The 56,831-nt window shown below is 73.4% G+C and carries 49 protein-coding genes and 4 pseudogenes (1 of these 53 running past the window's edge); 24 read left to right on the top strand and 29 right to left on the bottom strand.

Annotated features, from left to right (window positions below; genetic code table 11):
* Positions 1-977, top strand: the 3' portion of a protein-coding gene (dacB, locus tag AB0K51_RS00265; protein ID WP_363448764.1) for a D-alanyl-D-alanine carboxypeptidase/D-alanyl-D-alanine-endopeptidase. The gene continues 616 nt to the left of window position 1, outside the view; 977 of the gene's 1,593 nt are visible here — the last part of the coding sequence; its start codon lies off the left edge, out of view; it ends in the stop codon at positions 975-977.
* Positions 978-1,069: 92 nt separating this feature from the next.
* Complete coding sequence (locus AB0K51_RS00260; RefSeq protein ID WP_363449319.1) at positions 1,070-1,438, top strand: carboxymuconolactone decarboxylase family protein; 369 nt, start codon at positions 1,070-1,072, stop codon at positions 1,436-1,438.
* Between the two features lie 31 nt (positions 1,439-1,469).
* Here AB0K51_RS00260 and AB0K51_RS00255 read toward each other — a convergent pair whose 3' ends face one another.
* Positions 1,470-2,306, bottom strand: coding sequence for an alpha/beta hydrolase (locus AB0K51_RS00255; protein ID WP_363448762.1), 837 nt, complete (start codon positions 2,304-2,306; stop codon positions 1,470-1,472).
* Positions 2,307-2,506: 200 nt separating this feature from the next.
* Here AB0K51_RS00255 and AB0K51_RS00250 point away from each other — a divergent pair, with 200 nt between their 5' ends.
* The 3 genes from AB0K51_RS00250 (at position 2,507) to AB0K51_RS00240 (ending at position 7,042) form a co-directional block, all read left to right on the top strand.
* Positions 2,507-5,350 (top strand): AAA family ATPase, encoded by a 2,844-nt coding sequence (locus AB0K51_RS00250; protein ID WP_363448760.1) that lies wholly within the window; start codon positions 2,507-2,509, stop codon positions 5,348-5,350.
* Between the two features lie 162 nt (positions 5,351-5,512).
* Positions 5,513-6,496, top strand: coding sequence for a helix-turn-helix domain-containing protein (locus AB0K51_RS00245; RefSeq protein ID WP_363448758.1), 984 nt, complete (start codon positions 5,513-5,515; stop codon positions 6,494-6,496).
* Positions 6,497-6,616: 120 nt separating this feature from the next.
* Entirely contained in the window at positions 6,617-7,042 is a 426-nt protein-coding gene (locus AB0K51_RS00240) for an SsgA family sporulation/cell division regulator (protein WP_363448756.1), read from the top strand.
* A 61-nt stretch (positions 7,043-7,103) separates the two neighbouring features.
* Here the strand turns inward: AB0K51_RS00240 and AB0K51_RS00235 are convergent, their stop codons facing one another.
* From AB0K51_RS00235 to AB0K51_RS00175, 13 genes are all read right to left on the bottom strand, one after another.
* Entirely contained in the window at positions 7,104-11,390 is a 4,287-nt protein-coding gene (locus tag AB0K51_RS00235; protein WP_363448754.1) for a LysM peptidoglycan-binding domain-containing protein, read from the bottom strand.
* Positions 11,390-11,839, bottom strand: a complete 450-nt coding sequence (locus AB0K51_RS00230; RefSeq protein ID WP_363448752.1) for a hypothetical protein — start codon at positions 11,837-11,839, stop codon at positions 11,390-11,392. The genes AB0K51_RS00235 and AB0K51_RS00230 overlap by 1 nt, the downstream gene beginning before the upstream one ends.
* A 35-nt stretch (positions 11,840-11,874) precedes the next feature.
* Positions 11,875-12,360 carry a TadE/TadG family type IV pilus assembly protein gene (locus AB0K51_RS00225; RefSeq protein WP_363448750.1) on the bottom strand — a complete coding sequence of 162 codons (486 nt, stop codon included), beginning with the start codon at positions 12,358-12,360 and terminating at the stop codon, positions 11,875-11,877.
* Positions 12,357-12,716: a TadE family protein gene (locus AB0K51_RS00220; protein WP_363448748.1), complete on the bottom strand. Its 360-nt coding sequence runs from the start codon at positions 12,714-12,716 to the stop codon at positions 12,357-12,359. Before AB0K51_RS00220 ends, AB0K51_RS00225 begins: the two co-directional genes overlap by 4 nt.
* 98 nt (positions 12,717-12,814) lie before the next feature.
* Positions 12,815-13,081: a hypothetical protein gene (locus AB0K51_RS00215; protein ID WP_363448746.1), complete on the bottom strand. Its 267-nt coding sequence runs from the start codon at positions 13,079-13,081 to the stop codon at positions 12,815-12,817.
* Between the two features lie 51 nt (positions 13,082-13,132).
* Positions 13,133-14,020, bottom strand: coding sequence for a hypothetical protein (locus AB0K51_RS00210; protein WP_363448744.1), 888 nt, complete (start codon positions 14,018-14,020; stop codon positions 13,133-13,135).
* A 7-nt stretch (positions 14,021-14,027) separates the two neighbouring features.
* Positions 14,028-14,987, bottom strand: a complete 960-nt coding sequence (locus AB0K51_RS00205) for a type II secretion system F family protein (RefSeq protein ID WP_363448742.1) — start codon at positions 14,985-14,987, stop codon at positions 14,028-14,030.
* Entirely contained in the window at positions 14,987-16,537 is a 1,551-nt protein-coding gene (locus AB0K51_RS00200) for a CpaF/VirB11 family protein (RefSeq protein ID WP_363448740.1), read from the bottom strand. The genes AB0K51_RS00205 and AB0K51_RS00200 overlap by 1 nt, the downstream gene beginning before the upstream one ends.
* Positions 16,527-17,705, bottom strand: a complete 1,179-nt coding sequence (locus tag AB0K51_RS00195; RefSeq protein WP_363448738.1) for a hypothetical protein — start codon at positions 17,703-17,705, stop codon at positions 16,527-16,529. The genes AB0K51_RS00200 and AB0K51_RS00195 overlap by 11 nt, the downstream gene beginning before the upstream one ends.
* Positions 17,705-18,397 carry an SAF domain-containing protein gene (locus tag AB0K51_RS00190; RefSeq protein ID WP_363448736.1) on the bottom strand — a complete coding sequence of 231 codons (693 nt, stop codon included), beginning with the start codon at positions 18,395-18,397 and terminating at the stop codon, positions 17,705-17,707. Before AB0K51_RS00190 ends, AB0K51_RS00195 begins: the two co-directional genes overlap by 1 nt.
* A gap of 83 nt (positions 18,398-18,480) precedes the next feature.
* Positions 18,481-19,425, bottom strand: coding sequence for a hypothetical protein (locus AB0K51_RS00185; protein ID WP_363448734.1), 945 nt, complete (start codon positions 19,423-19,425; stop codon positions 18,481-18,483).
* Entirely contained in the window at positions 19,419-20,039 is a 621-nt protein-coding gene (locus AB0K51_RS00180; RefSeq protein ID WP_363448732.1) for a hypothetical protein, read from the bottom strand. Before AB0K51_RS00180 ends, AB0K51_RS00185 begins: the two co-directional genes overlap by 7 nt.
* Positions 20,040-20,162: 123 nt before the next feature.
* Positions 20,163-21,002, bottom strand: a complete 840-nt coding sequence (locus AB0K51_RS00175) for a hypothetical protein (protein WP_363448730.1) — start codon at positions 21,000-21,002, stop codon at positions 20,163-20,165.
* A gap of 183 nt (positions 21,003-21,185) precedes the next feature.
* Here AB0K51_RS00175 and AB0K51_RS00170 point away from each other — a divergent pair, with 183 nt between their 5' ends.
* The 4 genes from AB0K51_RS00170 to AB0K51_RS00155 all read left to right on the top strand — a co-directional run bounded on the left by AB0K51_RS00170 (position 21,186) and on the right by AB0K51_RS00155 (position 24,963).
* Positions 21,186-21,620 carry a pyridoxamine 5'-phosphate oxidase family protein gene (locus tag AB0K51_RS00170; protein ID WP_363448728.1) on the top strand — a complete coding sequence of 145 codons (435 nt, stop codon included), beginning with the start codon at positions 21,186-21,188 and terminating at the stop codon, positions 21,618-21,620.
* Positions 21,621-21,740: 120 nt separating this feature from the next.
* A complete protein-coding gene (locus AB0K51_RS00165) occupies positions 21,741-22,199 on the top strand; it encodes a MaoC family dehydratase (RefSeq protein ID WP_363448726.1) in 459 nt (152 codons plus the stop codon).
* Between the two features lie 259 nt (positions 22,200-22,458).
* Positions 22,459-23,808: an MBL fold metallo-hydrolase gene (locus AB0K51_RS00160; protein WP_363448725.1), complete on the top strand. Its 1,350-nt coding sequence runs from the start codon at positions 22,459-22,461 to the stop codon at positions 23,806-23,808.
* Between the two features lie 204 nt (positions 23,809-24,012).
* Positions 24,013-24,963, top strand: a complete 951-nt coding sequence (locus AB0K51_RS00155) for a hypothetical protein (protein ID WP_363448724.1) — start codon at positions 24,013-24,015, stop codon at positions 24,961-24,963.
* Positions 24,964-25,013: 50 nt separating this feature from the next.
* Here AB0K51_RS00155 and AB0K51_RS00150 read toward each other — a convergent pair whose 3' ends face one another.
* The 3 genes from AB0K51_RS00150 to AB0K51_RS00140 all read right to left on the bottom strand — a co-directional run bounded on the left by AB0K51_RS00150 (position 25,014) and on the right by AB0K51_RS00140 (position 28,904).
* On the bottom strand, positions 25,014-26,258 hold the full coding sequence (locus AB0K51_RS00150; protein WP_363448723.1) for an acyltransferase: 1,245 nt from the start codon (positions 26,256-26,258) through the stop codon (positions 25,014-25,016).
* A gap of 2 nt (positions 26,259-26,260) precedes the next feature.
* Positions 26,261-28,336 (bottom strand): glycosyltransferase, encoded by a 2,076-nt coding sequence (locus AB0K51_RS00145; RefSeq protein ID WP_363449317.1) that lies wholly within the window; start codon positions 28,334-28,336, stop codon positions 26,261-26,263.
* A gap of 106 nt (positions 28,337-28,442) precedes the next feature.
* Positions 28,443-28,904: a hypothetical protein gene (locus tag AB0K51_RS00140; protein ID WP_363448721.1), complete on the bottom strand. Its 462-nt coding sequence runs from the start codon at positions 28,902-28,904 to the stop codon at positions 28,443-28,445.
* 366 nt (positions 28,905-29,270) lie between these two features.
* Between AB0K51_RS00140 and AB0K51_RS00135 the strand changes: the two genes are divergently transcribed.
* From AB0K51_RS00135 to AB0K51_RS00115, 5 genes are all read left to right on the top strand, one after another.
* Positions 29,271-30,248, top strand: a complete 978-nt coding sequence (locus AB0K51_RS00135) for a glycoside hydrolase family 16 protein (RefSeq protein ID WP_363448719.1) — start codon at positions 29,271-29,273, stop codon at positions 30,246-30,248.
* 215 nt (positions 30,249-30,463) lie between these two features.
* Positions 30,464-31,375 (top strand): acyl-CoA thioesterase II, encoded by a 912-nt coding sequence (locus AB0K51_RS00130; RefSeq protein ID WP_363448717.1) that lies wholly within the window; start codon positions 30,464-30,466, stop codon positions 31,373-31,375.
* A gap of 83 nt (positions 31,376-31,458) precedes the next feature.
* On the top strand, positions 31,459-32,085 hold the full coding sequence (locus tag AB0K51_RS00125; protein WP_363448715.1) for a TetR/AcrR family transcriptional regulator: 627 nt from the start codon (positions 31,459-31,461) through the stop codon (positions 32,083-32,085).
* A 130-nt stretch (positions 32,086-32,215) separates the two neighbouring features.
* On the top strand, positions 32,216-32,404 hold the full coding sequence (locus tag AB0K51_RS00120; RefSeq protein WP_363448713.1) for a hypothetical protein: 189 nt from the start codon (positions 32,216-32,218) through the stop codon (positions 32,402-32,404).
* 68 nt (positions 32,405-32,472) lie between these two features.
* Entirely contained in the window at positions 32,473-32,679 is a 207-nt protein-coding gene (locus tag AB0K51_RS00115) for a cold shock domain-containing protein (protein ID WP_363448711.1), read from the top strand.
* A gap of 16 nt (positions 32,680-32,695) precedes the next feature.
* Here the strand turns inward: AB0K51_RS00115 and AB0K51_RS00110 are convergent, their stop codons facing one another.
* On the bottom strand, positions 32,696-34,048 hold the full coding sequence (locus AB0K51_RS00110; RefSeq protein WP_363448709.1) for a DUF2398 family protein: 1,353 nt from the start codon (positions 34,046-34,048) through the stop codon (positions 32,696-32,698).
* Positions 34,049-34,229: 181 nt separating this feature from the next.
* Between AB0K51_RS00110 and AB0K51_RS00105 the strand changes: the two genes are divergently transcribed.
* Positions 34,230-35,117: a sterol desaturase family protein gene (locus AB0K51_RS00105; protein ID WP_363448707.1), complete on the top strand. Its 888-nt coding sequence runs from the start codon at positions 34,230-34,232 to the stop codon at positions 35,115-35,117.
* Positions 35,114-35,803: a lysoplasmalogenase gene (locus tag AB0K51_RS00100; RefSeq protein ID WP_363448705.1), complete on the top strand. Its 690-nt coding sequence runs from the start codon at positions 35,114-35,116 to the stop codon at positions 35,801-35,803. The genes AB0K51_RS00105 and AB0K51_RS00100 overlap by 4 nt, the downstream gene beginning before the upstream one ends.
* A gap of 128 nt (positions 35,804-35,931) precedes the next feature.
* On the opposite strand, the gene AB0K51_RS00095 is transcribed toward AB0K51_RS00100, so the two are convergent.
* From AB0K51_RS00095 to AB0K51_RS00065, 7 genes are all read right to left on the bottom strand, one after another.
* Positions 35,932-36,507, bottom strand: a complete 576-nt coding sequence (locus AB0K51_RS00095) for a hypothetical protein (protein ID WP_363448703.1) — start codon at positions 36,505-36,507, stop codon at positions 35,932-35,934.
* A 165-nt stretch (positions 36,508-36,672) separates the two neighbouring features.
* Positions 36,673-38,934: an FtsX-like permease family protein gene (locus AB0K51_RS00090; protein ID WP_363448701.1), complete on the bottom strand. Its 2,262-nt coding sequence runs from the start codon at positions 38,932-38,934 to the stop codon at positions 36,673-36,675.
* Positions 38,931-39,623 carry an ABC transporter ATP-binding protein gene (locus AB0K51_RS00085; protein WP_363448699.1) on the bottom strand — a complete coding sequence of 231 codons (693 nt, stop codon included), beginning with the start codon at positions 39,621-39,623 and terminating at the stop codon, positions 38,931-38,933. The genes AB0K51_RS00090 and AB0K51_RS00085 overlap by 4 nt, the downstream gene beginning before the upstream one ends.
* A complete protein-coding gene (locus AB0K51_RS00080; RefSeq protein WP_363448697.1) occupies positions 39,620-40,147 on the bottom strand; it encodes a PadR family transcriptional regulator in 528 nt (175 codons plus the stop codon). The genes AB0K51_RS00085 and AB0K51_RS00080 overlap by 4 nt, the downstream gene beginning before the upstream one ends.
* A 124-nt stretch (positions 40,148-40,271) precedes the next feature.
* On the bottom strand, positions 40,272-41,075 hold the full coding sequence (locus tag AB0K51_RS00075) for an exodeoxyribonuclease III (RefSeq protein WP_363448695.1): 804 nt from the start codon (positions 41,073-41,075) through the stop codon (positions 40,272-40,274).
* 127 nt (positions 41,076-41,202) lie between these two features.
* A complete protein-coding gene (ggt, locus tag AB0K51_RS00070) occupies positions 41,203-42,996 on the bottom strand; it encodes a gamma-glutamyltransferase (RefSeq protein ID WP_363448693.1) in 1,794 nt (597 codons plus the stop codon).
* A gap of 264 nt (positions 42,997-43,260) precedes the next feature.
* Positions 43,261-44,319, bottom strand: coding sequence for an ROK family glucokinase (locus AB0K51_RS00065; protein WP_363449315.1), 1,059 nt, complete (start codon positions 44,317-44,319; stop codon positions 43,261-43,263).
* A gap of 328 nt (positions 44,320-44,647) precedes the next feature.
* Between AB0K51_RS00065 and AB0K51_RS00060 the strand changes: the two genes are divergently transcribed.
* Positions 44,648-45,730: an alpha/beta hydrolase-fold protein gene (locus AB0K51_RS00060; RefSeq protein ID WP_363448691.1), complete on the top strand. Its 1,083-nt coding sequence runs from the start codon at positions 44,648-44,650 to the stop codon at positions 45,728-45,730.
* Positions 45,731-45,792: 62 nt separating this feature from the next.
* Here the strand turns inward: AB0K51_RS00060 and AB0K51_RS00055 are convergent, their stop codons facing one another.
* The gene (locus AB0K51_RS00055) at positions 45,793-47,382 is read right to left on the bottom strand and encodes a PucR family transcriptional regulator ligand-binding domain-containing protein (protein ID WP_363448689.1); all 1,590 of its coding nucleotides are present in this window, start codon (positions 47,380-47,382) and stop codon (positions 45,793-45,795) included.
* Between the two features lie 364 nt (positions 47,383-47,746).
* On the opposite strand from AB0K51_RS00055, the gene AB0K51_RS00050 reads away from it, so the two are divergent.
* The 5 genes from AB0K51_RS00050 to AB0K51_RS00030 all read left to right on the top strand — a co-directional run bounded on the left by AB0K51_RS00050 (position 47,747) and on the right by AB0K51_RS00030 (position 54,371).
* A complete protein-coding gene (locus AB0K51_RS00050) occupies positions 47,747-48,634 on the top strand; it encodes an FAD binding domain-containing protein (RefSeq protein WP_363448687.1) in 888 nt (295 codons plus the stop codon).
* Positions 48,631-49,119 (top strand): (2Fe-2S)-binding protein, encoded by a 489-nt coding sequence (locus tag AB0K51_RS00045; protein WP_363448686.1) that lies wholly within the window; start codon positions 48,631-48,633, stop codon positions 49,117-49,119. The genes AB0K51_RS00050 and AB0K51_RS00045 overlap by 4 nt, the downstream gene beginning before the upstream one ends.
* Entirely contained in the window at positions 49,116-51,476 is a 2,361-nt protein-coding gene (pucD, locus tag AB0K51_RS00040; protein WP_363448684.1) for a xanthine dehydrogenase subunit D, read from the top strand. Before AB0K51_RS00045 ends, pucD begins: the two co-directional genes overlap by 4 nt.
* Before the next feature lie 193 nt (positions 51,477-51,669).
* Positions 51,670-53,130: an NCS2 family permease gene (locus AB0K51_RS00035; protein WP_363448682.1), complete on the top strand. Its 1,461-nt coding sequence runs from the start codon at positions 51,670-51,672 to the stop codon at positions 53,128-53,130.
* Between the two features lie 83 nt (positions 53,131-53,213).
* Positions 53,214-54,371 (top strand): XdhC family protein, encoded by a 1,158-nt coding sequence (locus AB0K51_RS00030; protein ID WP_363449313.1) that lies wholly within the window; start codon positions 53,214-53,216, stop codon positions 54,369-54,371.
* 315 nt (positions 54,372-54,686) lie between these two features.
* Here AB0K51_RS00030 and AB0K51_RS00025 read toward each other — a convergent pair.
* Positions 54,687-54,892 (bottom strand): annotated as a pseudogene (locus AB0K51_RS00025) (IS5/IS1182 family transposase); the annotation flags it as partial.
* A 53-nt stretch (positions 54,893-54,945) separates the two neighbouring features.
* Between AB0K51_RS00025 and AB0K51_RS00020 the strand changes: the two are divergent.
* Positions 54,946-55,286 (top strand): annotated as a pseudogene (locus tag AB0K51_RS00020) (transposase); the annotation flags it as partial.
* 67 nt (positions 55,287-55,353) lie between these two features.
* Here the strand turns inward: AB0K51_RS00020 and AB0K51_RS00015 are convergent.
* Positions 55,354-55,476, bottom strand: a pseudogene (locus AB0K51_RS00015) (transposase family protein); the annotation flags it as partial.
* Between the two features lie 348 nt (positions 55,477-55,824).
* Positions 55,825-56,331: a hypothetical protein gene (locus AB0K51_RS00010; protein WP_363448680.1), complete on the bottom strand. Its 507-nt coding sequence runs from the start codon at positions 56,329-56,331 to the stop codon at positions 55,825-55,827.
* A 70-nt stretch (positions 56,332-56,401) separates the two neighbouring features.
* On the opposite strand from AB0K51_RS00010, the pseudogene AB0K51_RS00005 reads away from it, so the two are divergent.
* Positions 56,402-56,604, top strand: a pseudogene (locus AB0K51_RS00005) (XdhC family protein); the annotation flags it as partial.
* Positions 56,605-56,831 lie beyond the last annotated feature (227 nt).

The raw sequence follows: 56,831 nt of genomic DNA, 5'->3' as shown, positions 1-56,831 counted from the left end.
CGATGATCGTCAACGACAACCTGATCGACCTGCTCAGCACCCCCACCGCGGCCGGGCAGCCCGCCCAGCTGCTGTGGCGTCCGCAGGTCGCGCCGTACCAGGTCAGCTCCACGGTCCAGACGGTGGCGGCCGGCGGTCCGACGGACATCCAGGTGTCCGCCTCCCCCGACGGCACACGGATCAGCCTGTCCGGCACCATCGCCGCCGACGCCCAGCCGCTGCTGAAGGTCTCCAACATCCAGGACCCCAACGCCTTCGCCCGCACCGCGCTGATCGAGGCGCTCGCCCGGGCGGGCGTCGCCGTCACCGCGGACCCGACCGGCCCCAACCCGCAGGACGCGCTGCCCGCTTCCTACGCCGGCGACCCGCAGGTCGCCGCGTACGTCTCCCCGCCGTACAGCCAGTACGCCAAGCTGATCCTGAAGGTCAGCCACAACCTCGGCGCCAACCTGGCCCTGTGCAACATGGCCGTCGCCCGCGGCAGCCGCGACTGCTTCGACGCCTTCCCGATCGAGCGCGACTTCCTCAGCGACGTCGCGCACGTCGACCCGGCCCAGTTCCAACTCGCGGACGGGCGCGGCGGCGTGGCGGCCGAACGGGCCACCCCGATCGGCCTCGACCAGCTCCTCGCCTACTGGCTGGGCACCCCCGACGCGGAGGCCTTCCGGTTGTCGCTGCCGATCCTCGGCGTCGACGGCAGCAACGGGATCTCCTGCACCACCGACTGCCCGGCCAAGGGCAAGGTCTTCGCCAAGCCGGGCACCGTCCTCGGCCTCGACCGCCTCAACCAGCGGATCGCGGTCAGCGCCCAGGAGGAGGCCGGCTACCTGATCACCGACCAGGGCTGTCTGCACCTCGTCTACGTCGGTGTCACGGGCGGCTCCAGCGACTCGCTCGACGCCTTCCTCAGCGTCTTCAACGACGTCAACCAGATCACCGCGCTGCTCCAGGAGCAGGCCTCCGGGCACGGCGGCTGACGGACCGTCGGCCGGGCGACTCGGAGAGGAGCAGCGCAGTGGACAGCGCCGCGAACGACGCACAGGTCCGCCGGGAGCGCTTCGAGCGCGGGATGGAGGTGCTCGGCCGCGTCGACGGCGAGGTCGGGCGCCGGGTTGTGGAGTCGCTGGACGACATCAGCCCCGAACTCGGCCACCAGATCGTCGCGTGGGGCTTCGGCGAGATCTACAGCCGACCCCAACTCGTGCCGCGCGACCGACAGTTGGTCACCCTCGGCATGCTCACCGCGCTCGGCGGCTGCGAGCCCCAGCTGGAGGTCCACGTCAACGCCGCGCTCAACGTCGGCCTCACCCCCGAGGAGATCGTCGAAGCCCTGCTGCACTCCGCCGGCTACTGCGGCTTCCCCAAGGCCCTGAACGCCACCTTCGTCGCCAGGAAGGTGTTCGCCGAGCGCGGCCTGCTGCCGGTCACCGGCGTCTGACGGGCCGTCCGGAGCAGCCGGCGGAGGGCGGTCACTTCCTCAGGAAGGCGAGGAGCGCGGCGTTGACCTCCTCCGCGTGGGTCCACAGCAGGCCGTGCGGGGCGCCCTCGATCTCCACGTAGTCGGCGGACGGCAGCGCCTTGTGGAACGGCCGCGCGGTCCCGTCGATCGGCAGGATCCGGTCGCCCGTACCGTGCAGGATCAGGGCCGGCACGTCGATGGCCGGGAGGTCGGCCCGGAAGTCGGTGTACCAGGTCGACGGCGCGGCCGCGGCGGCGAAGAAGCCGCCGCCGGCCGCGACGTTCCAGCTGTTGCGCACGGCCTCCTCGCTGATCCTGCTGCCGAGGTTCTCGTCGAGGTTGTAGAAGTCCTGGTAGAAGGCGGTGTAGTAGGCGTAGCGGTCCGCCTTGACGGCCGCGACGACGCCGTCGAAGAACTCCTTCGGCGCGACCCCGTCGGGGTTGTCGTCGCTCTTGAGCAGGTACGGCTCCAGCGAGGCCAGGAAGGCGACCTTGGCGACCCGGGCGGAGCCGTAGGCGGACACGTACCGGGCGACCTCCCCGGTGCCCATGGAGAAGCCGACCAGGACGGCGTCCCGCAGGTCGAGGGTCTCCAGCACGGTGTTCAGGTCGGCCGCGAAGGTGTCGTAGTCGTAGCCGGTCGTCGGCTGGGCGGACTGTCCGAAGCCGCGGCGGTCGTAGGTGATCACGCGGTAGCCGGCGTCGAGCAGCACGGCGCTCTGCCGCTCCCAGGAATGGCCGTCGAGCGGGAAGCCGTGGATGAGGACGACCGGCTGGCCGGTGCCGTGGTCCTCGTAGTAGAGGTCGACGGAGGTGGTGTTCTCGTGGCCCACGGTGATGTACGGCATGGCGTCGTTCCTTCGTTCGAGGTGGCTCGCGCGGCCGTGCACGCCACGCGATGTCCTCACGCTAGGGCGGACGCCAGGCCGGAGGTTGTCCCGGAACGCACCGCTGCTTGCCCCACAGTGCCGGGCATAAAATGCAGGTGGGAGACCTGGTGCCACCCCTCCTGTCCCCTGTCGGCCATACACGTGTACGGGGGTCTCCGTTGGACCGCTTTCAGCAGCCGCACTTCGGTGACGGACTCGGTGCCTCGCAGCCGCCCGTCCGGGGCCGGGAGCAGGAGTTGGACTTCCTCGGTGCCCGGCTCGACGCGCTGAGGCAGGGCGCCGGCGGGATCGTGTGCGTCGTGGGCGCGCCCGGCAGCGGCAAGAGCCGTCTGCTGTCGGAGGCGCAGACCGTCGCGGTGCGCCGTGGGCTGCGGGTGTTCCGCTGCGGCGCGGATCCTGACGGCCAGTTCGTTCCGCTGGGCCCGCTGCTGGACGGTCTGCTGACCGGCCCCGAGCCGTTGTTCGACAAGGACCGGCTGCGCGACCTCGCGGCGGCACCCGAGCAGCGGTTCTGGTTGCTGCAGGAGTTGCAGGACCGGCTGGAGCAGGCGTCGCTCGACGCTCCCCTGGTCGTCGTCCTGGACGACGTCCAGTGGTTGGACGACGTGACCCTGCTCGCCCTGCGCACGCTCACGGCTCGCCTGTCCGCGCACGCGATCCTGTGGCTGGTCGCCGTCCGCAGCGGCACCCGGACACCCGCCGTGAGCACGACCCTGGACCGGCTGGATCACGCCGGCGCCCATCGGCTCCTGCTCGGACCGCTGACCGATGCGGCGGTCGCCCGGATCACCGAGGACGTCCTGGGAGCGCCTCCGGACCAGATGACGCTGAGCGCCGCGCGCCGGGCGGAGGGCGTGCCCCTGCTCCTGGTGGAGCTGCTGCGCGGCCTGCACGACGAACGCGCGGTGATCGTCGAGCACAACGTGGCACGGCTGACGGGCGGACGCCTTCCCAACCGGTTCCAGACCTCCGTACAGCAGCGTCTCGACCAGCTCTCCGAACCGACCCGGGAGGTCGTGCGGACCGCGTCCGCCGTCGGCCGCACGGTCACCGTCGCCGTCCTGGCCGAACTGCTCGACAAGCCGACCGCGACGCTGATCGCACCGGTGGAGGAGGCTCTGCACTCCCATCTGCTGGTAGAACGGGACGACCGGCTGATGTTCCGTCACGACCTGCTCCGCGAGGCGGTCGAGGCCAGTCTGCCCGTCTCCGTACGCCAGGCTCTGCGGTGCCACGCCTCCGAGCTCCTGCTGGCGCGCGGCGCACCGGTCACCGAGGCGGCCGCCCTGCTCCTGGACAGCGCGGAGCCGGGAGACCGCAGGGCCGTGGAACTGCTGAGGGCCGCCGCGGCGGAACTCGCGACGTCCGCGCCGTCGTCGGCGGTGGAACTCAGCCGCCGGGCGCTGGAACTGACGGCCGAGCAGGCCCCCGAGCGGCCGGCGATCATCGCCGAGACGACGCTGCTGCTCTGGCAGGCCGGGCAGCCGGCCGAGGCCAGGGCACTCGCCGCCGCGGCCCTGCCCGGCAGCATGGACCCGGCAGCCGAGGCGCAGGTGCGGCTCGGCCTGGTGCGGGTGTCCGGCCAGTACGACTTCACGGAGGCGGCCCGGCAGGCCGGGGCCGGAGCCGCCCTTCCCGGTATCCCGGCCTCGCTGCGGGCCCGGTTGCTCGCCCTGCGGTCCCTCGAACTGGCGATGGTGGGGGACTTCGAGGCGACCGGCCACGCCGTGTCCGATGCCCTGCAGGCCGCGGCGCAGGCTCAGGACAAGGCCGCCGAGGCCACTGCGGTCGCCGTCGGCTCGGTCGTGCGGTTCTACCGGATGGACTGGAGTGCCGCGTTCGAGTGCGCGGAGCGGGCGTCGGCGCTGGCCGCCGAGGTCGGGTTCAGGCATTCGCTGTGGGTGCCGGAGGCCCTGTGGACGGCGTTCCTGCTGAACGCGGCGGGCCGGTCGGTGGAGGCGCTCGCCGAGTCCGCGGCCGGTGTGCGGGAGACGCAGCGGCAGGGGCAGGCCGCGGCGATGGGCCTGTGGACCATGAACAGGTCCCGGGTGCTGCTGGACGCGGGCCGACTGGAGGACGCCCGGGCCGAGGCCGAGGCCGCGTCCGCGATGGCCGACGAACTCGGCATGGGCAACTTCGCCGACGCCACCCTCCTGTACACGCTGGTGCGCGTCGCCTTGCACACCAACGACCTGGAGGCGGCGCGCGCGTATGCGGCCGAGGTGCGGCGGATGCCGGCCGACCCGGCGATCCTGGTGTGCAACGTCGGCTCGTGGCTGCTGGCGCTGCTGGCGGACGCCGAGGACGATCCCGGCCGGGCCATGGCGCTGCTCGACGAATCCTTCGCGACGTTCGACCTAGTGGGCCCCTCGCTGGCCAGCCCGGACGATCCGGCCGACGCACCCGTCTTCGTCCGCATGGCCCTGCGGGCCGGAGCGCCGGACCGCGCCGCGGTCGCCGTCGCCGTGGCCGAGCGCCGCTCGGCCCTCAATCCGGGGTTCCCGATCCTGGCAGCGGCGGCCGCGCACGCCCGCGGACTGCTCGATGGCGACCTCGCTTCCCTCCTGCGCTCCGTCGAGTTGTACGAGGGCGTCCCCCGGCCGATTCCCCGGGCCTCGGCGCTCGAGGACACCGGGCGCAAGCTGGCCACCCGGCGCGCGGTCGACGCGGTGCCCCACCTCGACCTGGCACTCGACCTCTACTCCCAGGCCGGCGCCGAGCGCGACGCCGCACGCGTCCGCCGCCGCCTGCGGGCCCTGGGATCGCCCCGGCGCCGAACCACGTCCAGGGGGACCGTCACGGTGTGGCCGGAGCTGACCGCATCCCAGGTCGAGGTGATCCGGCTGGTGGCCCAGGGCCTGACGAACCGGCAGACCGCGGAGCGCCTCGCGATCTCACCACACACCGTCAGCTCCCACCTGCGGCATGCGTTCACCAAGCTCGACATCACCTCCCGGGTCGAACTCGCGCGCCTGGCGGCCACTCGCGAACACGCAGAGTGACTGCTTCGCATCCCACGCCCTCCGCCGTGATCAGCGGGACTCGTGTGATGTGCGCGCCCGCGGCGCTTTGACACGATCTTCTCGTCGGTGCGGGATCTGCTGTCCGAACGGTGCGTCCCGATCGCCAGGGGGCCGAGCCCGAGACGAGACGGACGTGATCTGATGGCACCCGACGTACTGGTCCAGGAGAGCAGCACCCCCGGCAGCTTCCACACCACCGAATCACTGCCCGTCGCCCGCAGACGGGCGTACTGGCGCGACGCCCTGTCCCGGACGTTCGGCTCCGTCGACATGACCGTCCCCGACGAGGTGTACTCCGGCACGATCCGCGCGACGCCGCTCGGCCGGCTCCAGGCCGTCACCGTGGACGGCGACTGCCTGTCCGCCCTGCGGACGCGCCGGCTCGTCGCGCAGGGCGACGCGGAGGAGTACGTGGTCGTCAAACTGCTGGACCGGGGCGTCGCCCGGCTCGAGCAGGACGGCCGGGAGGCGCTCCTCGGACCCGGCGACGTCTTCGTCTACGACATGGCGCGTCCGGTCCGGCTGAACCTTCCGCAGTCCTTCCGGACGAAGTCCCTGGTCCTGCCGAGGGACCTGCTGGGCCTGAGCGAGGCGGACCTGGCGCACGTCACGGCCTCTCCGCTCGGCCCCGACACGCCCCTCGGCGGCCTGCTCTCGCCCTTCCTGGCCGGCCTGGTGGACGGCGCGGGCACCTACCCGCCGCGCACCGGCGAGCTGATGGCCCGCAACGTCGTGGACCTGCTCGGCGTGCTGGCCGAGCAGGTCCTCGGCCGGTCCGGGGTGGAGACGCCCGGTGCGAACCGGGCGATGCTGCTGCGCATCCAGGCGTTCATCGACCGGCATCTCGCCGACCCCGGGCTGACACCGCAGATCATCGCCCGGGCCCACCACATATCACCGCGCTACCTGCACAAACTGTTCGAGGGCGAGGACGCGACCGTCGGCCGGTGGATCCAGCGGCGCCGTCTGGAGGAGTGCCGGCGCGAGCTGGCGCGCCACGGGAACGGCGCCGTGATCGCCGCGGTGGCGCACCGGTGGGGATTCACCAGCGCCGCGCATTTCAGCCGGGCTTTCCGGGCCGCCTACGGGATGGCCCCCCGCGAATGGCGAAACACCCGGGGATGAATCCGACCGGAAGTGCTTTCTCGTGCCAGGTTCCATGCGTTCCGCGACAAGATTCCCGCACCGCCGGATTTTAGGCTCGGTTCACGAGTTCCGGTCCCGAAGCCCTTGCGGAGGAATGAAATGACCCAGCCCTCGCCGACGGTCACCAGCGTCCTGACCGTGCACGTCGTCATCCCGGACCAGCTCCCGGCCCCGCTCCCCGCCGAGCTGTCCTACCACGCCGCCGACCCCTACGCCGTCCGCCTCTCCCTCGGCGCGCCCACGGCCAGGACCGTGAACTGGGTGTTCGCCCGCTCCCTGCTCACCGAGGGCCTGCACCGGCGCGCCGGAACCGGCGACGTGCTGGTGCTCCCCCGGTCGCCTTCCCGTCGGCACTTCATACGCGTCGTGCTGAGATCCCACGAGGGATCGGCGCTGATCGACATCGAGGAGTCGGCGGTCGACGCGTTCCTGCAGCGCACGCTCGCGTTCGTCCCGCTGGGAGCGGAGCGCTTCCACCTCGACATCGACCGCCTCCTCGCCGAACTCACCGGCCGACGGGACTGAACCGCGCCGAGCGGAATTCACGGTCGAATTCGCTCCCGGATTTCCGGACCCGCGGCATCGGTCAGCCTCCCGTGAGCAGGTCGCGGAGCAGGGCGACGGTGTCCGGGTCGAGGTCGCGGCCGGTGCGGCGGCTGAGGGCGTCGAGGCGGTTGACGGCGCGGACGAGCTGGTCGCGGGCGCCGGCCGAGGCGTACGCGTAGAACAGGTCGCGGTGCAGGAGTTCGACGTCCGGGGCGACCGCGAGGGCGCGGAAGATCGCGGCCTCGGCGGTGCGGTGGTCGCCGTACTGCAGGCGGCGGGCGGCGAGTTCGTGGGCGGTGTCGACGATCGCGGCCAGCATGTCCTGCCGTTCGGTCTCCGCCCAGCCGAACGCCCCGGCCGGGGCCTCGGCGAACGGGGCGCCGCGGACCAGCGCGAGGGCGTGCGCCAGGGCGGCGTCGGCGGTGCTGGAGGTGGAGCGCATGCCGCGCCGGTACAGGCTGCGGAACTCGTCCCAGTCGCAACTGACCGCCGGCGCGAAGGAGTACGTCTCGGCGGGCTGCGCCTCCAGGAACGCGCGCCCCTCGGTCGAGCTGCCCAACCAGGCGGCCAGGGCGGCGAGTTTGACCGGGAGCGGCTCGGCGAGGCGCTCCGCGGTGGCCCGCGGGTCGAGGTGCGCGGCGCCCGGGTGGATGTCCCGGTCGAGCGTGGTGTGCTCGGTGCCCGGGCGCAGCGCCAGGTACGCGGCCAGCTCGGTCAGCCGGGCCCGGCCCGCCGCGTCGGCGGTACCGGCCGCGCCCAGGATGTCCACCGGACCGAGCAACCGGATCCGCGGCGCGGAGCGCAGGTGGTGCGCCTCGGGCGAGCGCAGGATCGCCAGCAGGTCGTCGCTGTCGCTGCGGGCGGGCGCCGTCCCGGGTCGCGGCGCGGGCCGGGCCGGCACGTTGGCCGCGTGCGGATGCGGCACCTGGGCCTGGTCGTGGGTCGGCAGCGGCTCCGCGACGGCGGGCGCGACCGCCGGGACCGCAGCCGGGAAGCCCGCGACGCGGGGATCGGCCGGCGCGGCGAGCGGAACCGACGGAGCGTCAGGTGTCGGCGCGGCGGCGAACGGGTCGACCGGGGCGGGAGCCGGTGCGGCGGGGAACGGCACTGCCGGAGCCTCAGCGGCCGGCCCTGCGGCGAACGGGTCGGCCGGGGCGGTGGCCTCGACCGGCGGGAGGGCGGGCGGCTCCGACGGTGTGTCAGCAGCCGGGTAGCCGAGCAGGCGCGGGTCGAGCGGATCGGTCAGCGGATCGAACGGGGCGTCGGCGGCCGGGCGCTCCGCGCCGCCCGTGGCCCCGTCGAACGCCTCTGACGGAACGTCGGCCGACCGGGGGTCGACCGGGGTGCCGCCGGGCGGGGTGGTGGCCTTGCGGGCCTGCCCGTTGGCGATGTGCCGGGACGGGTGGGCAGCGCCCTCAGACGGCTCGGGTGCGGCGGGCGCAGCCGGTGGCGGTGTGGCGCCCGGCGGGAGGGCGTACGGGTTGGTGGGGGGCTGGGTCGGGAAGGTGTGCGGGGCGGTCGGCTGGGCCGGGACGACCGGCAGGACCGCGTACGGGTTGGTGGGCGCGGTGCCCGCGAACGGGCTGTTGCCGGTGGGGATGACGCGGGCCAGCAGCCGGGGGCCGGCCTCGTCGCCGCCGGGCGTGGCCGACTGGGTGCCCGGTCCGCTGTCGGTGGGGGACGGCCGACGGCCCGTGCTGGTCGGCGGCTCGGGCAGCAGCGGGGCCGTCGAGGCGGCGGCCGCCGCGCCGAGCAGGGCGATGACGCGGGTGTCGAGGGAGCTGGGCGTGGGGTCGTCGAGGGCGACGCCGAGCGCGGCGGCGGTCGCCGGGGGGAGGTCCCCGGCGCTGGCCCCGATCGCGGCGCCGACCGCGGCCAGCGCCGGGACGGGGAGCGGGAGTTCGGCTTCGTCGTCGGGTCCGTTGTGCGGGCCGTCGAGGGTCCAGTCGGGCGCCGGGTGCTGGGTGAAGTCGCCGGAGGCACGGACCAGTTCACCGAGGTGGTCGTACTCCTCGCGGCTGAGCCGCTGGAGTTCGACGGTCAGGTGCAGGCCGGGGAGGGTGGCGGGACCGGTCGCGGGCAGGGTCCAGCGGGCGACCGGGCCTGCGCCGCGTTCGGGGGCGCGGGTCAGCACGGCCAGGCAGGTGCGGGGGCGGCCGTCGAGCAGGCGGCCGAGCTCGGCGGGGATGTTCCCGGCGGGCGGCTGCGCGGAGAGCACGATCTCGGGCACCCAGGCCTCGTCGGCGCTGCCCCGGCTGCGGGCCTCGCGGGGACTGCCGGCCTCGGCGGCGACCAGGGTGGCGCGGGCCTTGGCGGTGCGCGGGCCGAGCGCGGTGAGCGCGGCCTCCAGCGTGGTGTGGTGGTGGACCCGGTCGGTGGCGGGACCGCCGGCGGGCAGGTCCGGGGCGAAGCCGACCAGGTGCAGGTGGAGCCGGTCGGCGAGCGGGCTGTGGGCGAGTTCCACGGCGAGGGTGCGCAGCACGTCCTCGGTGTCCTCGGGGTGCCCGGAGAGGTGGACCAGCCGGACCGTCTCCAGGTCGGCGAGGACGGTGGAGCCGTCGGGGGTGCTGCCGAGGGTGACCAGCGCGGGGTAGGGCGCGGCGTACTTGGCGGCCTGGCCGACGGAGAGCAGGTCGTTCGCGTCCTCGGGGCACCACCAGACGTTGGGGGCGTGCGCGGCGCGGAACGGGGCGATCGGGACGGCGGGTGCGGCGAGGTGCAGTTCGACGGTGCCGCCGGTGGTGATCCGGGCGGCGACCAGGGCGGGCAGCCGCTTGCCGCCGCGCACGGTGTTGCGGCCCAGGGTGCGCAGCGCGCGGTTCAGCAGTTCCAGGCCGTCGGTGTTCTGACGGGCCTTCAGCTCGGCCTCGAAGCGGCCGGCGGCGGCGGACGGCAGGGCGATCCGGTGCCGCGGGCGGCGGGCCCGCTGCTGGTCGGTGCGGCGGCGGGCGACCACGCCGATCAGCGCGGCGGCCATCAGCACGCCGATGCCGGAGGCGACCAGCGGGACGGTGTAGTCCGGGCCGGGCGCGGAGTCGCCGGTGCGGACGGCGGGCAGGTTCTGCGCGGGCGCACCGGCGGGCACCGACTCGGGTGCCGGGGAGGCGGCGGGGGCGGGGCTCTCCACGGCCGGTGCGGAGGCCGCCGGTGCGGACGCGGCGGGCGCGGACGGCTCGGGTGTGGCCGGTGCGGACGCCGCCGGGGCGGGCTCGGCGGGCGGCTGCGGGGCGGGGGTCTGCTCGGCGGGCGGCTGCGGGGCCGGGGCCGGGGCGGTGCCGGGCACGGTGAGCACCGTGCCGGGGGCGAGCACGTCGGGGTCGGTGAGCTTCTCGCCGTCGGGGGCGGTCACGCCCTTGTTGGCCGCGAAGAACTCCGGCCACCGGTCGCCGTCGCCGAGTTCCCGCTGGGCGATGCCGGAGAGGCTGTCGCCGGGCTTGACGGTGACGCTGCCGTGCGCGGGCGCGGCGGCGGGGGCCGGGGCGGCGTTGCCGGTCTGCGGGGAACTCGCCGCGGCGGCGTCGGGCTTGGCGTCGGCCGGCATCAGCAGCCGCCAACCGGGCTGGATCGGGCGGTCGGCGTCGAACCGGGTGCCCGAATCGTCCATCGGGCGGCCGTCGTTGAGCTTGGCGATCTCCGTCCAGCGTTCGCCGGAGCCGAGTTGGCGTTCGGCGATGGACCACAGGCTGTCGGCGGGCCGGGTGTCGCGGACGGTGTAGACCGGCTGCTGCGGGTCCGCGGCGGGGGCGGCGGCCGGCGCCGCGGCGGGGAGCGCGGCGATCGCCGGGGCCGCGGTCAACTGGGCGACGGCTGGGGCGCGTTGCGGCAGTTCGGGGGTGGCGGCGAAGGCCGAGCCGGCCACCGGGAGCAGCACGATCACCGAGCCGACCAGGCCGGCCGCGAGGCGCTGGCTCCAGCCGAAGGCGGGGATCCGGCGGGCCACCCGGCCGCGCAGCTGGGCGGGGATCTCGATCAGCACGGCCAGCAGGAAGCACAGCCAGGCCAGCCAGCCGACCGCGACCAGCGCCCACAGGAACAGCCGGCCGTCGTCGGGGCTGGTGAGTGCGTCGGTGACGCTGCCGCCGACGGGGTCGCCCATGCCGGCCACGGCGAGGGTGCCGTAGCCGAGCAGCGCGGGCACCCCGAGCAGCAGGACCAGCAGCACCAGCAGGGACCCCAGTGCGGCGAGCACCGAGCCGCCGGCCCGCCGTCGGCGGCGTCCGGTGCGGGCGGCGGCCACCGGGGCGGGGCGTCCGCCGGTGCCGGTGGTGCCCGGTCGCCGCCCCTGGCGGCCCTTGCGGTGCTGGTCGTCGGCTCCGCGCGCGGCCATCAGCCGGTCGATCCTTCCGTGATGCCGTGCACCAGGGTGGCCTTGCCATGGCCGTGCACGGGGAGGGTGGTGAGGCGGACCACGCTGAGCAGCGCGGTCGAGTAGTCGGTGTCCAGGGTGACGCTGATGGTCTGCGGGTCGGGGAAGGTGATCTCGACGCTGCCGCCGCGGCCGGCCAGGTAGGCGCGGGCGGCGGCGTCGGCGGTCGCCTGGTCGAGCTGGTAGCCGGCGCCGTCGCGCAGCTTCTTGACGTCCAGTTGCTGGCCGCCGACCCGGGCGGCCTCCTGGGCCAGCGCGTCGGCGCGTTCGATGGCGCGCAGCCGGCCGCCGAAGTCGAGCACCAGGCCGACCAGCACGACCAGGCTGACGGCGAGCGCGGCGACCATCACGGAGATGGTGCCCCGGTCGCGTTCGGCCGCGGGCGTGCGGGCCGCTCGCAGTGGTCTCATCACGTTTCCTCCCCCCAGGGTCCTCTGATTGTCCTTCAGTTCCCCCGGTAGCGGTCCACCACCGAGGTGAATCGTCCGGTGAGTGTCTTGTGCCCCGGAGCGCCGCCGAGATGCAGCAGATCGCTGAGCGGAACCGTGCAGGAGACCGTGACGGTGACGGTGACCAGCTGCCCGCCGGGGGCGTCCAGGGTGCCGTACTCGGGCGGGCCGACCGGTTCGGCGGCGCAGTGCACCTCGCGGGAGTCCAGCACGCCGGCCGCGGCCGTCGCGGCGGCCTGCTGGGCGCCCTCGGGGGTGCGGGCCAGCGAGGCGGCGCGGGCCGCGGAGCGGGCGGCGGCGTCGACCACCGCGCCCGTGGTCTGGATCCGCCCGGCGGCGACCGCCATCAGCACGAAGGCCAGTACCACGGGCACCACGACGGCCGCCTCGATGGCGAGCGAGCCGCGCTCGGCGCGATCGGGTCGGCCGGTGCGGTCGTGGCGGCGGGTCCGGGGCATCCGGACCGGGTGACGGGCGGTCACGGGCGCCCCTGCGGGTTGAACTTCTCCCGGGGCGCGCTGACCGTCTGCGTGAGGGTCAGCCGGTCGAAGTACGGCAGTACGGCGGCCGGGTGGACGGTGACCGAGAGCCGGTAGGTGTCGGCGTCGCCGCCGGGCACCACCGACTCCAGCCGGGCCAGGTCGCCCAGCCGGTCGGTGAAGTCCTTCGCCCGCGCCGGCCCGTCGTCCGCCCCTGCGCCGTAGACCCGTCCGGCGTCCACGCCCTCCCGTGCGGCGGTCAGCGCGGCCTGGTCGGCGTACCACCAGAGTCCGGCCTGCACCACGAGGAAGATCACGGACAGCACGGTGGGGAAGACGATGGCCAGGCTCAGGGTCATCACTCCCCCGTCCGTCGGCGCCCCCGGCTTGCGGAGGAGCGGGCGGAGTCGACGGGTCGTCAGGCGGCGGGCGGGGACGGGCCGGCGCGGGCTGCGGGTCACGTGTTGTTCGCCGCCGGGACGTCGCCCGGGATCTTGCTCTCGACGTTGCTGGCCAGACCCTTGATCAGCACGATGATCGCGCCGGCGATGGCGACCACCACGATGACGGCCAGGGCGAGTTCGATGCTGATCGCGCCGCGGTCGCCGCCGGCGCGCGCCGCGCGCAGCCGGGCGAAGCGGAACTTGAGGATCGGCTGGGCGAGTTGGAGGGGCAGGAGGAGTGGCAGCAGGACGGCTGCCGCCAGTGCGCGGATGCGTGCCATGGTGTGGTCTCCAGGGGCGTGGAAGGGGGCGGGGTCGAACGGTGTGTGCTGTCAGGTGACTTGGAGCATCTGGTACAGCGCGGGGAAGACGATGAGGACGGTCATCAGCAGGGTGAGGGCGGAGCCGGGCGCGACCATCCGCTCGCTGTCGGTGTTGGCCTTGGAGAGCTCCTCGGCGAGCAGCTCGCCGCGCAGGCTCTTTGCGCGGGCCCGCAGGGTGTCGTACACGGCGGCGCCGTCGGTGCCGGAGAGCCGCATGATGTCGGCCACGTCCTGCAGCGGGGTGAGGCCCAACTCCTCGGCCAGCGCGTCGAGTCCGTCCCACGGCGGGAGCCGGTCGGTGGCGGCGCGCTCCAGCGCGTCGCGCAGCCGCCGGAACACGGTGCCGCGGCCGACCGAGGCGGCCCGGCGCAGCGCCTCGGCGGGGCCGCAGTCGGCGGCGCGTTCCAGCGCGACGAGCTCCAGGTAGGCGGCGATGCCGTGCAGGTACTCGGTACGGGCCTCCTTGGCCTCGCCGCCGACGATGGCGTCGGGGACCAGCCAGAGCAGCGCGGCCAGCAGCGGTCCGACCACCAGCGGGACGGCGATCGGCAGGGACTCGCCGAGCAGCGCGGCGAACGCGGCGAGGTAGCCGGGCAGCGCGAGGCCGAGCACGGCGAACAGCACCTTGTGCGCCATGAACCGGGCCGGGGTGCGGCCGATCAGGGCGAGTTCGCGCCGCGGGAGGCGTACGCCGGGCAGCCGCAGCGAGCGTTCGCCGATCCGGTCGTACCAGGGCAGCCCGGCTTCGACGCCGGCGTCCCGGTGCTGGTCCGGGGTGCGGTGCAGGCGGTCCAGCGCTCGGCCCAACTCGGGCGGGGCGGGGCGGAGTTCGGCGAACAGCAGGGCGAGGCCGCCGGCTGCGGCGCCGCCGGCCAGGACGGCCCAGGGAGAGATCACTGTGGGTTCACCGCGCTTCCTTCACGAGCGATTCGGGCTCCGACGTGTCCGGCTCGGCGGGGTGTTCGGCCGGGCGGCCGGCCTTGGAACGGCGGTCCGGCTCCAGGATCCGCGGCAGCGGGGTGTGCCGGGCCATCGAGCGCATCCAGGCGATCACCAGCACGAAGGCCACCGCGACGCCGGCCAGCACCAGTTGGCCCGCGAGCGTCGAATAGGGCCGGGTGTAGCCGGAGTTGAACGCACCGGCGACGATCACCAGCACGATGATGCCGACCAGCCAGCGGATGGTGGCCCGGTGCTTGGCCCGGTCGGCCTCGATGGCGCGGCGCTGCCGGACCTCCTCGCGCACCGAGTCGGCCATGTCGGCGAGCGCCCGGGCCAGGCCCGGGCCGCTGTCGCCGGCCCGCAGCAGCAGCGCGGCGAGCACCTTGTCGGCGGTGGCGTCGGCGATCTGGTCGCCGAAGGCCCGCAGCGCGTCCTCCGGCCGCCAGCGGGCCTGCAGCCGGGCGGCCAGGTCGGCGATCTCGCCCTCCAGTGCGGCCGGGGCGGTCCGACGGCTGGTCAGGATGGCCTGGTTGAGGCCGACGCCGAGCAGCAGCACGTCGGCGAGGCGCTGGGTCCACTCGGCGAGCGCCTCCAGCCGTTCGATCCGCCGGGTGTCGGAGCGGGTGGCGTCGAACAGCCACGGCAGGCCGAAGACCGCGAGCGGGACCAGCACCGCGGCCAGCGGGATGCCGGTGCCCAGCCAGCCCACCGGCGCGCCGATCAGGGCCAGCGCGACCTGGATCCGGCGCAGCCGGGCCATGCCGGGCGAGGCGGTCCCGGGCGCGCCGTACCAGAGCGTGTGCAGCCGGGACTCCAGCGGGTTGTCCCGCTCCTCCTCGCCCTCGCGGCGGCCGACCAGGCCCACCGCCAGGGCGACCAGGCCGCAGGCCAGCAGCAGTCCGCACAGCACGTACAGCAGCATCAGTGCATCCCCCCGATCCGCAGCGCGAGCGGAGCGCCCCAACTCCCGTACGGGGAGCCGAGCAGGCCGGCGTCGAAGCCGGCCCGGCGCAGGTCGTCCAGGCAGTGCGGCGGGGTGACCGGGACGGCCCGGACCTCGCCGAGTTCGGGACGCGGCCCGAAGACGGTGTTCATCGCGGGCCGGCCGGACTCGCCGAGGCCGGTCACCTCCAGCACGTGCGACACGAAGCGGTGCCGGCGGCCGCCGACCGCGGTCTCGTCGATCATCGTGACGTGCACGATGAAGTCGACGGCGTTGGCGGTCAGCCGGTAGGCCAGGCTGTCGGTCATGTGCGCGCCGTACTCCAGGCAGAGTTCGGCGATCCGGTCGACCACCATGTGCGGGCCGCGGGCGTGCAGGGTGCACATCGAGCCGCCCTCGCCGTTGGTCATCACCCGCAGCATCGGCACCACCTCGCCGGAGCGGACCTCGCCGACGATGATCCGCGACAGCGTCATGCGCAGCGCCGCCGGGATCAGCTCACCGATCGTCAACTCGCCGGCCATGCGGCCGTCGACGCGTTCGCCGTTGCCCTCGCGGGCCTCCATCGGGACGACCTGCCGCAGGTGGCCGAGGGTGTGCAGCCACAGCTCGAACTCGGACTCCAGGGTGCCGACCCGCTCGTCCGGCGGGATCTCGGCGGCCATCGCGCGCAGCAGGCTGGTCTTGCCGACGCCCTGCGTGCCGGTGATCATCACGTTCTTCCGGGCCCGGATCGCGGCGGCCAGGAACGCGGCCAGGGTGCTGTCCACGGTGCCGAGTTGGATCAGGTCGCGGAGGGTGGCGCTGGCCACCCGGTGGCGGCGGATCGCGACGTACGGGCGGGGCGTGACCTCGGTCATCGCCTGCAGGCGCATGCCGCCCTCAAGGCGCAGCGCCAGCATCGGGCTGGCCGTGGACAGGGTGCGCTCGCCGCCGCCGTGCTGCCGTGCCAGGTCCTGCAGCAGCTCGACCAGTTCGGCGTCCGAGTCGGCCACCGGCGGGACCTGGCGCAGGGGTTGGTGCACCCGCGAGATCCAGACGTCGTCGCAGCCGTTGATCAGGATGTTCTCGATCTCCGGGTCGTCCAGGTACGGCTGCAGCCGGCCGGCCCGGAACAGCAGGTCGTAGACGGCCTCGGCGAGCGCCCGGTCCTGCTCCCGGGTGGGCGGGATGCCGTGGGTCTGCGCGTGGGCGTCGGACCAGCGGGCCACCGCCTCCTCGATCAGCGCCCGGCCGCGCTGGCGCCGGGTGGCCCGGTCCGCCTCGGTGCCGGACTCCGCCAGCCGGGACAGCTGCTGGTGCAGCTCGGCCGCCACCTGCCGCTTCAACTCCCGCGCCACCTGCGGGTCGACGGCCGGCTTGACGCCCACCGGCTGCAACGCGAGCGCCTGCGGCGCGGCGGGCTGCGGCGCCACGGCCTGGGGCACGCCGGACTGCGGGAAGCCGGGCTGGGGCACGCCGGGCTGCGGGGGCTTCGCCCAGGGCAGGCCCGCGGCGTCGGTGGAACCCTGGTACGGGCTAGCGCGCATGGCGGACCTCCCCCCAGCCGTCGCCGTCGTCCTGGCCGGGGAACGGCGCGGGCGCGGGCGGCTGCGGTACGGCGGGCGGGGCGATGTGCGGCGCCGCGTACGAGATCGCCGGCGGGGCCTCCGCCCGCACCGGCCACTCCCCCGTGAACTGACCTCCCGCGCCGTTGAACTGACCGTTCGTGAACTGCCCTCCTGCGCCCGCGAACTGGCCATTCGTGAACTGTCCGTAACCGACCGGCTGTTGGATCTGCGGCGGCACGGGCTGCGGCGGCACCGGCTGCGGTGCGATCACCGGCCCGGGGGTGAACGACGGTGCCTGCGGGGCGAGTTGCGGAGCGGCCTGCGGAGCGGCCTGCGGAGCGGCCTGCGGAGCGGCCTGCGGGGCGAGCCGGCGGCGCCGGGCGGCGATCAGCTGCTGGATCCGGTCGGCGGCGGTGCGGGCGGTGCGCATCAGCTCGGAGCGGATGAACCGCCGGTCGGCGGTGTCGCCACCGTCGGAGAGCACCCGGGCGGTGCGCGGCGCGTAGGCCAGTACGCCGAGCGCGGGCAGCTGGAACTGCCGCGCCACCTCGCCGTCGGGGTAGGGGCCTTCGGCGACCAGCAGCAGTCCGAGGCCGTCGGCGCCGGTTCCGTTGGCGTTCAGGTCCTCGCGCAGGGCGGCCAGCCGCGGCCGGGCGGCGGACAGCCCGCGCAGGGTGGTGCGGACGGTGGCGGCGACCACGTCGGCGCGGCGGGCCAGCACCGCCATCGGGCCGGCGGCACCGGAGCGGCCGAGGTCGAGGATGACGTCGTAGCCCTGCGCCTCCAGGCCGTGCAGCGTCTCCACCAGCGGCTCCCAGGTGTAGGCGAGGCCGGGGGCCTGGGTGGGGTCGGTGAGCCCGGGCAGCAGCAGCCGCTCGCCGGTGCCCTGCGGGGAGACGTCGAGCAGTTGCTCCCACAGGGTCTGGGCGAGCAGGCCGCGGCGGTCGGCGACGGCGAGGTTGCGCAGTCCGTACACCGCCTCGACCCGGCCTTCGAGCGCGCCGGCCAGCACCGCGCCGCCGTCCGGGTCGCACTCGACCAGCAGCACCCGGCGGCCGGGCTGCAGCGGCCAGGCGAGCAGCAGGGCGAGGGCGCTGCTGGTGGCCCCGGGGGCGCCGGGTCCGCCGAGGACGGCCACCACGGCCATCAGGAGCCCCCGCCGGTGCGCGGCGCCAGGATCACCTGGAACTTGCCGCCGGCCACCCAGGAGGCGAGCTTGGGGCCGTCGGTGGGGCCGATCGACACGTCGATGACGGTGGTGCCGTCGGTGTCGGCGCGGCCGACGGCGGTGACCACGGCGCTGAGCGTCTCGGGGGTGCGGGCGGTGCCGTCGTTCTTCTGGTCGGTGGTGTTGACCACCAGGATCTGCAGGCCGGGCTGGAGCCGGGTGGCGGGGAGCTGGGAGCGCTTGGCGGAGATGCCGACGGTCTGCTGGCCGGGCTGCGCCGCCGGGTCGCTGGTCAGGTCGGCCTTGACCAGCAGGGCGCCGCGCTTGAGGTCGGTGGTGGCGCGCAGGCCGACGGTGCGCTGCAGGTCGCGGGCGTCCAGCGGGCGCAGCGCGGGGTCGCCGGCGATGTGCGCGACCACCAGGTCGTCTGCGGTCAGGTTCTGACCCATCGGCACGTCGCGGGCGAGCGCGAGGACGGCGATCCGCTGGCCGCTGCTGTTGTACAGCACGGCGCCGCCGAGGCCGCCGGCGGCGATCAGCGCGACCGCCATGGCGAGCACGGCGGGCCGGCGGCGGCGGGCGCCGAGTCGGCGCGGCGGGGTGTGCGGCGCGGGCCGCGCCGCCGCCTCGGCGGGGTACCCCGCGCCGGCCGGGCTGCTCTGCGTCGGCATGTTTCGGGTCTCCACCGGTCTCCGGGCCTTTCATCCGCAACGGAACGTCAACTGCTCCGGCCTGGCGGCCGGCTGTCGGGGGCTCAGTTCAGGGCCTGGACCTCGGCGACCGGCAGCTGCATCGTGCCGCTGATGGTGGCGGGGGTGTACAGGAAGTTGAAGATCTGGACGCCCGGCAGGTCGGTCCGGTGGGCGGTGACCCGCCAGGTCGGGGAGGCGGTGACGGTGAAGGCCTTGTCGGGCTTGCCCGCGGAGCTCTTGGCGAAGGTGTGCGAGCAGGTGGACTGCGCCCCGGCCGGGGCGTCCTTGTCGTACGGGGTGCCGGGGTCCTTGCAGGCGAACGCCGGGCTGCCGTCGCCGGCGTTCCAGGTCACGTGGTCCAGGGTGAAGGTCACGGTGACGGTGAAGCGCTGGCCCTTGACGGTGTTGGGCCAGGGGCCGGAGGCCTTGGTGCTGCGGTCGTACCAGAGCCATACCGCGGAGCCGACCACCGCGTTGCCCTGCGGCGCGGCGTGCAGGTGCGGCGTGTCCGGGACCATGTCGGCGAAGATGCTGCGGGCCAGGCTGCCGGGGGTCTCGGCCGGGGCCGCGCCGGGCGCCTGGGCCAGGAAGGTCTGCGGCTTGGTGCTCAGCTGGCCGTCCGCGCCGCGGCAGTTGACGTCGTAGACGGCGCCGTCGGCGGAGCTGTGGCCGTTCCAGGCGGGGTCGGTGGCGTCCGGCTGCGGGAAGGCGGTCTGGTAGTAGCAGCCGTCGCTGGAGGAGAACCAGCCGAGGTCGTCGTCCCAGCAGGCGTACGGGATGCCGTTCCAGGAGCAGCTCTGGTCGCCGCCACCGCCACCGCCGCCGCCCGGGGTGCTGGTGCTGCCGGGGGTGCCGGGGTCGTGGACTCCGACGCAGATGTCGTCGGAGGCGCAGGGGTGGATGTCGACGTCGCCGCCGCCGTCCGCGTTCGCGGCGGGCAGCGCGGCGACCGACAGTCCGATTCCGGTCAGTACACAAATGGCGACTCGCCAAGCGGAGTTCAGCATGCCTTTGCCACCTCACGGGTGAAGTCGACGATCAGCCAGCGGTTTCCGGATTTCCGCAGCACGGCGGTGGCCGCATAGCGCGACAGCCGCTGTTGCGGATCCTTGATCTGCTTGGTGGCGGCGTCCGCCTGGTGCCACTCGGTGACGTCGAGGCAGTCCGTGATCGTCGCGGTGGCCGGATTCGCCTGCAGATCAAGTCCTTTGAGCACCGGTGAGGTTCGGGGTTTACCGATCAACACCAGTTTCGCGCGGTGCAGTTGGTCGAGGGTGGCGAGGGTGTCGCCGAGGGCCGTTCCGGTGGCGTAGAGCCGCAGCACGGTTCCGTCCGAATCCGATCGCCCGAAGGTGTCGGCCTGGGCGTCCCACCAGGACTGATAGGTCGTCAGGGCGGCCTGTCCGGCGGCGCCCTCCAGCCCCTCGGAGGGCACCGGGGTACCGCTCGGGGCCGGGGCGGCGGAGCCGGTGGCGGCGGCGGTGGGCAGGTTCGCCGAGGGTGTGCCGAGGCGGTCGGCGGAACCCGCGCCGCCACTGCCGCAACCCGTCAGCAGGAATGCCAGCACCAGCCCGCTGATCCCAACCGCCCCAGGGCGCAACGGAATTCCGTGCTGCCGCATAAGCCCCACCTTGCCGCGGCCGGACGGATCCGGGCGCGGATGTCGTCTGCCGTCCCCTGTGTGCTCGGTGGTCGATTCTTCGCCACCCCACCCCGACACGGCAACACCCGGGGCGTCCTGACCTTACGCGGAAGGCGGATCGGATGGGGCGTTTTCTCGCCACAGAACCGCCAAGAGTCCATCGGAAAGCGGCAATCCGGCCAACGCTCCTCTCACGGCGGCCCGATTGCGCATCAGGAGTCGCCCCCCGTCACGCGGAACCAGCAATCTCGCCTCGCCCGCGGCGGTCGGTTCGCCCCAGCCCAACTGTCCCTCCACGGCGGGCTGGAGCTCCACCGGGCCGACCGCGGCGGGGGCCCCGGGCACGCCGTGCTCCAGCACCCGGCCGAGCGCCCAGCTGAACGAGCCCTCGGCGCCCGGCAGGACGGCGTCCCGGCCGCGCCGACCGCCGCTCCACCGGCCCACCCGGCCCCACAACGGCACCCGGGAGTGGCCGAGCAACTCGCCCGCGCCGTCCTCGCGTTGCAGGGCCGCCCAGGCGTCCCGGTCGGCCACCGCGTCGACGATCAGCAGGGTCTCCTCCTGCGCGCCGTGCACCATCGCGCTGGTCACCCAGTCCCAGGCCAGCCCGCGCCGGTAGGCGTTGTCGGGGGTGGACCCGGCGGTGACCAGGGCGAGCCGGCGCCCGCGCGGGTCGGCGACCAGCTGGCCGAGCAGGCAGACCACCAGCCAGCGGGCGGGCCGCTGGCCGGCCTGCCGGACGGCGGTGAGCAGCGCGTTGGCGTCGGCGTCGGCGGGCGGCCGGCTGACGGTGCTGCCCCGGGTGCCGGCGTCGAAGGTGCGGCCGGGGAGTGCGTCGGCCAGCGCCCGAGCGCCGTCGGCGGCGCGTGCGGAGCCCGCGTGGGCGCGGTCGGGGCCGCCGTCCGCGCCGATCACCACCAGTTCGATGCCACCGCTGACCACGCTGTCGCCCCCTCGCCTGCCGCGCGCTCGGTGCCGCCGCGGCGACCGGTGGGCGCGCGACACCGGCCGTGGCCAAAGCTATCGCCGCCGGGTGTCGGTGCGGGCCGGAATCGGCCCGATGAGCCCCAGCTCAGGGACCATGGGCCCTATCTGCGCCCGCCCGGGAGGAGCACCATCGGCGGTATGGACCGTGACGAGCCCCTGGAGACGCTGAGCGAGGCGGAGTGCCGCCGGCTGCTGGCCAGCGTGCCGCTGGGCCGCGTGGTGTACACCGAGCACGCCCTGCCGGCGGTGCTGCCGGTGGCCTTCCAGGTGGCCGCGGACGGTCGGCTGGTCCTGGCGCTGCGGGCGGGCACCGGGGCGGCCCGGGCGCTGGACGGCACGGTGGCGGCGTTCCAGGTGGACGACTTCGACCCGCACGGCCACAGCGGCTGGAGCGTGTTGGTGCACGGGCGCGCACAGGTGGTGCGCGACGGCGCCGAGCGCGCCGCACTGGAGGCGGGCGGCCTGCTGCCCTGGATCCCGGACCCGAGCCCGCAGTACGTGGCGATCACCCCCGAACTGGTCTCCGGCCGCCGGGTGCGCCCCGCCTCCGCACCGCTCGGCCACCGGTCCTGAGCTGCGCACTCCGGCGGCGGACCCGCCCCGGGCCCTGACAGGTGACCGGCGGGTAGGCATACTCTCCGGAGTCGGCCCTCACGGGCCGGATCCGGCCCGTACGCACCCGTGGAGCGCACCGTGACGATCTTCGCCTCGCTCGCCGACCTGACCGCCGCCGTCGGCACCGAGCTCGGCACCAGCGAGTGGCACACCATCGACCAGGAGCGGGTGAACCTGTTCGCCGAGGCGACCGGCGACCACCAGTGGATCCATGTGGACCCGGCGCGGGCCAAGGAGTCGCCGTTCGGCGGGACGATCGTCCACGGCTACCTGACGCTGTCGCTGATCCCGGTGCTGGCGAAGGAGTGCTACGGCGTCGAGGGCGGCGTCGCGATGGCCCTCAACTACGGCTCGGACAAGGTGCGCTTCCCGGCGCCGCTGCCGGTGGGCACCGCGGTGCGGGCGAGCGCCGTGCTGGTCTCGGCGGAGCCGGTGCCCGGCGGCGTGCAGGTGGTGGTCCGGTTCACCATCAGCAGCGCGGAGAGCGCCAAGCCGCACTGCGTGGCGGACGCCATCACCCGCTTCTACACCGGCTGAGCCGCCCGTCCGGCCCCGAAGCCGAGGACCGTCCCGCAACCCGGGGCGGTCCTTTCTCGTTACGCTGCGGCGCGCCTCACCTGCTCCGGACGGGTTTCATCCGATTCGGCCGGTAATGTCCGGATGCGAGGTCGTCGCACGGACCCGGGCCCCGCGGGCCCGCCCGGGCGTCGCCCTCCGGCCTGCCGTCCCGCGCCCGGGGGCACCCCGCCTCCACGCCCGGCATGCCGCCGTACGGGTGTCCGACCGTGGAGGTGCCGTGTCCCGCCCCGTCTCCTGGCTGTTCCGCGCCGGCGAACTGGCCGCCGAGGCCGGGCTCGCACTGCGCGACGCCAAGCACGCCTACCGGACGCTGCCGCACGACACCTGGCAGCGGATGCGCACCGACGCGTTCGGCGCCGACCCGAGCGGCTACCGCTGGCACCGGGTGCAGAACTCCCCGCACTTCGTCGACGGCGCCTTCCGCAACCCGGTGCCGACCCGCCGCCTCGTCTACGCACACACCCCGATGACGCTGCTGCGCAGCAAGATGGCGATCGACCACACCCGCCGCGCCCCGGCCGCCGCCGTCCCGCTGCACCGCCTGCTGCCCGTCGAACTGGCCACCCCGCCCGCCTCCGGCCTGCGACTGACCTGGCTCGGCCACTCCACCGTGCTGGCCGAACTCGACGGCGTCCGGGTGCTGTTCGACCCGGTGTGGAGCGAGCGCTGCTCCCCGTTCGACTGGATCGGCCCGAAGCGGCTGCACCCCGTGCCGCTGCCGTTGACCGAACTCGGGCCGGTGGACGTGGTGGTGATCTCCCACGACCACTACGACCACCTGGACATGGACACCGTGCGCACCCTCGCCGCCGGCGACGCGGTCTTCGCGGTGCCGCTCGGCATCGGCGCGCACCTCGAGCACTGGGGCGTACCGCCGCGGCTGATCGTCGAACTCGACTGGTGGGAGTCGGCCGAGATCGACGGCCTGCGGCTGACCGCCACCCCGGCCCGGCACTACTGCTCGCGCGGACCGCGCCCGAGCAGCAAGTTCCTGTGGGCGTCCTGGGCGGTGGCGGGCAAACGCCACCGGGTGTTCCACAGCGGCGACAGCGGGTACTTCCCGGGCTTCGCCGACATCGGCCGCCGGCTCGGCCCGTTCGACGCCACGATGCTGCAGGTCGGGGCGTACTCCGAGCAGTGGCCCGAGGTGCACCTGACGCCCGAGGAGGCCGTGCAGGCCCACCGCGACCTGCGCGGCGACCTCATGCTGCCGATCCACTGGTGCACCTTCGACCTGGCCCCGCACCCGTGGGAGGAGCCCGCCGAGCGGGTGGTCGCCGCCGCCCAGGCGGCCGGCACGAACCTCGCCCTGCCGCGCCCCGGCAAGCCCTTCGAACCGGCCGACCCGCCCGCCCTCAAACTGTGGTGGCGCGCGGTGGCGACGATGCCCAGCGGCGCCGGGCTGCTCGTCCCCGACGGCCTCACCCCGCTGCCCGCCGGCGTCCCCGACACCCCGGCCGCGCTCACCGGCCCGAACCGGCCGGACGCCCCGCTGGCCGGTCCGTCGGCCCGCCCGCAGGCGCCACTGGCCGCGCCCGGCGCGGAGGGCGAGCTCCCCCTGGTGTGACGGGGCGGAACTCCTGGTTCGCGAGTCAAACACCGGTAAAGGCCGGGCGTTCCGACATTCCTGACGGCCAATCAAGAATTAACCTCGCTGCAATCCCGGGTGTTCCCGGAAATCCGCACGCAGCATTTTGGAAGAAGCGCCCCCTCGGCCCCGCAAACAGAATCGGTGCGTCCCGAAAGTCCCACACGCCGGAGGGAACCGCCCATGACCGAGGTCGTCTCCACCCCGCCGCGCAGCGAGGTCCTCACGACCCGCGCGCCGCGCCGCCGCGCCTTACTGGTCGTCGGCAGCGCGGTGGCCGCGCTGCTGCTCGCCTACGCCTGGTCCGCGAAGCTCGTGGACACCGAGATCGGGGTGAACACCGCCAACACCCTGCTCGGCCACGACGCGCACAAGACGCCGATCTCCGGCATCGCCGCCGGAGTGGTGTTCGCCCTGGTCTCCGGCCTGGCCGGCTCCTTCACCGCCTGCAACATCGCGGTGTTCGGCGCCGTCGGCCAGCTGGTCGGCGAGGCCGGGACCCGCCGCGAGCGGCTGCTGGTGGTGCTGCGCCCGCTCGGCTGGATGGCCGCCGGCATGCTCCCGGTCTCCGCGCTGTACGGCGCGCTGGTCGGCATCGTCGGCACCCGGATGCCGCAGTTCGCGACCGCCGCCGCGGCCCCCGGCACCATCTCGCCGCGCACCGCCCAGTCGATGATCGCCTTCGGCCTGATCGGCCTGGCCATGACGGTCCTCGGCCTGGCCGCCGCCGGGGTCGTCCCCGACCCGCTCGGCCCGCTCACCCGCCGTTTCCCGAACGCCCGCATGGTGGTCCTCGGCGCCCTGGTCGGCGGCTTCCTGATCGGCCGCCCGTACCCGCTCTTCCGGGACCTGTTCCGGCACGCCGCCAACACCCACAACCCGGGCTACGGCGCGCTCGCCTTCGTCCTCCAGTCGGTGGGCAACATGCTGGTGATGGCCGCGCTCGCGCTGCTGCTCTCGCTGCTCCTCGGCGAGCGCCTGCGCCGCTGGGTCGCCGCCAAGCCGAGCCGGGCCGCCGCCCTCACCGCGGTCGCCTTCATCGTCGCCGGGGTCTTCACCATCATCTACTGGGACATCAAGGTGCTCGGCCGCCTCGGCTACCTCTGGTTCCCCACCGCCCCCTGGAACGCCTGACCCCACGTCAGCCGGCGGACCCCCGCACACCCGCGGGGCCCGCCGCGCGTCTAGACGACCGCGGCCCGGCGCTTGCCGCGCTGGCGGCGCGGGTACGGGAAGAGCCGCGGCGAGCGCTTGGCGGCCACGTCCTCCGCCCAGCCGAAGGTCACCACCAGCAGGACGAGCAGCGGGATCGCCGCCAGCAGCGTGAACCAGGGGCTGGTCAGCAGCCACTGGAGGTGGTCGTAGAAGAACGGCACGCTCCACAGCGGGTCGATCAGCGGGACGGCGGCCACCAGCGCGGTCTGGTGCCAGAGGTAGACGCTGACGGCACGTGAGTTGAGCAGGCTGACCAGGCCGTTCCAGCGTTCCAGCGGCGCCGGCCACTGCTCCCACGACGGGCTGATGTGCAGCAGCAGGGCGACGAAGCCGAAGGACCACACGGCCTGGGCGATCGGCCAGGACTCGATGTCGGTCGCCTGGGCCGGATCGACCGGCCGGGTCTGCAGGTACCAGAAGCCCGCCACCATGACCAGCGGTGCGAGGGACGGCAGGACGTACTGCGGGATCCTCTTGAGCAGCCCTTCCTGGTGGGCCATGCCGAGGATCCAGCAGGAGCCGAAGGTGGCGAAGTCGTTGGCGGTCTCCCAGACCCGGCCGTAGATGAACTCCTGGTCGGCGAAGAACCCGTTCATCACGATCACCATCGCCAGCGGCGCGAGCAGCGTGACCACCGGGAAGCGCCGCAGCGCCCACAGCATCAGCGGCGAGAGCAGCACGTACCAGAGGTAGGCCCGGAGGTACCACAGCGGCACGATGACCTGCGCGGCCCAGCCGGCGTCCACGTGGTGCTGGAAGCCGTGCAGCTGTTCGGCGAACGGCGGGGTGCTCAGCGGCAGGAACCAGAACACCAGCTTGCCCCACCACCAGGCGGGGTGGCCCTCGGAGTTCGGACCCCAGCCGTCGCGTATCTGGAGCGCCAGCATGATGGCGCCGAACAGCCACATCGGCGGCAGCAGTCGGCGCAGTCGGCCGCGGATCACGCCGAGGGCGGGGCGGCTGAGCGAGCGGGTCATCAGCGAGCCCGCCAGCGCGAACATCACGCCCATCGACGGGAAGACGATGGGCAGCCAGAACCAGGCGAAGTTGTGGTAAAGGATCACGCGGACCAGGGCCAGTGCGCGCAGCAGGTCGAGGTAGCGGTCGCGGCCGCCCTTGCGCTTCGGCGCCTCCTCGGCCTGCTCAAGCAGCACGGCCGGGATCCGCAGCTGCATGGTGTCCTGGCTGAGCCCGGAGTCGGTGGATGTGGTCACGGTCAGGCCTCCACGGGTGCGGCGACCTCGCCGGTGCGCCGGAGCTTCTGCCAGCGCAGCCGCCCACCGGTCAGCGCCGTGATCGTGGACTGCAGGAGGACGATGTACATCAGCTGCCGGTAGACCAGTTGCTGGATCGGCAGGCTGATCAGGTGCCAGGGCTTCTCGCGGTCGAGCCGGAAGGCGTACCAGGACAGCGCGCCCTGGAGCAGGATGAAGCCGCCCCAGCTGGTGAGGGTGATCGGGGCGTCCGCGAACAGCACGCCGTACAGCAGGAACATGTCGACCAGCGGCGCCAGCAGCGGGGCGACCACGCCGAACAGCACGACGAGCGGCATCCCGAGCCGGCCGAAGCGTCCGGCCGGGCCGCGGGAGGTCACCGCGCCGCGGTGCTTCCACAGCGCCTGCATGGAGCCGTAGCTCCAGCGGTACCGCTGGGACCAGAGCTGCTGGAGGCTGGCGGGGGCCTCGGTCCAGGCGCGCGCGTGCTCGGCGTAGACGATCCGCCAACCGTCGCAGAGCACCGCGATGGTGATGTCGGTGTCCTCGGCGAGGGTGTCGTCGCTCATCCCGCCGACGTGCTCCAGGGCCTCCTTGCGGAAGGCGCCGACCGCGCCGGGGATGGTCGGGATGACGTTGAGCATGTCGTACATCCGGCGGTCCAGGTTGTGGCCGAGGACGTACTCGATGTGCTGCCAGGCGCCGATCAGGCTGTCCCGGTTGCCGACCTTGGCGTTGCCCGCGACCGCGCCGATCCTCGGGTCGCCGAACGGCTGGACCAGCTCGCGCACGGTGGAGGGCTCGAAGACGGTGTCGCCGTCCATCATCACGATGATCTCGTGCGAGGCGGCCGCGATGCCGGTGTTGAGCGCGCTGGACTTGCCGCCGTTGACCTTGCGGATCAGCCGGACGAACGGCATCGCCATCTCCTCGACGATGTCCGCGGTGCCGTCCGTGGAGCCGTCGTCGATGACGATGACCTCGATCGGATAGTCGCTGGCGGCCAGCGAGTTGAGGGTGTTGGCGATGCACTCGCGCTCGTTGTAGGCCGGGACCAGCACGGTGACCGGCTCGGTGATCGGCGGCCCCCAGGCGTCGCGCCGCTTGGCGCGGCGGGCGTGCAGCGGCGCGAGGACCAGCATCAGCGCGAACCGGCCGAAGTTGAGGAAGCCGACGACGGCCAGCATCCCGACCAGGACCGGCAGGGTCAGCACGGAGAACTTGCTGGCCCAGATGAAGCCCTTGCCCGCCCACAGCTGGAAGCCGTGCACCGGGACGTTGGCGTCGGTGGCGCCGAGCGCGTCGGAGATGGTGGTGAAGCGGTAGCCCTCGCCCTGCAGCTTGGTGATGATCTGTTCGAGCGCGGTGATGGTCTCGGAGCGGTCGCCACCGGCGTCGTGCAGCAGGATCAGCTCGCCCGCGCCGGGCGTGCTGGGCAGCGCGGCCTTGACGATCTCGTCGACACCGGGCTTCTTCCAGTCGTCGGTGTCCTTGTCGATGAACGCGGTGAGGTAGCCGTGCGCGCCCACGTACTTGATGACCGGGTAGTTCCAGTCGTCCAGCGCCGAGGCGTCGGAGGAGTACGGCGGGCGGAACAGCGCGCTGTGGATGCCGGCGACGCCGGCCAGCGCCAGCTGCGTCTGCGCGAGCTCCCAGCTGATCCGGGCGTGCGACTGGTACGCCAGGTCGGGGTGGGTGAAGGTGTGCACGCCGATCTCGTGGCCGCCCGCGACGATCTGCCGGATCAGCTCCGGGTTGCGGGTGGTCATCGCACCGGTCACGAAGAAGTCCGCTTGGATGTCGTGGGCGGCGAGCACCTGGAGGATCTTCGGCGTCCAGTCCGGCGAGGGGCCGTCGTCGAAGCTCAGCACCACGGTCTTCTCGGGGATGCCGTAGCTCACCGGGTGCGCGTTCTTGGAGCCGCGCGCGTCGATGATCGGCCCGCCCTTGAGCAGGTTCTGCGGAACCGTGTCCTTGTCCACCGAGATCGCGATCCGGGTGTCGTGGAACACCTCGTTGGTGGCGAGGCCGCGCAGCACGAGCAGCGCGAGCAGGCAGGCCAGCAGCGACAGCGGCATGAAGAAGCGCAGCGGCGGGGCGGCCAGTCGGCGCGGCCTCAGCAGGGACTGCCGGCGGCGCTGGTGGCGGGACAATGACGCTCCTGGAGATGGGTGGTGCGGACGATCAGGGGTGCTTGCTGGCCTGGCCCGAAGGCGTCGCCGCGTGCGAGGTGGTGGTCGTGGACTTCGCCGTGGCGCCGGAGGTCTTCGCCGAGGGCGTCGCGGAGCGCGTGCCCGTCCGGGGCGAGGACGACGAGGAGGGCGAGGCGGAGGGGGACGGCGACGGCGTGGGTGAGGGCGAGGTGACGGGCGAGCGCGAGGGCTGCACGGGTATGCCCATCGCGGGGGCGTCCGCCTGCACACCGACCAGGCTGCTGCCCATGGCCACCGCGAGGATGGCGCCGGTTACCGAGACCGGCCAGCCCAGGCCGCGCAGCAGCCGGCCGCGCATTCCCGACCGGGAGACGAACACGGGTGTGGGGGCGGGCTCCTCGAAGGAGGCGGGCTCCTCGAAGTCCGACTCGAACATGTCAGGCTGGGCCTGGTGCGCCGATCCGCGTTCGGTGGGGGTGATGACGTTTCGCACCTTGCGAGGCCTTTCAGTGCAGGGTACGTGGACCGCGGAAGCGTAGGGCGCACGCTACGGCACCGGCCTGAAGCGAATGTGACCCGATGTCTGCTTTTGGCCTGATCTGTTCGGGTGTCGTAATCGGATTGGAATACCGGGGCAGGTGTACCCACCCGTAAGCGTGCACGCACGGTTGTCATGCCTGGTCGATGCGGGTCCGGCGGGGCCGGGGCGCAGCACCGCGCGCACCCCTGGGCGGGGGCGGTGGGGCTTGCACGCTTCGTTAGGATGACCCCCCATCTGATCGTCATACGGTCAGTCATCCATTGATCTTCGTGCCACGGGCGGCTCCGGGTACCGCCTCCGCCGCCCCAAGGAGTTCGTGTGAGCCAGCCCCGCCGCACCCGTCGTCACCGCGCGTGGAGCGTGCTCACGCTGCCGACCCTCGCGTGCCTCCTCGCCGCGTGCTCCGGCAGCCCGTCGTCCGACGGGGGTGACACCGCGTCAGCGAAGGGGGCGCCCGCGAAGGGCGCGGCCTCCCCCAGCGCCTCGCCGACGCCGACCGGCCCGCCCGGGACCCTGTTCGACAACTTCCACTACAGCGGCGCCGACGACCCGTCACTCACCGCGCACGGCTGGCAGGTCCGCGAGGGCGGGGGCGGCCCCGGCATCAAGGACACCTGGTCCTCGGCCGGCGCCGGCTTCCCCGCCGACGCCACCGCCCAGGGCGGCCGGGTCCTGCAGCTGCAGGCCTCCACCGACGGCACTCCCAAGGGCACCCGGCAGACCGAGATCCAGAGCACCGGCGCCACCCTCTTCAACGGCACCTTCGCTGCCCGGGTCTATCTCAGCGACAAGCCCGCGAGCGGCCGGAACGGCGACCATGTCGCCCAGTCGTACTTCCCGATCTCCCCCTCGGACTCCTCGCCGAACTACAGCGAGCTCGACTACGAGTACTACCCGAACGGCGGCTGGGGCACGCCCGGCCCGCAGCTCGACACCACCAGCTGGTTCAAGGCCGACCCCGCGGACCGGGTCACCCACCCGCTCAAGCAGCGCCTCGAGGGCTGGCACCTCATGATGATCACCGCCCAGGACGGGAAGGTCACCTACACCCTGGACGGCAAGGAGCTGTCCACCAGCACCGGCAAGTACACCCTGCGGGAGAAGGTGGACGTCCACTTCAGCAACTGGTTCATCGACCTCCCCTCGAGCATCAGCGGCCAGCGCACCTGGAACCTGAAGGTCAACTGGTTCTACTACAAGGCCGACGAGGCGCTCTCCCAGGCGGACGTCCAGAAGACGGTCGACGGCTTCTACAGCGCCGGCACGAACTACGTGAACACCGTCCCGAAGTCCTGACCCCGCCACCAGCCCCGCGGGCCCACCCGCGCAGCGCGCTCTCCACCAGGGCGACGGCGGGCAGGACTCCTCGCTACCCGGTGCACCCCGAGCCGCTGCACCGGATCGTCCACCGAGGCGCCCTCGTTCTCGAACCCGGCCCCGCCCGCCCGCGCCACGGCGGGTGACCCACGCCACGCGAACTCCTGGGTGGAACGTGTTCTAGCATGACGGGCGTGACCGATGCCCCCCTCCCGCAGGACCCCTCCGACACCGGGCCGGACGGCTTCGCCGAGCTCCTCGGCATCGAGGAACTGGAGGAGAACCTGTTCCGGGGCCGCTGCCACGCCGGTGCGCCGCTGCGCGCGTTCGGCGGGCAGGTGGCGGCGCAGGCGCTGACCTCCGCGGGGCGGACCGTGGAGGAGGCCCGCCGGGTGCACAGCCTGCACGGCTACTTCCTGCGCCCGGGCGACCCGCGGCGGCCGATCGTCTACCAGGTCGACCGGGTGCGCACCGGGGCCTCGTACGCGACCCGGCGGGTGACGGCGGTGCAGCGCGGCGAGGCGATCTTCACCATGTCGGCGTCGTTCAAGCGGCCGGAGCCCTCGGGCCAGCGCCAGCGCACCATGCCGCCGGTGCCGGGCCCGGAGGAGCTGCCGGACCCGTTCCTGGCCTGGGAGCGGGACGCCCCGGAGGAGTTCGCCAAGGCCGCGATCTTCCGCGCCCTGCAGATGCGCTTCGTGCCGGCCGACGCCCCGGGGATGCCGCCCGAAGTGCCGGGCGTCCCCCAGCAGTTCGTCTGGCTGCGGACGGGCACCGAGCTGCCCGGCGCGGACCCGCTGCTGCAGACCTGCGCGCTGACCTACCTCTCCGACCTGACGCTGGCCTCCACCACCGCGCTGCACCTGCAGCCGCACCGGGTGCACCGGGTCGAGGAGTCCCGGGTGGCACTGGCCTCGCTGGACCACGCGATGTGGTTCCACCGCCCGTTCCGCGCCGACGAGTGGCTGCTGTTCGCCCAGCGCAGCCCGTCCGCCTCGGACGGCCGGGGCCTGGCGATGGGCGAGTTCTACGACCGGGACGGCCAGTTGGTGGCCTCGGCGGTGCAGGAGACGCTGCTGCGCGAGCTGCGCCCGACCGACCGCTGAGGGCCGCCGGTTCCTGAGGGGTGTTCAGCCGGCCCTCGTCGGCGTCATACCGCGGCGAGGACCCGCCACGTATCATGGTTCGGGTGACCAAGGTTGACCTGTCACCTCGTCCGGTGGAGGCGATGTCCCCCCGTCAGCTCGAACGCCGCGGCTCGCTCCTGTCCGCCGCCCTGGCCCTGGTGACCGAGATCGGCGTGGAACGGCTCCAGATGAAACAGGTGTCGGAGCGTTCGGGAGTCGCGCTCGGCACCGCCTACCGGTACTTCTCGTCCAAGGACCACCTGCTGGCCGCGGCCATAGCGGACTGGCACCGGCTGCTGCTGGCCGACCTGGTCGGCGAGGTGGGGGCGGCCCGCAGCGCCTCGCCCACCGAGCGGGCGGTGCGCTTCGTGCGGCGCGGCATGCGGGCCTACCAGCGGCAGCCCGAACTGGCCCGGCTGCGGGTCGCGGTGGCGACCTCCACCGACCCCTTCGCCAGCGAGGCGCTGCAGGGCCTGGCCCGGGCGGACCGGGCGGCACTGCACGCGGTGATGCCGGAGGTCCCGCCGGCCTCCGCCGAGCTGGTGCGGCACATGGTGGGCCACGCCTGGCAGGGCGAGCTGACGGCCTGGGTGACCGGCCGCACCACGCTGGACGACGCCCGCAGCCGGCTGGAGGAGATGGTCCGGCTGGTGCTCACCCCGTACGAACCGCAGGAGGCGCCCGCCTGAGCCTGCGCACACTCACGATCACGGTCGCCACCTGCGGCGATCCGGTGGTGCCGGTTCCGATGCTGAGATCCCGTCCAGACTTCACCCGCGTTTCGCGACCGCGTAACACCCCGCTGGAATGCTCGGGGACATGAACGCCCGTCCCGTCCTCTCCGTACCCGCGTCGCGCTTCCCCCTGCCGAAGCTGCACCGCCGGATACTGGCCTGCGCCGCCGTCGCGGCCTCCATCGCCCTGGGCAGCCTGGGCGTCGGCGCCACCGTGGAGACGGTCCGGGACCATCGGCCGGCGGTCGCCGCGGCGGCCGCGAGCGGCCGTTGAGCGGACGGGTGGTGGGCGCCGGGGGCCCGGCCGATACTGAGGGTAACCGGCCCGAAGGGAGTCCCACCATGGAGACCGGCACCGTGAAGTGGTTCAACATCCACCACGCCTACGGCTACATCACCCCCGACTCGGGCGGCCCCGAGGTCGCCGTCTACTACGACTCCGTCCTCGCCGACAGCGAGGACCGCATCCTGCACCAGGGCCAGCGGGTGCAGTACCAGGAGACCGTGCAGGAGTTCCGGCCGGTCGCCGAGCAGGTCCGCCCGCTGTGACGCGTCCCGGCGCGGCTCACACCGACTGACGGTCCCGTCCCCGCCCCGGTGCGGGGACGGTCTGCGTCGCGGGCCGGGAGTGCCGGCCGGAGCCGGGGGCGGGCTGGAGTTCGGCCTGCGGGGCGTACCGGGCGGCGGGGGCCCGCAGCACCCAGGCGCGGCCGGCGGGCGCCGCCAGGCCCATCCGGTGCAGCAGGTCGAGCGCGTCCCGGCGGAAGGCGGCCAGGTCGGCGAGGTACCCGGCGTCCCAGCCGGCCCGCAGGCCGTAGTCGTCGGTGATGTCGCCGAGGGCGCCGTCTATCAGCGCGTCGGGGATCAGCACGGCGGGCGGGGCGGTGTCGGCGGTGACCGGGCGGAGCTCCTCGACCAGCCGTTCGGCGAGCAGCAGGGCGGCCTGGGCGAGGGTGCCGGGGCCGGGCAGCGCGAGGTCGGTGAGCTCGTCGGCGGGGTCGAGCAGGGCGACGCCCTCGGCGCGTATCTCGGCGGTCAGGCCGAGGAAGCCGGCGAACCGTTCCGTCTCGGCCCGCCGGGCGCCGTCCAGGTGGGCGCGTTCGGCGGGGGCCAGGTCGTCGAGCAGCACCACCGGGGTCTCGGCGAGCAGCCGGCGCACCGTCAGCTCCGGCCCGGCGGGCGGCAGCCCGGGGCCGTCGAGCATCTGGGCGGCCAGGTCGCGTCCCTCCTGCCCGGCGGGCAGCCGCCAGTCGGCGAGCACGGCGCGCACCTCGGGCCGTTCGGGCTCGGCGCTGTCGCCGTCGGCCAGGGCGGCGAGGGCGGTGACCAGCTCGGCGTAGCCGTCGGGGGTGAGGCCCGGGAGTCCGCGGCCGGGAATGTCCGCTTTGTGCAGCCGGGCGTGGGCGGGGCCGAGGGTGAGCCGGTAGCCGAGCAGGGTGTGGAACTGCTCGGCGAGCGCCTCGGCGTGACGGCGGATCAGCGGCAGCGCGGCGCCGTGCGGGCCGTCGGCGGTGACCAGCGGGTGGGCGAGCAGCAGCCGGGCGGCGGTGCGCCGTTCGGCGGCCGCGGTGCGGTCGCCGCCGCCGGGCGGGAGTTCGGGCTTGCGGTGGCGCCCGCCGCCGGTGGGGGCGGCGGCCGGGGCCGCGGGGGCCTCGCGTCGGACCCGGCGGTAGCCGAGCGGCCGGAACAGCGGGGAGGTGGCGTGGTGGACGCTCGGCCCGTGCCACCAGCTGGTGCCGGGCGCGGGTTCGGCCTGCTCCGGGGCGCCGCCGAGGTGCCGGGCGCCGTACAGCCCGAACCGGGCGGCGAACAGCCGCTGCGCGTCGGCGGGTTCGGCGGCCGCGAACCGCTGCGCCAGTTCCGTCCGGGCACGGCGGAGCTGCTCGTACGCACCGTCAGCGGGTGCGCCGACGCGCACAGGGGCAGCGAGTCGTCCCGCCCCGCCCGTGCGCCCGATCCCCGTGCCCCCGGCCGCGGTGGCGGCGCGGGCGGCTGCTTCGTGCCGCTCCATGTCGCCCCCAAGAGTAGACGGCATACCGAGTGCTACGCGCCGGTAACCACCTCTTCCGCTGGTCGCCGCCGTCCCCTATGGTCTGGGCATGCCTCACCTGCCCGACGTCGTGCTCTGGTCGATACCCGCCTTCGTCCTGCTCACCGTCCTGGAGCTGGTGTCCTTCCGCCTGCACCCGGACGAGGACGAGCAGGGATACGCCGCCAAGGACACCGCGACCAGCCTGACCATGGGTCTGGGCTCGCTGCTGTTCGACGCGGGTTGGAAGATCCCGATCGTGGCGATCTACTCGTTCCTGTACGAGTTGACGCCGCTTCGGGTGCCGGTGCTGTGGTGGACGGTGCCGCTGATGCTGCTCGCCCAGGACTTCTTCTACTACTGGTCGCACCGTGGCCACCACGTGATCCGGATCCTCTGGGCCTGCCACGTGGTGCACCACTCCAGCCGGCACTACAACCTCTCCACCGCGCTGCGCCAGCCCTGGACCAGCGCCACCAGCTGGGTCTTCTACCTGCCGATGATCCTGGCGGGCGTGCACCCGGCGGCGCTGGCGTTCTGCTCCTCGGCCAACCTGGTCTACCAGTTCTGGATCCACACCGAGCGGATCGGCACGCTGCCCCGGCCGATCGAGTACGTGTTCAACACGCCCTCCCACCACCGGGTCCACCACGCCTCGCAGGGCGGCTACCTGGACCGCAACTTCGGCGGCATCCTGATCGTCTTCGACCGGATGTTCGGCAGCTTCGCCGCGGAGGCCGAGCGCCCGGTGTACGGCCTGACCAAGAACATCGGCACCTTCAACCCGCTGAAGGTCGCCACCCACGAGTACCTGTCGATCGCCCGGGACGTCCGCACCGCCACCACCTGGGGCGACCGGCTTCGCCACCTGGCCAAGGGCCCGGGCTGGCAGCCCGCCCCGGCCGCCGACCGCACCGCCGACCGTCCCGCCGCCGGCCCGGAGGGCGCAGCCGCATGACCACCACCGTCCGCGACCCGCGCACCGCGCGGGCCCTGCTGATCGCCTTCGCCGCCGTCTCGGTCGTGCACCTGCTGGCGATCCTCGTCCACCTGACGCTGCTGCAGAACCTCACCAAGCCGCTGCTGATGCCGCTGCTCGCCGCCTGGGTGTGGGCCGGCGCGGCCGCCGCGCCCCGGCTGCTGATCCCCGCGCTGCTGTTCGGCGCGGGCGGCGACATCCTGCTGCAGTTCGGCACCACCCCCGCCTTCCTCGCCGGGATGGGCTCCTTCGCGCTCGGCCACCTCTGCTACGTGACCATGTTCGTGAGGCTCGGCGCGTTCGCCGACCGCCGCCGCGCGCTGCTCACCGCCGCCGGGTACGCGGTCGCCTGGGGGGTGCTGATCAGTCAGCTCTGGCCGGACCTCGGCGACCTGCAGATCGCGGTGGCCGGCTACAGCCTGCTGCTGACCGCCACCGCGGTGAGCTCCGCGGGCATCAACGGGCGGGCCGGCCTCGGCGGGGCGCTGTTCCTGCTCTCCGACACCCTGATCGCCACCGACCTGGCCCACTGGAAGCACCTTCCCGGGCACGGCTTCCTGGTGATGGCCACCTACCTCGCTGGCCAGTACCTGCTCACCACCGGCACCCTGGCCCGCACCGCCGCCGCCACCGCCCCGGCCGGAGCCGCGGTGGCCACCGCCTGACGCGCCGACCGGCCGCAGGCCCCCGCGCACGTGCTGAAGGGCGGCACCCGAGGCTCGGGTGCCGCCCTTCTCGTGCGGCCGCGGGGACGGGCGGCCGGCTTCGTACGGTGGGCGCGTACGGGTGCCGGTCAGGACGTCCCGCCGGCCGCGCCCCCGCGCCGCCGCAGCAGCCAGAAGCCGCCGACACCGGCCGTGACCAGTGCCGCGCCGGCGCCGAGCTGCCGGGCGTCGACGCCGACCGAGCCGCCGAGACCGGTCTCCACCGCGCCGTGCGGGGTCTTGGCGCCCTCCCACTCGGCACTGCCGCCGGTGGCGGCCGCCGCGATGGCGACCGCGCCGACGAAGCCGTCGCCGTTGGGGCACTTGCCGTCGATGCCCCACGAGGAGTCCGTGGTGGTCCGCTTGGCGGCCGCGCTGACCATCTCCTGTTCGGAGATCACCGTCGCGGTGCCGGAGTACTTGCCGTCGGGGCCGACGCTGAGCGTGGTCGAGCCGCCGGCGAAGGCCGCCGAGGTCGCGGTGACGGTCTTCACCGAGCTGGTCTCGCAGGTCACGCTCACCGAGACCGACTGTCCGGGCTGCGCCTGGGCCGGGCTCACCCAGGCGGGTTCGCCGCCCTTGGCGGACGCGGGGGCGGTGCCGGCCAGGCCGAACAGGACGGTGGTGCCGAGCAGAGCGGCGGCGGCCGTGCGCGTTGGGCGCATGCCGTACCTCCAGGGGGTCGGGTCGGGGTAGCGGCAGGCGCTGGCGCCCCGTGGTCGTTCCGCTACCCTCGGTTTCCGACCAGGCTAGGCAGTGCCCCCGTGACCGGCGAACCCGCGAGGCCGTTCGGGTCCGGTCGATGCTCCGGACCCGAACGGCCTCGCCCGTCACTCGTTGCGCGCGGTCTCCGGCCCGGTGATCCGGCGCAGCAGCGGCAGCGTCGCCGCGATGATCCCGAGCGCCGCGGCCAGCCCCGCGACCACCGTCAGGTAGTAGCCCGCGCCGGGGGCGTGCAGCGTGTACTTCAGCTGCGAGCGCAGGAACAGGTCGGCGGCCAGGAAGCCGATGCCGATCGCCACCGCCGACACCAGCAGCAGCGGCACCGCCGACTCCAGCGCCACCACCCCGCGCAGCAGCGGCAGCGGCACCCCGGTCAGCCGCAGCAGGCTGAACGGCCGCTTGCGCTCGCTCAGCCCGCCGGCCACGCTCACCGCCAGGCTGCACCCCGCGATCGGGAAGGTCGCCAGGATCACCACGTTCGCCAGCTGCTGGTAGCCCCTCAGCTCACTGGTCATCATCGTCCGCGACTCGGAGAGCGTCGCGGCCTGCCGGATCGCCGGGTACGCGCTGTCCACCATGGTCCTGGCCTGCTCCACCGCGGCGGGCGAGCCGTCGGTGTCCACCACCACGTTGACCACCGGCAGCGCCGCCAGCTGCTCCACCGTGTACGGCGCGGCGGGCCACTGCCGGGCGCTCAGGTCCTCCCAGCCGGACCACATCACCGGCACGTACGCGCTCTGTGCGCCGGGCTCGCAGTGGCCGTACACCCGGACGGCGTCCAGGCTGCGGCAGTCCACCGCCTCGCTGGCGAAGCGGTCGTAGTCGGCGATCGGCACCGGCTCCGCGAGGGGGTGGACCAGCAGGACCTCCCGCACACCCGGCACGGCGTGCAGCCGATCGGTCAGTCCGGGCAGGGCGGGCGCGCCGGTGCGCGCCGGGCGGCCGTGGTCGTCGTAGCCGCCGGAGAGGTCGTTCAGCATCAGGTTGTCGAACTGCGGGCCGCCGTGCGGGACGCCGCGCTCATCGCTCAACGTGGTGATGATCCCGACCGTCGCGGTGGTCACCAGCAGCGCCAGCACCAGCCCGCTCACCGCACGGAACGCCGCCGTCGGGTTGTCGGCCAGCCGCCGGACCGCGATCAGCGGCGCCGGGCGCTGGGCCCGGCCGGCCAGCAGCCCGGCGCCCACCTTGGTCAGCCACGGGCCGCTCAGCACCACGCCCAGCATGATCAGCAGGAACGCCGACAGGTACGCCTTGATCTGCCCGGGCACCGTCTCCGGGTGCCGCACCAGGAAGAACACCAGCTCCCCCAGCCCCGCCGCCAGCGGCAGCACCCGCCACGCCCGCGGCGGCTTCGGCGTCACCTGCCGGCTCACCCCCAGCGGGGAGATCCGCACCCGGCGCAGCGCGATCCGCGCGGCGACCGCGGCGGCGACCGGGACGCCGAGGCAGACGGCCAGCAGTTGAGGGACCGTCAGCGTCAGGTCGTCCGGGTAGAACGCCGCGCCGGTCAGCGCCATCCCGGCGACCGGGCCGCGCAGCAGCAGGTACGGCAGGAAGCCGAACAGCACTCCTGCCACCGCGGCGACCGTCGACTCCACCGCCGCCACGGCCGAGACCTGCCGGGGCGTCGCGCCGACCAGCCGCATCGCGGCGAAGCGGCGCTCGCGCTGAGTGGCCGTCAGGCGGGTGGCCGTGCCGATCAGGATCAGCACCGGGAACACCAGCGCGCCGGTCGCCACCGTCAGGATCAGGTCCACGCCGTTGGCCTTGAGGCCCACCACGCAGTCCGCGCACTCGTCGGGCGAGGTGTCGGCGATCCGCGACACCTGCCGGGCGCCCGGCAGTGCCGCCATCTCCGCCGGTGTCCGCCCGACCAGGGCCACCAGGCTGTCGGGCGCGGGCAGTGCCGCCGGCCCGAGGATCCCGACCCGGTGGCCCGGGAACCGGTCGCCGAGCTGCGCGGGCGGTGTCGTGTCCACCAGCCGCGCCAGCGCGGGCGACAGGTAGTACTCCCCCGCGCCGGGCATCCGCGACACCCCGGGCGAGACCGGTCCGCCCTCGGCGGTGACGGCGACGTCGACCCGGCCGATCTCCTCCCCGTGGAAGGTGTCCCGCCTGGTCAGCCACCAGAGCGACCGCGCGTCGTTCCCGGTGGCCGACGCACCGTCAGCTCCGGCGTGGCCGTCTGCGCCCAACCCGGTGTTGAACCAGGCGTAGCGGGCGTTCTGGGTGTGCACGGCGTTGACCGCGGCGAGGGTGGTGAGCAGCAGGCCGACGCCGAGGGAGATCGCGGCGGCGGTGATCAGCAGTCGCGCCAGCGCCTCGCGGCCGCCGCTGACGGTGAGTCGGAGGCTGAGTCGGATCATGAGGCGATCCGGCCGGAGAGCGAGGTGGCGCGGCCGTCGCGGACGATGGCCTCGCGGTCGGCGTAGGCGGCGATCCGGGCCTCGTGGGTGACCAGGACGACGGTGGTGCCCTGCGCCCGGGCGGAGTCGACGAGCAGGTCCATCACGTGTTCGCCGGTCAGCGAGTCGAGTGCGCCGGTGGGCTCGTCGGCGAACAGCACGCGCGGCTCGGCGACGAGCCCGCGGGCCAGCGCGACGCGCTGTGCCTGGCCGCCGGACAGCTCGCCGGAGCGGCGGGCCTCCAGCCCGTCCAGGCCGAGCCGGGGGAACCAGGCGCGGGCCCGCTGGAGCGCGGCGTTGCGTCGGACGCCGCCCAGCAGCAGCGGCAGCGCGACGTTCTCCTCGGCGGTCAACTCCGGTACCAGTTGGCCGAACTGGAAGACGAAGCCGAAGGAGTCGCGGCGCAGCGCGCTGCGTTCCTGCTCGCCGAGCCGGTCGATCCGGCGGCCGTCGAAGAGGACCTCGCCGCCGTCGGGGGTGAGGATGCCGGCCAGGCAGTGCAGCAGGGTGGACTTGCCGGAGCCGCTGGGGCCCATCACGGCGAGGATCTCGCCGGCGTCGACGACCAGGTCGGCGCCGCGCAGGGCGGGGGTGTTGCCGAAGGAGAGGGTGACGGAGCGGGCTTCGAGCAGGGCGGGGCCGGTGGTCATCGGCGGGTCACCTCCGCGGCGAGGGCGTCGAGTCGGGCGGTGGTCAGGTCGATCCAGCGCAGGTCGGATTCCAGGTGGAACAGGCCGTGGTCGGCGAGCAGCGCGTCGACCAGGCTGCCGGCCCGCTTGATCTCGGTGAGTTCGCGCATCCGCTGCAGGTGCGCGCTGCGCTGGGTGTCCAGGTACGCCTCGGCGTTGCGGCCGAGCATCAGGGCCAGCACGACCTTGCTGAACAGCACGGTCTGCAGGTGCGGTTCGGCGGCGACCGGCTCGGTCAGCCACTCCTCGAACTCGGTGGCTCCGGCGTCGGTGATCACGTACCGCTTGCGGTCCGGCCCGTCCCCGGCCTCCGGTTCCCCGACCACCACCTTCCCGTCCCGGGCGAGCCGCCCGAGCGTCGCGTACACCTGCCCGAAGGGGAGCGGTTTGCCGCGGCTGAAGAAGGCGTCGTAGTCGCGCTTGAGGTCATAGCCGTGGCTCGGCTCACGTTCGAGCAGGCCCAGCAGGGTGAGAGGAACGCTCATGCCGCGACCCTACGCTGCGGGTGTACTCCGCGTCTATACACTCAGAGAATAGTGGGGTCGAAAACACCGCCGACCGGGCCTTCCGGACCGATCGGCGGTGCGGGGACGGTGCCCTGACGACCGGTCAGACGTCCAGGTCGACCACGACCGGGGCGTGGTCGGAGGTGCCCTTGCCCTTGCGGGCCTCGCGGTCGACGTAGCTGTCGGTGACGGCGTCGGCGAACGGCTTGTTGGCGTAGGTGAGGTCGATGCGCATGCCGCGGTTCTTCGGGAACGCGAGCTGGCGGTAGTCCCAGTAGGTGTAGGGGCGGTCGTACTTGAGGGGGCGGGGCACGACGTCCTGCAGCCCGATCTCCTGGAGGGCGGTGAGGGCGGCGCGCTCGGGCGCGGTGACGTGGGTCTGGCCCTCGAAGGCCGCGACGTCGAAGACGTCCTCGTCGGCGGGGGCGATGTTGAAGTCGCCGAGCACGGCGAACGGGCGGGCGCCGGCGGCGTCCTCCCGGGTGGCGTCGCGCAGCGCGGTCAGCCACTCCAGCTTGTACCGGTAGTGAGCGTGGTCGACCTCGCGGCCGTTGGGCACGTACACCGACCAGACCCGGACCGGGCCGCAGGTGGCGGCGACGGCGCGGGGCTCCACGACGGGCAGCATCGCGTCGTCGGCGAGGAAGCCGGGCTGGCCGGGCAGGTCGCGGACCACGTCCTCCAACCCGATCCGGGAGAGCACCGCGACGCCGTTCCACCGCCCGGTGCCGTGCGCCGCGGACTCGTAGCCGAGTTCGCCGACCGCCTCGGCGGGGAACGCCTCGGTGCTGCACTTGAGTTCCTGCAGACAGAGCACGTCCGGCTTGGCGGACTCCAGCCACTCCAGCAGCTTCGGCAGCCGGGCGGTGACGGAGTTGATGTTCCAGGTGGCGATGCGGACGGTCACGGCGGCCTTCCCTAGGCGAGCGGACGGACGGGGCCCCGCGGGCGGGCACCCCGTCCGAACATACCGCCCGTCGCCGACAGCACCGGGCAGGTCGCGCTCACCCGGACGTCCGCCCGGGCCCCGGTGTTCAGCGCGAGGGCCGCACCACCGCCGCCGCTCCCCCGCCGCGCCGGACCGGTTCGGCCGCGGCCAGCCACCGCCCGTCCGGCAGCCGCTCGACGCCGGTGGCCGCGCCGATCTCCGGGACGGTCGCGAAGACGTGGCCCATCGCCTGCAGCCGGGCCGCCTCGGGCGAGGCCAGGAACGCCGGTTCGGCCTGGGTCGCGGCGGTGTTGCGCTGGCTGGCGCGCGGCGCGGCGATCGCCTGTTCCAGCGTCAGACCGCGGTCGATCCGGCCGGTGAGCACCTGCAGCACCGTGGTGATGATGGTCGCGCCGCCGGGCGAGCCGGCCGCGAAGTACGGCTGCCCGTCGCGCAGCACGATGGTCGGGGAGATCGACGAGCGCGGCCGCTTGCCCGGCCCGGGCAGGTTCGGGTCCGGGACACCCGGGGTGAGCGGGGTGAAGTTGAAGTCGGTCAGCTCGTTGTTGAGCAGGAAGCCCCGGCCGGGAACGGTGATGCCGCTGCCGCCGGTCTGCTCGATGGTCAGCGTGTAGGCCACCACGTTGCCCCACCGGTCGGCGACCGTCAGGTGGGTGGTCGACTGCCCCTCGTACGGTTCGGCCGCGGGCTGCCCGCTGCTCGCGCAGGCCGCCGGGTGGTACGGGTCGCCCGGGGCGAGCGGGCTGGTCAGCGCGTGGTCGGGGTCGATCAGGCAGGCGCGGCTCGCCGCGTAGCCGGGATCGAGGAGTTGACGGGTCGGCACCTGCTGGGCCCGCGGGTCGCCGACCCACCGGTTGCGGTCGGCGAACGCGATCCGGCTCGCCTCCAGGAACCGGTGGTCGTACCGCACCGGATCGGCGAGGCTCCCCCGGTCGGCCCCCGCCATGACGTTCAGCGCCTCACCGACGGTCGTCCCGCCCGAGGAGGACGGCGCGATGCCGTAGACGTCCAGCCCCCGGTAGCTCACGTGCGTCGGCTCCTGCTCGCGCACCTGGTACCCCGCCAGGTCCCCGGCGTCGATCCGCCCCGGCCGGGCGTTGCGACCTGACGCCGGATCGACCGGCGGGTGCTGCACGGTCCGGACGACGTCCGTACCGATCGCCCCGCGGTACAGCGCGGCGGTGCCCTCCCGCCCCAACTGCCGGTAGGTCGCCGCCAGATCCGGGTTGCGCAGGGCGCTGCCCACGACCGGGAGCTGACCGCCCGGCAGGAACAGCTCCCGCGTCGCCGGGAAGTCCTTGAACCGCGCCTGGTTGGCCGCGGTCTGGTCCTGGAAGGTCTGGTCGACGGTGAACCCGCGGTCGGCGATCCGCTCCGCGGGCTTCAACGCCTCCCCCAACGAACGGGTCCCCCACCGCCGCAACGCCTGCTCCCAGGTCGCCGCGGTACCCGGAACGCCGACCGACAGCCCGCTGGTCACCGCGTCGTTGAACGGCAGCGGTACGCCGTTCTCCAGGAACAGCGAGGAATCCGCCGTCCGCGAGGCGACCTCCCGGCCGTCCAGCGTGGACACCCGGTGCGTCCTGGCGTCGTAGTACACGAAGTACCCGCCCCCGCCGATACCCGCCGAATACGGCTCGGTGACCCCGAGCGCGGCAGCCGTGGCCACGGCCGCGTCCACCGCGTTGCCGCCCCGCCGCAACACCTCGATCCCGGCAGCCGTGGCATCCGCATCCACACTGGCCACCGCCCCGCCCCACCCCACCGCCTCGGGCGACTTCTCTGGCACGACCTGATCGGCGACGGCGGGCCCCGCGGCAGTGGCCAGCAATCCGGTGACGAGCACGAGTGCGGGAACGAGACGGGCAACGGGTCCCATACGGCCTCCCTGAAACGGCGTCAGTAACCCGTTGTCCCATACATGCCGCACCCCCAGCAAGGGTCCCTCCGGGACCCGTTAGGGGCCCGGGGAACGGCGGGAGTGCGTGGCGGTCGGGGTTCGGGGGCGCTGCAAGGTCTGGGCGCATGGACGTCTCCGAAGACCGTCAGCCGAGTTCAGACCGCACCGCCACCCGCCCCGCAGTTCCGCCCCCAGCCCCAAGGGGGGCCGGGAGGTACCCCCAGAGCCCCTGGACGTTTGCCACTACAGGCCGCGTTCGACCCTTCTGCGCTTGATCGTCCGGAACCGCCGCGCGACCTGCCGCGCCAGGTCCGCCGCGCCGACCAACCCCGCCTCGTTGCCGAGCGCGGCGTGGACGATCGTGGCCTCCGGCCGGAACCCGCGGCCGGTGAGGGTGCGGCGGAAGGCGTCCGTCGCGGGGCCGAGCAGCAGCTCGCCGGCCTCGCTGACGCCGCCGCCCACCACGAACCGGCCGGGGTCGAGCGCGGCGGCCAGATTCGCGATCCCGACCCCGAGCCAGCGCCCGACCTCGTAGAGCAGTTCGACGGCCACCGCGTCGCCGTCCCTCGCGGCCTCGGTGACCAGCGGCCCGCTGATGCCGAGCGGGCTGCCGCCGGCCCGGGCGAGTAGCGGCTGGACCACCGGGGACTCCTCGGCCACCAGCTCGCGGGCCTCGCGGACCAGCGCGTTGCCGGAGGAGTACTGCTCCCAGCAGCCGCGGTTGCCGCACGGGCACCGGTGGCCGCCGGGCACCACCTGCATGTGGCCGAACTCGCCGGCCAGACCGTGCTTGCCACGGTCGACGAAACCGTCCCGGACCACCGCGCCGCCGATCCCGGTGCCCAGGGTGATCATCACCATGTGGTCCTCGCCGCGGCCGGCGCCGAAGCGCCATTCGGCCCAGGCTGCGGCGTTGGCGTCGTTCTCGACCACCACGGGGAAGCGCAGCCGGGAGCTGAGGGCTTCCTGCAGCGGTTCGTTGCGCCAGTTCAGGTGGGGGGCGAAGAGCACCCGGGAGCGGTCGGCGTCCACCCAGCCGGCCGCGCCGACGCCGACCGCGTGCACGTCGTGCTTGTCGGCGAGCTGCAGGACCAGCTCGACGATGACGTCCTCGACGACCTTGGGGCTCTTGCTCTTGTCCGGCGTCTCGGTGCGCAGCCGGTCGATCACCCGGCCCTCGCCGTCGACCACACCGGCCACCACCTTGGTGCCGCCGATGTCCACGCCGATGGTGGGCAGCCGCAGCACGCTGGCCGGGAGGGCGCGGCGGCGGCGTTCGGCACGGGGGCCCAGACCGAGCAGATTCGGCAGGACGGCTGGGCGGTTGGGGCCGCTGGGACTGGTCACGGGGGCTGATGCTCCTCTGTTTGGTAAAGGGCTGCGACCTGGGGCGGGGGGTTCTCAGCGAAGTGGCAGACTTGGGCGGCGAACACACAGCGGATTCTCGAGAAAACGTGATGTTCCTCTCAGGTTTCTACGCCGTTCGGGGGCAACTGATCGTGTGTTCCACGCAGTCTGACAAGTGTGAAGCGCGAACCGGGGGACCATGCCCCGGACGGCCGGACGACCTGATACGAGAGACCCGATGCAGCTGACAGGCACCCCTTTCCTCATCGTCACGATCATTCTCGTGCCGATCTCCGTCACGGCGGCACTGCTGCTGTGGGGGCGGGTGCGCGGTCCGCGACCCCTTCAGGTGCTGTCCAGGATCGCCATGCTGCTGTTCTGTCAGCTCACGGCCGTCACCATGGTGTTCGTCATGGTGAACAACGCCAACCTGATCTACGGCAGCTGGGACGACCTGCTGGGCACCGGCAACCACATCCGCGCGGTGCCGAACGTGCAGGCGGAGACGGGCGGGGCGAGCGGGGCGCCGGCGAACGACGCCAAGCACCCGAAGGTGATCCAGCAGTTCAAGCCGGTCGGCGACCCCAAGGTGCCGAACGACGTACAGACCACCGACCTGAAGGGCGCGGTGTCGGGCGTCGACGGCGAGGTGCTGGTCTGGCTGCCGCCGCAGTACAACGACCCGGCGTTCAAGGACAAGACCTTCCCCGTGGTGGAACTGCTGCCGGGCTGGCCGGGCTCCTCGAAGACCTGGTTCGGCACCCTGAAGGTGTCCGAGCAGTTGAAGCCGATGATGCAGAGCGGGCAGGTCGCGCCGTTCATCCTGGTCTCGCCGCGCACCAACCTGCTGGGCGACACCGTCGACACCGGCTGCGCCGACGTGGCGGGCAAGGTCAACGCCGACGCCTGGCTGTCCCGGGACGTCCCCCAGATGGTGCTGGACAACTTCCGCGCCGACCCGTCCGCCGACCGCTGGGCGGTGGCCGGCTACTCGGCGGGCGCGCACTGCGCGGCCAAGCTGTCCCTGGAGCACCCGAACCGCTACCGGGCCGGCGTCAGCCTCTCGGGCTACAGCGACCCGGCCGCCGAGCCCGCGTCGCTGACCGCCAAGGACCCGCACCTGCGGGAGGTCTCCAACCCGCTGAACATCCTCAAGTCCGCCGCCCAGCCCCCCAAGGTCGCCCTCTACGTCAGCGGCAACAAGGGTGACGGCCTGGAGGCCGGCGAGGCCCTGAAGGCCGCCGCCAAGACCCCCACCACCGTCAACGTGGTGGAGACCACCGGCGCCCACAGCAGCGACGTCTGGAAGCCCATGGTCCCCGGCGTCTTCACCTGGCTGACCTCGATCATCCCCGTCCAGCACTGACCCCGTCCCACCCCCGAAGGGCCCGGCCACCAGGCAGGGCCCTTCGGCGTGTTGACGGCCCGTCAGGCGAGTTCCAGGGCGAGGTAGAAGTCGACCCGGTCCTCCAGGCGGGAGAGGTCGCGGCCGGTGAGTTCCTCGATGCGGCCGATGCGGTAGCGGAGGGTGTTGACGTGGACGTGGAGCTGGGCGGCGCAGCGGGTCCAGGAGCCGTCGGAGCGGAGGAAGGCCTCGAGGGTGCGGACCAGGTCGGCCTGGTGTTCCAGGTCGTAGGCGATGACCCGGTCGAGGAGGCGGCTGCGGAAGGCTCGGCGGACCTCGTCGGGGACGGCGGCCAGCAGCAGGACGTGGGAGGCGAGCTCCTCGGGGCCGGCCACGCAGACCCGGCCGACCCGGGCGGCGGCGATCCGGCGGGCGTGCCGGGCCTCCTCCAGGGCGCCGCGCAGGCCGGCCGACTCGGCGGCGGGCGCGCAGACGCCGAGGGTGATCCGGCCTTCGGAGCCGAGGCCGGCCTCCAGCGGGGCGAGCAGGGTGCGGATCGCGTCGGCCGGCACCGGCACGTCGAGCGCGGGCAGGACGACCACCGCGCCGGTCGCACCGTGGGCGGCGACCAGGGCCCGGTCGGTGGCGCCGGCCAGGGCCTCCTCGAGGATCGGCCGTAGCGCGCCGTCGGGCAGGCCGGTGGATTCGGCGCTGAGCACCAGCCACTGCGCGCTGTCGTCGCTGTCGCCGGCGCCCTCGTAGCGGGTGGCCATGGTGCTGGAGGCGTGCAGGGCGCGGCCGATCTCGCCGGGGTCGGCGTCGCGCTGAAGGAGCGTCAGGACCTCGTCGGCGATCCGGCGGCGCAGCCGTCGGCCCTCGTCGCGGCGGGTGCGCTCGGCGGCGACCAGCCGGGCGAGGTTCTCGGCGAGCTGCTGCCGCTTGGGCGTCCATTCGGTGACGTCGCCGGCCACCACCAGGAGCCAGTCGGCGAGCGGGGCCTCGTCGGCGGGGTCGACGGCGGCGGGCAGCAGGGAGTAGGCGCCGCCGGCCAGCCGGGCGCGGTGCGGGGGTCTGCGGCGCTGGCGCTGGGCGGCGAGGTGGGCGCGGGCGAGCTGGTCGCGGTCGGTGGGGGTGAGCCGGTCGGTGGGTCCGGCGACCACCCGGCCGGTCGGGGTGAGCACCCAGCAGTCGAGGTCGAGGTCGCCGCCGAGCAGGTCGAGGACGGCGTCGAGGCCGCCGCCGCCGGCCGCGGAGACCAGCAGGCGGTGCCGGTCGACCAGCGCGGCGAGGTCGGCGGCCCGGTCGGCGGAGACCTGCCGGCCGACGTACTCGGTGACGGTGCCGAAAGCGATGTCGTCGGGGACGACGAGCAGCGGGATGCGGTGCCGGCGGCAGGCCTCGGTGAGGTCGTCCGGGACGGGGCCGACCTCGGCCTCGCCCGCGCCGAGGGCCGCGGCGCCGCCGGCCACGACGGTGCGCACGAAGCGTTCGGAGTCGGCGGGGGCGGTGCGCCAGAGCATGCCGGTGAGGACCAGTTCGCCGCCGTGCAGGTACCGCCCGGGGTCCTGGAGGTCGGTGGTCATCACTCCGGTGACCTGCCGGTCGAGCTCGTCCTCGCCGGCGAGCAGGCGCAGCCGGGGTGCGCCGGGGGCGAGCAGGTCACGGACGCGCATGGGCGCCTCCCAGGGGGTGCGAGGGGGTGAGGGTGGGGTGCTGCTGATGGGGTGCCGGGGGGTGGATCAGGCTGGGACAAGGGGATGAAAAGAGTGGGTGGGTTGGCCCAGTGTGCACGAGGTGAGCTGGGCGATCGTCCACCTTAGAGGAACGTACAGGACGGTACTGCGGCACGCCGCCGGGCCTCATGCCATCGGTGACTGCCAGTGGGCCCCGTCACAGCGGTTCACTGGCCACATCCCGCCGGACACACCGCGGTGACCGGGACTCAACGCCGTGGCAACACGGCGGTTGCACAGTCCGGAACACCGGCCAGGGCGCAGTGCCCACGTCCGGTTGGCGACGACTTGAGGAGACACCCGCATGGAGTTCCTTCGGCCCGCTACCTGGGACGAGGCACTCGCGGCGAAGGCTGAGCACCCCACCGCGCTGCCGATCTCGGGCGGCACGGACGTCATGGTCGAGATGAACTTCGACGTGCACCGGCCATCCGCGATTCTCGACCTGAACCGCATCACCGAGCTCACCGAATGGAGCACCGACGGCGCCACCGTGCGCCTGGGCGCCTCGGTGCCGTACGCCCGGATCATCGACGAGCTGTCGACCGAGCTGCCGGGCCTGGCGCTGGCGGCGCACACCGTCGGTTCGCCGCAGATCCGCAACCGCGGCAGCGTCGGCGGCAACCTGGGTGCGGCCTCGCCCGCCGGTGACTCGCACCCGGCGCTGCTGGCGGCCGGCCGGGACGTGTTCGTGGAGGCGCACTCGGTGCGCGGCGTGCGGCTGATCCCGATCGACGAGTTCTACGTCGGCGTGAAGCGCAACAGCCTGGCCGCGGACGAGCTGATCGGCGCGGTGCACATCCCGGTCGCCGACGGCCCGCAGCAGTTCTCCAAGATCGGCACCCGCAACGCGATGGTGATCGCGGTGTGCGCGTTCGGTTTCGCGCTGCACCCGAAGAACGGCACCGTCGGCACCGGCATCGGCTCGGCCGCCCCCACGCCGCGGCGTGCCGTGGAGGCCGAGGAGTACCTGCAGGGCGTGCTCGCCGAGCGCGGCCTGTGGGAGACCGGGGAGCTGCTGGGCGCGGAGGTGATCCAGCGCTTCGGCGAGCTGGTGCGCGCCGCCGCCTCCCCGATCGACGACGTCCGGGGCACCGCCGACTACCGGCGGCACGCGCTCGCGGTGATGGCGCGACGCACCCTGACCTGGACCTGGAACGACTACCGCAAGCAGATCAGGAGCGCGGCATGAGGGTCACGTTCACCGCCAACGGCAAGCCGGTCGAGGCCGACGACGTGTGGGAGGGCGAGTCCCTGCTGTACGTCCTGCGCGAGCGGGTCGGCCTGCCCGGTTCGAAGAACGCCTGTGAGCAGGGCGAGTGCGGCTCCTGCACGGTCTACCTGGACGGGGTGCCGGTCTGCTCCTGTCTGGTCGCGGCCGGCCAGGTCCAGGACCGCGAGGTCCGCACCGTCGAGGGCCTGGCCGAGGAGAACGGCGAGCTGGGCCTGGTCCAGCAGGCGTTCGTGGACGCGGGCGCCGTGCAGTGCGGCTTCTGCACCCCGGGCCTGCTGGTGCAGACCGACGCGCTGCTGGAGAAGGACTCGCAGCCCAGCGACACCGACATCCGCGAGGCGCTGTCGGGCAACCTGTGCCGCTGCACCGGCTACGAGAAGATCATGGACGCGGTGCGGCTGGCCTCGGCCCGCAAGTGCGCCGGCGAGGGGGCCGTGAAGTGAGCACCCGTACCATCCAGGGCCAGAAGAACCTGCAGAACATCAACCAGGCGTCGAAGGACGGCATCGGCGGCTCCCCGCTGCGCCCCGACGGCACCCTGAAGGTCAAGGGCGAGTTCGCCTACTCCTCGGACATGTGGCACGAGGACATGCTGTGGGGCATGGCGCTGCGCTCGCCCCACCCGCGCGCCAACATCCTCTCGGTGGACATCTCCGAGGCGCTGAAGGTGCCCGGCGTGTACGCGGTCCTCACCCACCAGGACATCCCGGGCGAGAAGTACTACGGCCTGGAGATCGCCGACCAGCCGGCCCTGGCGATCGACAAGGTCCGCTACCACGGCGAGGCGATCGCCCTGGTCGCCGCGGACCACCCGGAGACGGCTCGCCGCGCGGTGAAGAAGATCAAGGTCGAGTACGAGGTGCTCACCCCGATCACCACCGAGGAGCAGTGCCTCGACCCGGAGACCCACGGCTACGTGCACGAGCCGCACGAGTACAAGTCGCACGGGTACGGCAACATCTGCCACGAGCAGAAGCTGGTCTACGGCCTGGGCGTGACCGACGAGGTGCGGGCGCTGGCGGACGTGATCGTCTCCGGCGAGTACGAGGTCGGCATGCAGGACCAGGCGTTCCTGGGCCCGGAGTCCGGCCTGGCGGTGCCCGCCGAGGACGGCGGTGTCGACCTGTACATCGCCACCCAGTGGCTGCACGTGGACCGCCAGCAGATGGCGCCCGTCCTCGGCCTGCCGCAGGAGAAGGTGCGGCTGACCCTGGCCGGCGTCGGCGGCGCGTTCGGCGGGCGCGAGGACCTGTCGATGCAGATCCACGCCTGCCTGCTGGCGCTGCACACCGGCAAGCCCGTCAAGATCGTCTACGCCCGCGACGAGTCGTTCTTCGGCCACGTCCACCGCCACCCGGCGAAGATGCACTACGAGCACGGCGCCACCCGCGACGGCAAGCTGGTCTTCGCGGACTGCCGGATCGTGCTGGACGGCGGCGCGTACGCCTCCGCCTCGCCCGCGGTGGTCGGCAACGCCGCCTCGCTCGGCCACGGCCCGTACGTGATCCCGAACGTGAAGATGCACGCCATCGCCCTGTACTCCAACAACCCGTCCTGCGGCGCGATGCGCGGCTTCGGCGCGGTGCAGGCGGCGTTCGGCTACGAGTCGCAGATGGACAAGCTTGCCGCCGAGCTGGGCATGGACCCGGTGGAGCTGCGGCAGCTGAACGCCGTCACCCAGGGCGACCTGATGCCCACCGGCCAGGAGATCGACGCGCCCGCGCCGGTCGCCGAGCTGCTGCAGCGGGTCAAGGACATGCCGCTGCCGCCGCCGCTGGACCTGGAGCACCTGGACGTGCGCACCCTGCCGGGCGCGCTGTCCAACACCACCCACGGCGAGGGCGTCGTACGCGGCGTCGGCTACTCGGTCGGCATCAAGAACGTCGGCTTCTCCGAGGGCTTCGACGACTACTCCACCGCCAAGGTCCGCCTGGAGGTGATCGGCGGCGAGCCGGTCGCCATGGTGCACACCGCGATGGCCGAGGTCGGGCAGGGCGGCGTCACCGTGCACGCCCAGATCGCCCGCACCGAGCTGGGCGTCGAGCAGGTCACCATCCACCCGGCCAACACCGAGGTCGGCTCGGCCGGCTCCACCTCCGCCTCCCGGCAGACGTACATGACGGGCGGCGCGGTGAAGCTCGCCGCCGAGGCGGTGCGCCACGCGCTGATCGAGAAGGGCCGCCGGCGCTACGGCTGGACCCAGAACGACATCGTGCTGATCGGCGGCAAGGTGGTCTCCGAGTCGGCGGGCGTGCTGGTGTCGATGGTCGACCTGCTCGGCGACGACGCCATCGTGCAGACCCGCGAGCACCACCACCGGCCCACCGTTCCCTTCGACAAGGAGACCGGCCAGGGCTTCGGCCACGTCCAGTACACCTTCTGCGCCAACCGCGCGGTGGTCGACGTGGACGTCGAGCTGGGCCTGGTGAAGGTGGTCGAGCTGACCGCCGTCCAGGACGTCGGCAAGGCGCTGAACCCGCTCTCCGTGGTCGGCCAGATCCAGGGCGGCTGCACCCAGGCGCTCGGCCTCGCGGTGATGGAGGAGATCGTGGTCAAGGACGGGAAGGTGCGCAACGCGTCCTTCACCGACTACCTGATCCCGACCATCCTGGACACCCCGCCGATCCCGGTGGAGATCCTGGAGCGCCCGGACCCGAACGCCCCGTACGGACTGCGCGGCGTCGGCGAGGCCCCCACCGTCTCGGCCACCCCGTCGATCGTGGCGGCGATCCGCAACGCGACCGGCAAGGCGCTGAACCGGATCCCGGTCCGTCCCGAGCACCTCACCGACACGCTCTGACGGACCCTCAGACGTCCCCGGGGCGGGGTTCCCGTCTTCCCGCCTCCGCCCCGGGGCCCCTGCCGACAGCCACGCCGGGCCCGGCAGAGCGCACCACCCCCACGTGAGTCGAACAGTCCCCCTGCGCCCTCCCTATGACAGGCAATCAGGTCGGCTCGCCCACCCCAACCCCCTTTGAACCTTGGGAGTGGACATGACCCGGACCTCCACGGAGCCCGGCCCCACCGAAGCGGCCCCCACCGCGCCTGCAACTCCGCCACGCAACGCCCTTGACGCCTACTTCAAGATCTCGGCGCGCGGCTCCACCCTGGGCAACGAGCTCCGCGGTGGTCTCACCACCTTCATGGCGATGGCCTACATCGTCCTGCTCAACCCGATCATCCTGAGCGGTGCGGACGTCACCGGCGCCAAGCTGAGCCACGCCCAGCTGACCACCGCGACCGCGCTGGCCGCCGCGGTGACCACCATCCTGATGGGCGTGGTCGGCAACGTGCCGCTCGCGGTCGCGGCCGGCCTGTCGGTCTCCGGCGCGATATCCGCGCTGGTGGCACCGCACACCACCTGGGCCCAGGCGATGGGCCTGTGCGTGATCTACGGTCTGCTGATCGTGCTGCTGGTGGTCTCCGGCATGCGCGAGAAGATCATGAACGGCATCCCGCTGCCGCTCAAGCACGCCATCACCATCGGCATCGGCCTGTTCGTGGCGATCATCGGCTTCTACAAGGCCGGGTTCGTGCACACCGGAGGGCCCACCCCGCTCTCCCTCGGCCCGTTCGGCGAACTGCAGGGCTGGCCCGTCCTGATCTTCTCCGTCACCCTGCTGACCATCTTCGTGCTGCTGGCCCGCGGGGTGCGCGGCGCGATCCTGATCGGCATCGCGGCGGGCACCGTGGTCGCGCTGGTCGTCAACCAGGCGGCCGGGCTGACCGCGAAGGACTGGGGCGGCTCCGCCCCGACCTGGCCGGGCTCCCCGGTCTCCGCGCCCGACTTCGGGCTCTTCGGCCACGTCGACCTGTTCGGCGCGTTCGGCTCGCACGGCCTGGGCGCGATCAGCGCCACCGTCGCGGTCTTCACCCTGGTGCTGGCCGGCTTCTTCGACGCGATGGCCACCATCATCGGCGTCGGCACCGAGGCCGGACTGGCCGACTCCAAGGGCCGGATGCCCGGCCTGTCGAAGGCGCTGTTCATCGACGGAGCGGGCGGCGCGATCGGCGGTGTGGCCGGCGCGTCCGGGCAGACCGTGTTCGTGGAGTCCGCCACCGGCGTCGGCGACGGCGCGCGCACCGGCCTGGCCTCCACCGTCACCGGCGGCATGTTCGCCCTGATGCTGTTCTTCTCCCCGGTCGCCGCCGTGGTGCCGGTCCAGGTCGCCTCCGCCGCACTGGTGGTGATCGGCTCGATGATGATGAGCCAGGCCCGGCACATCGACTGGTCCGACCGCGAGATCGCCATCCCGGCGTTCCTCACCTGCGTCCTGATGCCTTTCACCTACAGCATCACCGCCGGTGTCGCCGCGGGCGTCATCTCGTACACCGTCATCAAGGCCGGCACCGGCAAGTGGCGCGAGCCCGGCCCGCTGATGTGGATCCTGACCGCGGTCTTCGTGGTCTATTTCGCCCTCGTCCCGATCAAGTCGTGGCTGGGCGTGCACTGATCACCACCCGCCGCCCCACCGGAGCGATCCGGTGGGGCGGCACCTCCCGTTGCACACTGGACTGGTACCGCAAGGAGCACCTCGTGCAGGACATCGCCGCGCAGCTTCAGGCCTGGCACGCCGCCGGGCGCCCCTTCGCCGTGGCCACCGTGGTCGGCGTCTCCGGCAGCGCACCGCGCGACCCGGGCGCGGCGCTGGCCGTGGACGCCGACGGCGAGGCGGTCGGCTCGGTCTCCGGCGGGTGCGTCGAGGGCGCGGTGTACGCGCTCTGCGAGACCGCCCTGCAGACCGGCGAGCCCGTCCTGGAACGCTTCGGGTACAGCGACGAGGACGCCTTCGCGGTCGGCCTGACCTGCGGCGGACTGCTCGACGTCTTCGTCCAGCCGATCACGCCCGGCGCCGACCCCGGCCTCGACGCCGGCGTCGCCTACATCGCCTCCGGCACGCCGGTCGCCCTGGCCCGGATCATCGACGGGCCGCCCGCGATGCTCGGCGCCACCGTCGCGGTCACCGCCGACGCCCACCACGGCACCCTCTCCTCCTTCCCGCTGGAGCGCGCCGTGGTCGCCGAGGCCCGCGCGATGCTCGGCGCCGGCCGCACCGGCCGCCTGGTCCTCGGTCTGGACGGCCGGCCCTGCGACTCCGACTCCTCCGGTACCGTCACCGTCTTCGTCGAGGCGTACGTCCCCGCACCCCGCATGATCGTCTTCGGGGCCATCGACTTCGCCTCCGCGGTCGTCAAGATCGGCAAGTTCCTCGGCTACCACGTCACCGTCTGCGACGCCCGGCCGGTCTTCGCCACCCGCCGGCGCTTCCCCGAGGCCGACGAGATCGTCGTCGACTGGCCGCACCGCTACCTCGACACCCAGCTGGACCGCCTCGACGGCCGCACCGTCCTGTGCGTCCTCACCCACGACGCCAAGTTCGACATCCCGCTACTGGAACGCGCCCTACGCCTGCCCGTCGCCTACGTCGGCGCCATGGGCTCCCGCCGCACGCACCGCGACCGCAACACCCGCCTGCGCGAAGTCGGCCTCACCGAGCCCGAGTTGGCCCGCCTCCACTCCCCCATCGGCCTCGACCTCGGTGCCCGCACCCCCGAAGAAACCGCCGTCTCCATCGCCGCCGAACTCATCACCCTCACCCGCGGCGGCTCCTGCCTCCCCCTCTCCGCCACCACGGGCCCCATCCACCACGACCTGGCCCCGACGTCCCCTGACGCCACGTCACACGCGGCCTGACACGACCTCACCATTCCCAGGACGGCTGCGTATCGGGCAAGCCGCCTTGTCCGGCTTGTCGAAGGTCGCTCCGAACGTCGCCACGGCTGCCACGCTGTGAGAGCCGGGGGAAGGTTTCGATCATGGAGTCCAATGGGATCTCGCCCCGAGGAAGAACTGTCCGCGACCAAGCGGCGTGTTGCCGCCGCCGCGCCGGGGCCATGGGTCGGCTGGATGGAGAGTCGGCACGGGATCGGCGGCACAACGAGATCAGACGGCTCCGGGCCACTCTTGAGCGATCACAGCCGGCCGACTGACGAGTGCGCCGGGCGTGTCTCAGCCGGACATGGCGAGAGTGTGTAGCCATGCGACGCCGAGCGCGGCGTGGTGCACCCGGGCTCCGTGCAGGTGGCAGTCGCGGAGGTTTTCCAGTTCTTCATCCGCAACAAGACATGCTCGACCCGCGCGCGAGCCCTGCGGTGGACGGCGTTGTCGGCGTCCTGTCCGGCTGTGAGGTGCTCTCGTCCGCGACGGCGCCGGTGCGCGCGGGTCTACGTCGGACTCGGCGAAGGCCCGGCAGTCATTGCGGTTGAAGACCGCCCTGCTGATGCGCCGGACTCTGCCCCCCGCTGCGTGTCCCGCGGGTGCTCGGCGTCGACGACTTCGCCCTCAAGCGCCGGCATCGCTACGCGACCGTGATCATCGACGGCGAGACCGGCGAGCGGATCGACGTCCTGCCCGGCCGCACCGCCCAGACCCTGACGGGCTGGCTGCGCGAGCACCCAGGGATCGAGCACGTCTGCCGGGACGGCTCGGGCTGCTACGCCGAGGCAACCCGCCAGACGCTGCCCGACGCGGTGCAGGTCCGACAGGTGGCTCCTCTGGTCCAACCTGTGCGGCATGGTCCTCGCCGAGATCCGCTCCCACGCCGCCTACTGAGCCGCTGCCGTGAACCCCGTCCGACCCGGAGACGTACGCGGGCCGGGGTGTGCCACGGCGCGGCGCCGGCCCACTGCCCGATCGCCGCATAGGAACGGGCCCCGGCCAGCACCGCCGACGCCGCGATCAGCAGCACGCCCACCAACGGGTGACGCCATCCGCGCCGGTGACGCGGATCCGACAGCATCCCCAGCCGCTCCACCAGCCCGACACGAGAAGAGAGTTGACGTCTCGGCGGCTTGACGAGGCAGACGGTGGCAGACTGACGGCACATCGAGGCTCCGGTTCAGGGCGACTTCGCAAGGTCACCCCTTCACCGGAGCCTCGACGCATGCGTGACGGGCCACCCGGAGACCTACGCACCGCCGCGACTTGCAGGCTCACGTGCTCACCCGGACTTTGAGACGCTCCTGATCAACGAGCCCGGAACCTTACCGTTTCGAGTCAATAGCGTTTCGGGTCAATATGGACAGGCACCAGACATCCGAAAGGGGCCTGCTGCTCGACGCGACAGGCCCCTAATGGTGCAGCGAAATCAGGTGTGCAACCAGATCCTGCAGGACGGCCCAGTTTGGCGCACCATGACGGTCACTTCTCGGTGACCGCTGTCCTTCGCTCTTACGAAGTACATGTCCTGCTCGCCGCCGGTATGCGTCCAGCCATGCTCCCCGGCGAACACCCTCACCCCCGCGATATCACCTTCGGAGTCGCTTACCGGAACCTCGTGGAGCCCGCTATCTTTGGCGAATCCCGGCACCGCATCACACGGGGTGGAGAACACCGCAGCCATCGGATATTCGCCGTCATGCGACCACGCATAATACCCGACGTCCTCCACCGTGGTCGGCATGCTTATGGAGAAATCCCGAAATGCCTGCGCGATAGTTACGTCGGTGTTCGAGCTCGGAAAGGCGTTGGGGAAGCTCGAAGCCCCCGGCTTGTCGAGCCAGCCGCAGCCGGCAACACTGAACGCTGCGGCTGCAAGAGCAGCGCACACTAGTGCCGGCGCAGCCCACCGTGTCCTGGTCCTGCGAATCTTCATGCTAACCGCCGACCGTATAGGTGTAACGTCCCCAGACGTTGTAGTCCCTGGCCATTCCATCAGAGGTTCGGTCTTCGTCACCAAGCGCCGCTTCCCGCACGCCGACGAGATCGTCGTCGACCGGCCGCACCGCTACCTCGACGCCCAGCTGGACCGCCTCGACGGCCGCACCGTCCTGTGCGTCCTCGCCCACGACGCCAAGTACGACATCCCGCTGCTGGAACCGCCCTGCGCCTGCCCGTCGCCTACGTCGGCGCCATGGGATCGCGTCGCGACATCCCCTGACGCCGCGTCACACGCGGCATGAGCGTAACGCCCGGACTTCCCCCGGAGTGCGAGGAGTACATCACGGGGCAACAGACACGGGCGCACGACCCAGTCGTGACCTTCCGTACGCGGGCGCGGAAAAACAGTCGGGCGGGGGGCACAGGGGGAACGCGCGGCAGGGAGAGGTAGACAAAAAGGGAGGGCCCCGAGAGCACCGGGCGGGGGGGAGAGGG

The sequence above is a fragment of the Kitasatospora sp. NPDC049285 genome, from assembly GCF_040678815.1.
Lineage (GTDB): Bacteria > Actinomycetota > Actinomycetes > Streptomycetales > Streptomycetaceae > Kitasatospora.
The sequence above is the reverse complement of the archived record's forward strand: the minus strand, read 5'-3'. Positions and strand labels throughout refer to the sequence as shown.

What these genes read in the sequence shown, in the direction of transcription:
- AB0K51_RS00115 (WP_363448711.1), top strand. Translation starts at nt 32,473, where the DNA reads ATGGAGACCGGCACCGTGAAGTGGTTCAACATCCACCACGCCTACGGC.
- AB0K51_RS00235 (WP_363448754.1), bottom strand. Translation starts at nt 11,390, where the DNA reads ATGGCCGCGCGCGGAGCCGACGACCAGCACCGCAAGGGCCGCCAGGGG.
- AB0K51_RS00240 (WP_363448756.1), top strand. Translation starts at nt 6,617, where the DNA reads ATGACCCAGCCCTCGCCGACGGTCACCAGCGTCCTGACCGTGCACGTC.
- AB0K51_RS00085 (WP_363448699.1), bottom strand. Translation starts at nt 39,623, where the DNA reads ATGACCACCGGCCCCGCCCTGCTCGAAGCCCGCTCCGTCACCCTCTCC.
- AB0K51_RS00145 (WP_363449317.1), bottom strand. Translation starts at nt 28,336, where the DNA reads ATGCCGCTGTCGCTGCTGGCCTGCCTGCTCGCGCTGCTCGTGCTGCGC.
- AB0K51_RS00045 (WP_363448686.1), top strand. Translation starts at nt 48,631, where the DNA reads ATGAGGGTCACGTTCACCGCCAACGGCAAGCCGGTCGAGGCCGACGAC.
- AB0K51_RS00105 (WP_363448707.1), top strand. Translation starts at nt 34,230, where the DNA reads ATGCCTCACCTGCCCGACGTCGTGCTCTGGTCGATACCCGCCTTCGTC.
- AB0K51_RS00100 (WP_363448705.1), top strand. Translation starts at nt 35,114, where the DNA reads ATGACCACCACCGTCCGCGACCCGCGCACCGCGCGGGCCCTGCTGATC.
- AB0K51_RS00245 (WP_363448758.1), top strand. Translation starts at nt 5,513, where the DNA reads ATGGCACCCGACGTACTGGTCCAGGAGAGCAGCACCCCCGGCAGCTTC.
- AB0K51_RS00180 (WP_363448732.1), bottom strand. Translation starts at nt 20,039, where the DNA reads ATGCGGCAGCACGGAATTCCGTTGCGCCCTGGGGCGGTTGGGATCAGC.
- AB0K51_RS00205 (WP_363448742.1), bottom strand. Translation starts at nt 14,987, where the DNA reads ATGCTGCTGTACGTGCTGTGCGGACTGCTGCTGGCCTGCGGCCTGGTC.
- AB0K51_RS00195 (WP_363448738.1), bottom strand. Translation starts at nt 17,705, where the DNA reads ATGGCCGTGGTGGCCGTCCTCGGCGGACCCGGCGCCCCCGGGGCCACC.
- AB0K51_RS00010 (WP_363448680.1), bottom strand. Translation starts at nt 56,331, where the DNA reads ATGAAGATTCGCAGGACCAGGACACGGTGGGCTGCGCCGGCACTAGTG.
- AB0K51_RS00220 (WP_363448748.1), bottom strand. Translation starts at nt 12,716, where the DNA reads ATGACCCTGAGCCTGGCCATCGTCTTCCCCACCGTGCTGTCCGTGATC.
- AB0K51_RS00120 (WP_363448713.1), top strand. Translation starts at nt 32,216, where the DNA reads ATGAACGCCCGTCCCGTCCTCTCCGTACCCGCGTCGCGCTTCCCCCTG.
- AB0K51_RS00050 (WP_363448687.1), top strand. Translation starts at nt 47,747, where the DNA reads ATGGAGTTCCTTCGGCCCGCTACCTGGGACGAGGCACTCGCGGCGAAG.
- AB0K51_RS00200 (WP_363448740.1), bottom strand. Translation starts at nt 16,537, where the DNA reads ATGCGCGCTAGCCCGTACCAGGGTTCCACCGACGCCGCGGGCCTGCCC.
- AB0K51_RS00185 (WP_363448734.1), bottom strand. Translation starts at nt 19,425, where the DNA reads ATGCTGAACTCCGCTTGGCGAGTCGCCATTTGTGTACTGACCGGAATC.
- AB0K51_RS00055 (WP_363448689.1), bottom strand. Translation starts at nt 47,382, where the DNA reads ATGCGCGTCCGTGACCTGCTCGCCCCCGGCGCACCCCGGCTGCGCCTG.
- ggt (WP_363448693.1), bottom strand. Translation starts at nt 42,996, where the DNA reads ATGGGACCCGTTGCCCGTCTCGTTCCCGCACTCGTGCTCGTCACCGGA.
- AB0K51_RS00080 (WP_363448697.1), bottom strand. Translation starts at nt 40,147, where the DNA reads ATGAGCGTTCCTCTCACCCTGCTGGGCCTGCTCGAACGTGAGCCGAGC.
- AB0K51_RS00170 (WP_363448728.1), top strand. Translation starts at nt 21,186, where the DNA reads ATGGACCGTGACGAGCCCCTGGAGACGCTGAGCGAGGCGGAGTGCCGC.
- AB0K51_RS00090 (WP_363448701.1), bottom strand. Translation starts at nt 38,934, where the DNA reads ATGATCCGACTCAGCCTCCGACTCACCGTCAGCGGCGGCCGCGAGGCG.
- AB0K51_RS00035 (WP_363448682.1), top strand. Translation starts at nt 51,670, where the DNA reads ATGACCCGGACCTCCACGGAGCCCGGCCCCACCGAAGCGGCCCCCACC.
- AB0K51_RS00260 (WP_363449319.1), top strand. Translation starts at nt 1,070, where the DNA reads ATGGAGGTGCTCGGCCGCGTCGACGGCGAGGTCGGGCGCCGGGTTGTG.
- AB0K51_RS00255 (WP_363448762.1), bottom strand. Translation starts at nt 2,306, where the DNA reads ATGCCGTACATCACCGTGGGCCACGAGAACACCACCTCCGTCGACCTC.
- AB0K51_RS00190 (WP_363448736.1), bottom strand. Translation starts at nt 18,397, where the DNA reads ATGCCGACGCAGAGCAGCCCGGCCGGCGCGGGGTACCCCGCCGAGGCG.
- AB0K51_RS00215 (WP_363448746.1), bottom strand. Translation starts at nt 13,081, where the DNA reads ATGGCACGCATCCGCGCACTGGCGGCAGCCGTCCTGCTGCCACTCCTC.
- AB0K51_RS00155 (WP_363448724.1), top strand. Translation starts at nt 24,013, where the DNA reads ATGACCGAGGTCGTCTCCACCCCGCCGCGCAGCGAGGTCCTCACGACC.
- AB0K51_RS00095 (WP_363448703.1), bottom strand. Translation starts at nt 36,507, where the DNA reads ATGCGCCCAACGCGCACGGCCGCCGCCGCTCTGCTCGGCACCACCGTC.
- AB0K51_RS00230 (WP_363448752.1), bottom strand. Translation starts at nt 11,839, where the DNA reads ATGAGACCACTGCGAGCGGCCCGCACGCCCGCGGCCGAACGCGACCGG.